Source organism: Yoonia sp. 67-2 (genome assembly GCF_035117555.1).
Lineage (GTDB): Bacteria > Pseudomonadota > Alphaproteobacteria > Rhodobacterales > Rhodobacteraceae > Yoonia.
In genome coordinates this window covers 1-57,671 of record NZ_JAYKPK010000007.1, presented here as the reverse complement: position 1 = coordinate 57,671, position 57,671 = coordinate 1, and the positions used below count along the sequence as shown (strand labels likewise).

Here is a 57,671-nt window from a genome sequence, read left to right as displayed (position 1 = left end):
TCGACGCCGTCAGGGGTTTTCTGCATGTCGATGGAGTTCAGAAAGTAACCGGACGTATAGGCGGGACTGAAGGTCTGGATGATCTGCCAAGTCTCGGTCTCGCCCCAACCATCGTCGCTTTCAATGAAGGCGGCACGGATATCGGGTGCCGTGAAATCATCGACAGCCGCGCTTGCCGCAGCCAGAAGGTTGTCGCTTGCATCGTCGAATGCAAGCGTAAGGTCATTGGTCAGATCTTGATAAAGTGCCAGATAAACCACGTTCCACGGCTGTTCTTCAGTCGGACTGTCATTGTTGCTGTCCTGCGTGACGCGGGCGAAATCGGCATAGATATCGGCAGTCTGTGGCAGAACCTGACCCACTGCGTCAGAGATGACGAAAGGGGGTTCTTCCTCGGCGGTCGCCGCTTCTGCGATCCAGTCGGGATCAGCCATCAGCGCGACCCATGTGGCGGGATCTTCCCACGCCGGGTCCAGCGCCACGAATTGTTCGGTTAATTCTTCGCCCATATCCTCTACATCGCGGCCAGATCGGCGGAATTGGGACGAAATCCCGGATGTTTCATAATTCAAACGCGACCCAAGCCGTGTGTGCCGGCGTTCTTCGACCGCGATCATCATATCCTTGGCAAAAGCGATATAGGTGGCTTCATCAGGCAGTGGGTCTGTGCTGGCGTCCCAATCGGCCAAAGCCTCGGCCGTGCGGGGGATGGTGTCACTGACGATCTGGTTTTCAACGGACCGAAATAGCATCTGCCCGATGGGAACCACAAAGGTGATCATAATGAACACAAGCAGCGGCGCGATCAGCAGCAAGGCCCGCAGTTTCTGGCGGCGCAAGGCGCGGTTCAGACTGGACTTGAGCGTGCGGCCATCGGCGGCCATCATCTGTTCTGCCATGGATCGGGACCTTTGATTGGGTGAGTGAGGCGGGGTGAACCCCGCCCTACCTGCTTTGATGGGCGGCGGCGGGGATAACCCCGCCCTACCTTGTGCGACACCGTAGGGCGGGGTTCTTCCCGCCTTACCGCCTTACCGCCTTACCGCCTTACCGCCTTACCGCCTCACCGCTGTTTACTGCGCGAGCCAGCTTTGGAACCTGGAATCCAGATCATCCCGGTAATCTGCCCACCATTCGTAGTTCTGCACGAATGAGTTGGTCGCGTTCTCCGGGTTCGTTGGCATATGCGGTGCCATCTCGATCCCCAGTTCCGCATGAGTCGATACCAGCGGTGCCGAGGACATCCGTGCCGGACCATAGGAGATGTAAGCCGCCTGATCCGCGAGACGCTGTGTATCCGTCGCGAAGAAGACGAAATCCAGCACACGGTTCAGACGCTCCTCTGGCAGGCCGGCGGGAATGATCCAGCCGTCAAGGTCATAGACCTGCGCATCCCAGAGCATTTCAATCGGCTGGTCCTGTTCGACAATGGCCGAGAAGAAACGCCCGTTATACGACGACCCCATCACAGCCTCGCCATCGGCGATGGACTGGATGCTTTCCGCCGCAGAGGTCCACCAGATCGTGTCACCCTTGATCGTGTCGAGCTTGGCAAAGGCGCGGTCCTGGCCTTCTGTAGTCTCCAGCGTGTCATAGACATCCTCAAACGCCACGCCGTCACAGATCAGCGCCCATTCGAGGTTGTTCAGCGGACGCCGTTCCAGCGTGCGGGTGCCGGGGAAGGTTTCGGTATCAAACAATGCGCAGATATCTTCTGGCACAGCGCCGTTCCATGCGGCCACATCGGTGCGGTAAGCGTTTGTGGTCGAATAGGCGATCTGCGGGATAAAGCAGTCAGAAATGATCATATCGCCGAAATCTTCTGTCGCAGATGTGCCATCAGGTGCAGCTGCGAGCAATTCATCATGGTCGATTTCCATCGCCAGACCTTCATCGCACAGGCGCATGGCGTCGGCAGCGGTCACGTCGACCAGATCCCAGGTCAGGTTGCCAGCCTCGTCCATGGCGCGCATCTTCGCCACAGCCTCGTTCGAGCTTTCGTCCCAGACCGCTGTTACACCGGGGTTTGCTGCGAGATAGGGTTGCAGATAGGCATTGTCCTGGCTGGATTGATAGGCTCCACCCCAGCTGACGATGGTCATATCATTTACCATGTCCTGAGCGAATGCGGTGGTTCCGGCCAGCGTCAAGGCTGTCGTTGCCATCATTGCTTTGGTCAGTTTCATTGTTATCTCCCGTTGTCATGCCCGGTTGATCGTCGCATCAGGAATACCCACCGGGCGGCGATGTCCCTGTTCGTGCCATCACGCATCAAGCGCGCGGCAATCCTCTGGCAACCAGCCAATCTCGATCTGGGTGCCGGGCGTGAGCCGGACCTGATCAGGGGCGTTGCGGGTTTTGATCACGAAATCTTCCATCCCTGCGACCCGCAGACGGGTGCGAAAAATATCGCCCATATAAATGAATTCCAGCACTTCGGCTTTCAGCGTCAAAGCACCGGGTTGCAGGCGGGTCTTGTCAATCTCGACCCGTTCAGGCCGGATCGAGACTTTGGTCCGGTCGCCCACGGCGTTGACGTTCACCGGCATCGCCTCGATCACATCGCCGCTGTCCAGTTTGACGGTGCAGCGATGGTCGCTGATGTCCTGCACAACGCCGGTCAATGTATTGTTTTCACCAATAAATTGCGCAACAAAACTGTTTTGTGGACGCTCATACAGATCATCGGGCGTGGCCAATTGCTGAATGCGCCCGTCCTCAAACACGGCAACGCGGTCAGACATGGTCAGCGCCTCGGTCTGGTCATGGGTGACATAGACGACCGTAATGCCAAGCTGATGCGCAAGATTGGTGATCTCGAACTGCAGCGTTTCGCGCAATTGCTTGTCCAGCGCGCCAAGCGGTTCATCCATCAGCACCAGTTCCGGCTCAAACACCAGCGCACGGGCCAGCGCCACACGTTGCTGTTGGCCACCCGACATCTGCGCCGGACGCCGCCCGCCGAAATCGCCCATCTGGACCATATCCAGCGCGCGTTTGACCTTGGCCTCACGATCAGCCTTGCCCATCTTGCGGACTTCCAAAGGGAAGGACAGGTTTTCCGCGACCGTCATATGCGGGAAAAGCGCGTAATTCTGAAATACCATCCCAATGCCGCGCTTGTGCGGTGGGATATTATTCACCGATTTGCCATCCAGACGGATATCGCCGTGGGTCGCGGTCTCGAACCCGGCCAGCATCATCAGACAGGTGGTCTTGCCCGATCCGGACGGCCCCAGCAGGGTCAGAAATTCCCCCTTGGGGATTGTCAGGTTCAGGTCTTTGACGACGAGGCTTTCCCCGTCATAGCTTTTCTGCACACGTTCGAACGCGACGAACGCGTCGTCGTTTTTGACTGATTGCAAACCAAACCTCCCAGGTTTTGGTAGTTTATATTTTTTTTAAGTAAACCGGGGTCGCCCCCAAGATGCAACGCGAAACATGGTCTTTTTGCAACAAAACCGACATCTTGCGCGTTGTACCCCTTAAAGCGCAAGGATTGTGCGACCTGCGGACTTGTCAGGCAACTTATACTTTCTAAGTGAGTACTTGCGAATGATTATCATTTATGATCTGGATTGCGAATAAGTTGCAACTGGACTCGAAGGGAAAAACCGTGGCGTTGGGCAAGATAATTCTGGGCGTGACCGCAGCCGTGATCGCGACATCTGCACAGGCGCAGGATGACAGGTTCAAGGCAGTGACCACCTTTACCGTGATCGCCGATATGGCCCGCAATGTGGCGGGCGATGCGGCTGTGGTCGAAAGTATCACGCGGCCGGGGGCAGAGATTCACGGCTATCAACCCACCCCGCGCGACATTATCGGCGCGCAGGATGCCGATCTGATATTGTGGAACGGGCTGAATCTGGAAAGCTGGTTTGCACAATTCTTTGAAAATCTCAGCGATGTGCCAAGTGCGATTGTCACCGACGGGATCACGCCGGTCAGCATCACCTCTGGTCAATATGATGGTCAGCCCAATCCCCACGCATGGATGGGGTTGGATAACGCGCTGATCTATGTCGACAATATCCGCGATGCCTTTGTCACGCATGACCCCGAAAATGCGGAAATCTACACCGCCAATGCCGAAAGCTATAAGCAAGAGATCATCGCCACAATTGCGCCTTTGCGTGATGCGGTGCAGGCCGTGCCCGAGGATGAGCGCTGGCTGGTGACCTGTGAAGGCGCCTTTACCTATCTGGCGAATGATTTCGGGATGAAGGAACTCTACCTCTGGCCGATCAATGCGGATAGCCAAGGCACCCCGCAGCAGGTGCGTCAGGTGATCGACACAGTGCGCGAAAATGACATTCCGGTCGTGTTCTGCGAAAGCACCGTCAGCCAGGCGCCTGCAGAACAGGTCGCGCGCGAAACGGGTGCTGCCTATGGCGGGATGCTTTATGTCGATAGCCTGACCGAGCCGGATGGCGAGGTCCCGACCTATCTGGATCTGCTGCGCGTGACGGCGGAAACCATCGTGCGGGGTCTGACCGAATGACCACCGGCATTACAGCGCGCGATGTCACAGTGACCTATCGCAACGGGCATACCGCCCTGCGCGATGCCAGTTTCACCATTCCCACCGGCACGATCACCGGGCTAGTGGGGGTGAACGGCGCGGGCAAATCCACCTTGTTCAAGGCGATCATGGGCTTTGCGCCCGCTTCCAAAGGGGCCATCACCGTGCTGGACATGCCGGTGAAAGAGGCCTTGCGCCAGAATATCGTGGCATACGTCCCACAATCCGAGGAGGTCGATTGGTCTTTCCCCGTGCTGGTCGAAGATGTGGTGATGATGGGCCGCTATGGCCATATGGGCTTTTTCCGCCGCGCAACCAATGCCGACAAAGCCGCAGTGACCGAAGCCTTGGTGCGTGTCGGCATGGTGGATTTCCGCAAGCGCCAGATTGGTGAGCTGTCCGGCGGCCAGCGCAAACGCGTGTTTCTGGCGCGTGCCTTGGCGCAGGATGGCAAGGTCATTCTGCTGGATGAGCCTTTCACCGGCGTCGATGTGCAGACCGAAGAGGCGATCATCACCCTGCTGCGCGGGATGCGCGATGAAGGGCGGGTGATGCTGGTCTCGACGCATAACCTCGGCTCGGTCACCGAATTCTGTGATCATACAATATTGGTGAACCAGACCGTGCTGGCTTATGGCCCGACAGGAGCGACCTTCACCCGCGCCAATCTTGAACGCGCCTTTGGCGGGGTGTTGCGGCATTTCGTGCTCGGTGGAACCGATCTGCATGATGACGACGACAGCCGCCAGATCCGGGTGATCACCGATGACGAGCGGCCTTTCGTGGTTTACGGGAATGATACACCATCATGATCGACACGTTGTTTGCGCCTTTCGCCTATGGCTACATGGTCAATGCGATGTGGGTCAGCGCTTTGGTCGGGGCGATCTGCGCCTTTCTGTCGGCCTATCTGATGCTGAAAGGCTGGTCGCTGATCGGCGATGCCCTGTCCCATTCCATCGTGCCGGGCGTGGCCGGGGCCTATATGCTGGGACTGCCTTTCGCGCTGGGGGCTTTCGTCGCAGGCGGGCTGGCCGCAGGGGCGATGCTGTTTCTCAACCAACGATCCGGCCTGAAGGAAGACACGATCATCGGCATGATCTTCACCGGTTTTTTCGGGCTGGGGCTGTTCATGGTGTCACTCTCGCCCGCCTCGGTCAGCATGCAGACGATCACCTTGGGCAATATTCTGGCGATCTCGGCTTCTGACACACTCCAACTGGCGATCATCGGCTTTGTCACGCTGGCGATCCTGCTCGCGAAATGGAAAGACCTGATGGTGACGTTTTTCGATGAAAACCATGCGCGCAGCATCGGGCTGCGGCCTGATCTGCTCAAGGCGGTGTTTTTCACCTTGCTCGCGGCCTCTTGTGTCGCGGCGATGCAGACGGTGGGCGCGTTTCTGGTGATCGCCATGGTGATCACGCCGGGCGCCACCGGCTATCTGCTGACCGACAGGTTCGAGCGGCTGCTGATCGTCAGCGTCGCCATCGGCACGGCGACCAGCTTTATCGGTGCCTACCTGAGCTTTTTCCTTGATGGCGCGACAGGCGGCATCATCGTGAGCCTGCAAACACTGGTGTTTCTAACCGCCTTTGTCTTCGCACCGAAACACGGCTGGCTGGCCGCGCGGCGTAGGGTGGCACGGGCATGATGGAAACTTTGCTCTTCCCGTTCCAATTCGCCTTCATGAACAAGGCCTTCGTGATCATGGCGCTGCTCGCCGTGCCGACGAGCCTTTTGTCCTGTTATCTGGTGCTCAAAGGCTGGTCGCTGATGGGCGATGCGATCAGCCATGCGGTGCTGCCCGGCATCGTGCTGGCCTATATCGCCGGGATCCCGCTGATCATCGGCGCTTTTCTCGCGGGGATGCTTTGTTCCGTGTCAACCGGGTTTCTGGCGGGCAACAGCCGGATCAAGCAGGATACGGCCATGGGCGTGGTCTTTTCCGGCATGTTCGGTTTTGGCATCGTGCTTTACACCAAGATCAGCACGGCGGTGCATCTGGATCATATCCTATTCGGCAATATGCTGGGGGTGTCTGCGACTGATCTTTGGACGGCAGGGTCCATCGCCGCTTTCGTTACGCTGATCCTGCTGGCCAAACAACGGGATCTGCTGCTGCATGCCTTCGATCCCATTCAGGCGCAGGCGGTCGGGCTACGTGTGGGCTGGTTGCATTATGGTCTGCTGGCGCTGATTTCCATGACGATCGTCGCGACCCTGTCGGCAGTGGGCATCATCCTCGCCATCGGCCTGCTGATCGCACCGGGCGCCATCGCTTTCCTGGTCACCAAAAGGTTCGAGGCGATGCTGATGATCGCAGTCACCGTCTCGCTGGTGTCGGGCTTCGTCGGGGTCTATGCGAGTTTCTTTCTCGACTCTGCCCCTGCGCCAACGGTGATTTTGGTGATGACGATGATCTTTATCGCGGCGTTTCTACGCAAATCCATCCGCGCGCGGGCGGTTGCGTAGAAAAACTTTTAGGCCTCCGGCGGGGATATTTGGGCTCTGACGATGAAATCACCGGGCGATGCTGCGCGCGATCTGTTCGGTCAGCGTCAGGATTGCGGCGGATTGCGCGGCGCTGATTGAGCCGAGGTTCTGATCGGCCATCGGCTGGCGGATATCGAAGGTCCGCGCGGTATTGCGGAAATCGATGCCATCACCGCCGACGAAATATTGCCCCGCGAGTTGGAACGTGCCGTCAGAACCCGCGATCATCTGCGTCACGCGGATATCAATCGCCACATCGGGCAGGCCGATAAAGGGCCAGGGTTCAGCGCCCACATCGGCACCAGTGATCTGCGCCAATGTCGTGGAAATCGCCAAGGTGATCGCGCGTTGCGGGTCATCCGCCCAAAGGATATCGCCATCGGCGGTGATCAGGCCGCCTGCCTCCTGCAGCGGTATTTCCTCGACGGCGGCATAGGTCGGCAAAGACACCGTCCGCACCATGGCAGAACTGACCAAAGGCTGCAGTTGCAGGGTAGAGGCCGCGGGTGTGAAGGCCAAACGGTCGGGTTGCGCAGAACAGCCTGCAACGCCAAGGGCGGCCACGAGTATCAGTTTCTGAAGCATCTTTACCGTCCTGTGATCAGTGAATTGGGATTGCGTTGGATCGCGCGGGCAAGCGCCGAGACTGCATTGGCCGCGGATTGAATTTCGCGCAGTGTGGTCAGCGTTTCGGCGTTGAACCGTGACCTGTCACCATAGCTGGCGATCACTGTCTCGGATTGCGTGACCAACCGTCCGGCCTGCGCGGCCAAGGCGGGCAGGGTGCCGACCGCTTCTTCCAAAGCGCGCGCGGCTTCATTTGCGGAGTTGAGCAGGTCGTTGACGTTATTGATCGCGCCACCTTCGCGGATTTCCACCATGACAGCGCGCAATTCGTCCAAGGCTCCGTTCAAGCTGCCGGGCAGGGCGCGGGTGTCTTCTGACGCAAGCAACTGCTCGACTGCGGCGAGCGTGGTGGTGGCATTGTCGACAAAGGCTTCCAACTCCAACTCATTGGCGCGGGTGGTCAGCGCTTCGATATCGGCGGTGATCTGTGGCAAGTTGCGCGTCGCCTCGTCGATATTGGCCAGTGCGGCGCTTGCCACATTCAGCACGTCATCGAGTGAGGTGACCAGATCCGCCTCATTGGCGCTGGCAATGATCGTGTCGATTCCGGCGATGACTTGCCGCAGATCGGCAGGCACGGCTTGCAGATCTTCCGATCCGACCAGACCGCGCGCCTCATCCAGCAGCGCGATGACCGATCCGGGCACGTTGCGGGTATCCTCGCTGGCAACCAATTGTTCGACAGAATCCATCAGATTGATCGCGCCATCCATCAATTCCTCTACCGGTAGCGCATTGATCCGCGCCAGCACCCCTTCGGCGGTGGCGGCCACGTCAGAGATGTTGGATGCGGTCGCCGGAATAAGCGGGAAATCACCATCGCTGCCGATGATTTCTGCTGCAGGAGCATTCTCGATTTCGACCAATTCGACCTGCAATGACCCTGACAGGATATTGCCAGTGACCATGCGCGCGCGCAGTCCCTGATCGACAAAATCAGACAGCAGCACCAGCGCATCATCGGCGCTTGCATCCGCGCCAAGCCCCAGCCGCGATGGCTGGATATCCAGCACGGCGCGCAGGCGGATCTCAGCCTCGGCACTGTCATCTATGACGATGGCGCTGATATCGCTGACTTCACCGACGCGGATGCCTTGAAACCGGACTTCTGACCCACGTGTCAGGCCGGTCACGGCTTCGTCAAACAGCACGGCGACCTGCAGCATTTCGGCGGCTGGGTCAGTAAAGAGACTGTCGCGCGCGGCCTCTTCCGAAGGAAAGATCGCGAATTCCTCACCATCGGTGATCGGGGCACCGCCAGAGACGACAGTGTCAAATTGCACCCCGCCTTCGATCAAGGACGCCAGCGAATTGACGTTCAGCGCAACACCCCCGGACCCGAGGCTGACGCTGAAACCCGAGACATCCCAGAACCTTGTGCTGCTGGTGATGCGGCGGTCATAAGGTGCTTCGATAAAGGCATTGACGGTGACCCCGGTGCCTTCGCGGTTCAGCTGCGGTTCTTCCAGATAACCGACGCTCAATCCCTTGTGCAGCACCGGCGCACCAGCGGACATAGCGCCCGCATCATCGCTTTGCAGCACGATCATCGTGCCGCGCTGGCTGGCCCGGGTCAGGACCGGCTGTTCCAGCCCGGTGAAATTGGTCTGCGCGACATCAGCCTCAGAGTTCCAGTTGCCTTCGATATAGACGCCGGACAGAACGGTATCGAGACCGCTGATCCCGCGCACCGATACATTGGGCCGCACGACCCAGAATTGCGCATCGGAATCCAGATAGGGTGCGATATCCTGATCGATGCGGGCATTGACCAGAATGGTGCCGAGCCCATCATCGAATGCCACCGATTCGACCAGCCCGACCGGAATATCGCGATAGCGGATCTCGGTCGCGCCTGCGGCGACGCCGGCGGCGTTTTCAAAGGCGATGGTGATCAACACGCCTTGACCGCGATAATTCTGCCAGGCCGCCCCGAGTGAGATGGCCAAGGCGAAGATCGGCACGATCCAGACCAGCGCAAGGCGTTGCATCACGGGGCCCTTGGCGGGGCGGATATTCATTGGCGCAGGGCCAGCGGGGGGAGGGGTCTCAGTCATGTGATGTCCTGTCAACGTCCCAGATCAGCCGCGGATCAAAGGATTGCGCCGCCAACATGGTGAAAATTACTGATAAAGCAAAGCTGACCGCCGCGATACCGGGGTTAATTGTGGCCAGCGTGTCCAGTTGCACAAGTGCCGAAAGGATGGCGACGACAAAAACGTCGATCATCGACCAGCGGCCGATGAATTCCACCATATGATAGGCTTTGTGGCGGCCATGCTGATTGGCCTGCGATGCGTTCTGCACCGAAAGTGCGAGGTAGATGATCACCAGAAACTTGCCCACCGGGATCACCACAGAGGCAAAAAACACAACAAAGGCAATCCCGTAAGCACCGTAATGCATCAGATCGACAACACCGCCGATGATCGTGCTCTCGCTGCGTTCCAGCAGGGTCGCGGTCAGCAGCATCGGATAGATATTTGCCGGAATATAGGCGATCAGCCCGGCAATCAGCCAGGCCCAGACCTTTTGCAGGCTCTGCTGATCACGGCTGATCAACGGGCCTTTGCAGCGCTTGCAGCGCTCTGTGCCTTTGTGATGCACCTGTCCGCAGGTCTGGCAAGCGACCAGACCCGCGTCACGCGCGGTCATCAGATGCGGGCTTGGTCCAGTGCTTCCCAAATCGAATACCTACAAATCAATTGATCCTTGAGGATCGTGATCACCACAACACCGGCAAAGGCCCAGAAGGCCGGCCCGATGGTGACTGTTGCCATGCCAGCCACCTTGATCAGGGCCACGGTCACCCCGACGATAAAGATTTCCGCCATGCTCCATGGCCGCAACCGTTCGGCCAGACCAAAGGCAAAGCGCGCCCCCGGATGCGGCCTGCGATCGGCCACCAGCGGCCCAAGCGCATAGATCAGCGCGGCCAGCCGCATCAACGGCAGCACAACGATGAAAAAAGCCACCGCAACTGCCAAAGGAAAGGCCAGCCCGTCCTTGAACGCCAGGACCGCATCAATCACCGATGTCGCATTCTGCGCGCCACCTGCATTGAGCGACAGAAAGGGGAACGAGATCGCTGCGATCATCAGCACAAAAGCCGTCAGCGCCAGTGCAATGATCCGGGCGACAGCCGTGCCTTGCGTCGACATCAACACCTGGCCGCAGCGCTGGCAGCAAGCACGCGACCCTTCGGGCAGGTTCTGCGCTTGATGCAGCGTGTCGCATTGTGGGCAGGCGACAAGATCATCCAGATGTGGCTGCGCGTCAGTCAAATCTCGCTCCAGTGCGGGGTGCGGCATTGCAATTGCCCCAAAACTTGCGCGATCATGGCGCGTTGATCGGAGTTAGGCCAGTGCCTGCTGAATTTCAACTCAAATATCCGAGAGCCTTGGTCCGACAATATGCAGCAACCTCACATGCCGCCAGTTGATCAAGGCCGGGACGGCTGACGGGCCGGTGTGACGTCATTTCACTTGCACGCGGATGGGGCTTGTCGCAAAGCTGCGGCAAAATCTTCAGGGAAGGCCTTGCCATGAATATGACCCGCCGTGTTCTTGCCGCCTTGATGGCGGCCATGATCGCCCCTGCCGCGAGCGGGCAGGAGGTGACGCTCCGCCTGCATCAATTCCTGCCCGCGCAGGCCAATGTTCCCGCGCATATCCTTGATGTCTGGGCGGATCAGGTCGAGGTTGACAGCAATGGCCGGATCAAGATCGACCGCTATCCGTCCATGCAACTGGGCGGCACGCCGCCGCAATTGATCGATCAGGTGATCGACGGCGTCGCCGATATCATCTGGACCCTGCCGGGGTACACGCCGGGGCGGTTCCCGCAATTGGAAGTGTTTGAACTGCCCTTCATCTCGCCCAATTCAGAAGCGACTTCGCGCGCGTTCTGGGAACTGGCGGAACAGCGGATGATGGACACAGATTTCGCCGCCTTCAAACCCCTCGGCTTGTGGGTCCACGGTCCCGGCGTGATCCATGCCAACCGGCCGGTGGTAGAAATCACCGATCTCGAAGGGCTGAAACTACGCGGCCCGACCCGGGTGATCACCAACCTTCTGACCGACCTTGGGGCCACGGCTGTCGGCATGCCGGTGCCTGCCGTGCCAGAGGCTTTGTCGCGCGGCGTGATCGACGGCGCGGTGATCCCGTGGGAAGTCGTGCCATCGCTGAAGGTGCAGGAACTGGTAAGCCATCATACTGAATTTGACGGTGCCGCACTTTATAACGCGACCTTCATATTCGCAATGAATCATAACGTTTACAACAGCTTACCAGATGATCTGCAGGCTGTGATCGACGCCAATTCCGGCCTTGAATTTTCCGCCTTCGCAGGCCGGACCCAGCAAGGATATGATGCCCCGGCGCGTGATCTGGCCTTGGCCGAAGGCAACAGCATCGTCACCCTGACCCCGGAGCAGACCGAAATCTGGCGTGCCGCGGCACAATCCACCACCGACGCCTGGATCGCGGAGGCTGATGCCGCAGGTATCGACGGCACCGGACTATTTGAAGCGGCGACAGCCTTGATTGCCAAGCACGCAGCCAGCGACTAGAGAGCGGGCAACAACAGCCCGGAGTTGCCCTTGCTGCACCTTGCAATCACCCGTCTGGCCCAAGGAACCGCGCTTTTGGGCGGTGCCGTGCTGATCGCGCTGGTCTGCATCATCTGCGCCAGCATCACCGGGCGCGAGGTCATCGGCCTCGCAGGGACTGGTGCATTGCACAGCTTTCTGCGCCAGATCGGTATCGGCCCCGTCACCGGGGACTATGAATTGGTCGAAGCGGGCATGGCCTTTGCTGTCTTTTCCTTCCTGCCGCTGACGCAGCTGACCCAGTCCCACGCCCGCGTCGATATCTTCACCAGCGGTCTGGGGCCAAGGACGAATGCCGCCTTGGGCGCGTTCTGGTCTGTGGTCATGGCCGCCGTGATCCTGCTGATCACCTGGCGGCTCTATGCCGGGATGCAGGACAAGCTGCGCTATAATGAAACCACATTCCTGATCCAGTTCCCGGTCTGGTGGGCCTATGCCGCCTGCCTTGCCGCCGCCGTGGTCGCTTGCATCACCAGCCTTTACTGCGCGGCCCTGCGCCTGACCGGCAGGCGCATCGGATGAGCGATCTTGCCCTTGGCTTTCTGTCCTTCCCTTTCCTGCTCGCGCTGATCTTTCTGCGCGCGCCCATCGGCCTTGCCATGCTGCTCTGCGGGATCGGCGGGCTGTGGCTGGCGACGGATGGGACCACCGTCTTCATGGCGCGGCTGAAATCGGAAACCTATTCAACCTTTTCCAACTATAGCCTGTCGATCGTGCCGCTGTTTTTGCTGATGGGGCAATTCGCCACCCATTCGGGTATGTCGCAATCCCTGTTCCGCGCGGCGGGGGCCTTTCTGGGCCATCGCAAAGGCGGCATGGCCATGGCCGCCGTCGGGGCCTGCGCAGGCTTCGGCGCGATCTGCGGGTCGTCACTGGCAACGGCAGCCACGATGAGCAAGGTCGCGCTGCCCGAATTGCGCCGGTCTGGCTATGCAGGCGGCTTTGCCACGGCAACGCTGGCAGCGGGGGGGACCTTGGGCATCCTGATCCCGCCATCGGTCATTCTGGTGATCTATGCGATCCTGACCGAACAGAATATCGCCAAGCTTTTCGCCGCCGCGATCATCCCCGGCATCCTCGCCGCCTTGGGTTACATGCTGACCATCGCGATCTATGTCCGGCTTTACCCCGATCAGGCCGGCACGCAGGACAGGTTGCCGATGCGCGACCGTGTCCAAGCCTTGATCCCGGTCTGGCCGGTGCTGATCGTTTTCGGCCTCGTCGTGGGCGGCATCTACAACGGCTGGTTCACCCCGACCGAAGGCGCCGCCGTCGGCGCGGCAGGCACCGGGTTGATTGCATTGCTCTCCGGCAAACTCGGCTGGGCAGCCCTGCGCGACAGCCTGACACAAACGGCGACCGGCACCGGCATGATCTTTTTCATCGTGCTGGGGGCTGCCTTCTACAACGGCTTTCTGGCGCTGACGCAAGTGCCGCAGGAGCTTTCCGCATGGGTCGCGGGGCAGGGGTTCAGCCCGATGATGATCATGGTGATGATCCTGGTCTTCTATCTGGTGCTGGGCTGCCTGATGGACAGCCTGTCGATGATCCTGCTGACGGTGCCGATCTTCTGGCCTGTCATCTCCGGCCTCGATTTCGGTATGACGCCGGAGCAGCTGGCGATCTGGTTCGGCATTCTGGTGCTGATCGTGGTCGAGGTCGGGCTGATCACGCCACCCGTGGGCATGAACCTGTTCATCATCAACAGCATGGACCGCGAAACAAAGATCACGGCCACCTATAAGGCGGTCCTGTTCTTTGTCGGGTCTGACATCCTGCGGGTGGTGATCCTGCTGATGTTCCCGGTCATCACGCTGGTGCTGATCTAGGCCCGTCCCGCAAAACCTTCCCCGCGGGGAAGGTTTTGCGCCGCCACCGGACCGGGTAAAATACACGTGAATCTTCCCCGCGGGGAAGATTCATCGTCCGAGCCCAAATATCCCCGCCGGAGGCATAAAAGTTTTTGCCCTCAGGTCGTCACATCCGGTGCATTCCGCCCGGTCCGCTGCGCGATCCCGGCGACAGCATCGACCGCAGCGGCCAGCGGGGACAGCACGTCGCCTGCATCCTGATGCAGGTCACCGGGCGCGGTGACGATCTGTTCCAGATAGACCCGCAAAGTCGCCCCGCTCGTGCCAGTGCCTGACAAACGCAGCACAGCCCGCGCCTCACCCTCAAAATACAGGCGCAGGCCCTGATGTTCGCTGCGGCTGCCATCCACCGGATCATCATAGGCGAAATCATCCGCCGCCGTGATTTTCATCCCGGCAAAGCTCTGCCCCGGCAGATCGGGCAACCTGCCGCGCAGATCATCCATCAGGGCGTTGGCGATATCGCTCTCCACCTCTTCATAATCATGGCGGGAATAGTAATTGCGCCCATAGGCCTGCCAATGCGCTGCCATCAGATCCGCGACCGACCGGCCCGAGACGGCAATGATATTCAGCCACATCAACACTGCCCACAGCCCGTCTTTTTCACGGATATGGTCCGACCCGGTGCCGGCGCTTTCTTCGCCACAGAGCGTGATCTGCCCGGTATCCAGCAGATTGCCAAAGAATTTCCACCCCGTCGGCGTCTCGAAACAGGGGATGCCTTTCGCCGCTGCGACCCGGTCGACCGCACTTGAGGTCGGCATCGACCGCGCCACCCCGGTCAGGCCGCGCGCATAGCCGCGCGCCAGATGCGCCTGATCGGCGATCAGCGCCAGAGAATCCGACGGCGTCACATATTGGCCGCGTCCGACAATCATGTTGCGGTCGCCGTCGCCATCGCTCGCCGCACCGAAATCAGGCGCATCGGGGCCGGTCATCACCGCCATCAATTCATGCGCCCAGATCGGGTTGGGGTCGGGGTGGCCACCGCCGAAATCGGGCAGGGGCGTGGCATTCATCACGCTGTCGGGGGCTGCACCGCAACGCTCTACCAGCACGGCGCGGGCATAAGGGCCGGTCACCGCATGCATCGCATCGAACCGCATCCTGAACCCGCCAGCAAACAGCCTTGCGATGGCATCAAGGTCAAACAGCTCTTCCATCAAGGCCAGATAATCCGTGACCGGATCGATCACATCGACCTGCATCGCGCCAATCCGGGCTGTGCCGCTGCTTTGCAGATCGATATCGGCGCTCTCGGCCATGCGAATGCGGGTGATCGCGGCGCTTGCCGCAAAGATCGCGGCGGTCACTGTCTCTGTCGCGGGGCCACCATTGGCCATGTTGTATTTCAACCCGAAATCCGCATCGATCCCGCCGGGATTGTGACTGGCCGACAGGATGAACCCGCTATCAGCCGCCATTTTGCGGATCAGATGCGACGCGGCGGGCGTGGATAGCAAACCACCCTGACCGACAATCACCCGCGCAGCCCCATTGCCCGCCAGAATCCGCAGGATGATCTGGATCGCCGTATCGTTGAAATAGCGCCCGTCACCGCCGACGACATAGGTCTTGCCGGTCGCGCCGCCGGTGCCATCAATGATCGCCTGCACATAATTTTCCAGAAACAGCGGTGCCATGTAATCGCGGGTGCGGCGGCGCAGACCGGATGTGCCTGCCTTCTGCCCGTCTATCGGGGCGGTGGGGATGTCGCGGATGTGCATGCGTGGTCTTTCCAATACTGATGCGGTCGTTATGCCTGCGCAGGCTGGCCATCAAAGGTAAAGGTGCAGTCCAGTGCCTTGGCGATGATCCGCTGCGCATTGGGCATATCATTGCTTTCTGCGCGCCTTGTGGCAACCGCGCGCGACAAATTCTGGCTCAGCCAGCGCTGGATCAGCCGGGCGCGCAATTCCGGGATCGGCACATCAAGCCGGATCGTCACGTCCCACAAATCGGCAAGCGCGGCCCAGGGGGCCTCGTCGAACATCAGATAATTGCCCTCGGCAATCACAAAGCGGGCATTGGACGGGACATGGACCGCGCCCGCAATCGACAGATCGCGGTGACGGTCAAAGACGGGGGCATAAACATCCTCTCCCGCTTTGATCGCCTTGATCAGCCGGATAAAGCCTTGGGCGTCAAATGTGTCCGGCGCGCCTTTGCGCGGCAACAGATTGCGCGCTTCCAGCACCGCATTGTCCAGATGGAACCCGTCCATCGGCACAACGACCGCTTTGCGCCCCCGGCTGTTCAGCCTGCGCGCCAGTTCCGCAGCAAAAATAGATTTTCCCGCACCGGGCGCCCCTGTCACCCCGATCAGGGTCTGCGGGGCTTCCAACTCGACCAGATGGTCGGTAATTTCCATGACATAACGTGTCGACTTGTTCACAATATGGCCTACCATCGCCAGTTCATTTTTTGGACTCTAGCGCGCTTGTCACACAAGCGCGAGATTTATTTATCCGGTCGCTTCAGCCACTTCGTCCGGGTCAGACGCAGTTTTCTGACTGGGGGGTGAAGCCAGATTTCGCATTGTGACCGAGGCTGCACGGCTGTCCTGACGATAAATCTTTATAAAACTAATTTTATAGTTATGATGCTGTCATGAACAACACGAATCCCCATGCCACCGCGCTGGCAGCCTTGGGCCATGACGCCCGCCTTTCGATCTTTCGCCTGCTGGTGAAAGCCGGACCAGAGGGGCTGCGCGTCGGCGAGATCGGCGAACATCTGGGGCTGCCCGCCTCGACACTGGCGCATCACCTGTCAATGCTGACGGGTGCAGGGCTGGTGGTGCAGAACAAACAGGGCCGCGAAGTGTTCAACAGCGTCGATTTCGACGCGATGAACCGGCTGGTCGGGTTCCTGACCTCGGAATGCTGTTCCGGCGTTGCGGCAAAGGACACCGAGAACGCCGCCCGGATACGTTGGCTTTAGAGGGCATAGACATTTTCTTGCTTAAAATAACTACAAACCTAGAGGTGTAGATATGACTGAAACAGCAATCCCCGGTGCCAGCCCGCGCATCATGCCAGCGCTCTGGCGCGATCAGCGGGTCTGGCTCGCCTCGGCGCTGATCCTGCTGGTGCTGGCGCTGTTTGACACGGCGCAGGCGGGGGCCTCGGCCATCTTTGCAGGCCAAGCCTTGCTGAAAACCGCGCCGTTCCTGCTGCTGTCCATCGGCATTGCCGCATGGGCCGGGGCGACGGGGGCGGATAACCTGATCGCCAAAGCCTTCACTGGCGCACCCGTGCTGATGATCGGGCTGGGCGCGCTGGCGGGGGGCCTGTCGCCGTTTTGTTCCTGCGGGGTGATCCCGCTGATCGCGGCCTTGCTGGCGATGGGCGTGCCTTTGTCTGCGGTGATGGCGTTCTGGCTGGCCTCGCCGATCATGGACCCGTCGATGTTCGTTTTGACCGCAGGCGTGCTGGGCTGGGAATTCGCCGTGGCGAAAACCTTGGCTGCCATCGGTCTGGGCATCTTTGGTGGCTTGACGGTGCATCTGTTGGCGCGCGGCGGGGCATTCACCGATCCCTTGCGCGATGGCATCGGCAATGGCGGCTGCGGCGGGGCGCGGGTGCGCGCACCCAAGCCTGTCGTCTGGCGGTTCTGGCAAGAGCCCGACCGGCGTGCCAAATTCGGCAAAACAGCGCTGACCACAACGCTGTTTCTGGCGAAATGGCTGGTGCTGGCCTTTATCCTTGAAAGCCTGATGCTGGCGTGGATACCTGCGGAAACCGTGACTGCGGCGCTGGGCGGTGAAGGTATCCTGCCGATCCTGATCGCCACTTTGGTTGGCGTCCCCGCCTATCTGAACGGTTACGCCGCGCTGCCCCTTGTCGGCGGGCTGATCGGGCAGGGCATGGCACCGGGTGCTGGTCTGGCCTTTCTGGTCGCGGGTGGTGTCACCTCGATCCCCGCCGCGATGGCCGTCTGGGCGCTGGCGAAGCCGCAGGTGTTTTTCCTTTACCTCGGCCTGTCACTGGTCGGGGCCTTTGCGGTCGGTCTGTTGTTTCAACTCTGGATGACGATATGAGAACGCTTGACGTCACGATCACGGGGCCGGTGACTGACCCGGTGATCGCCCCCACCGGCACCGCCACGCCCTATGAGACAGTGACCAATCTGACCGTCAGCGGCGGGCAGATCATCGCGGTTGCGACAGAGGCCGCGCTTGGCCTTGGTGCCGCGCTGATCCAACCCCAAGGCGGGTCGGTCACGCTGCATTACAGCATCGGCGCGCCGGGTGATTACCCTCAGGCCGCGTTCCAGCCTCGTGACAACCGCTACACCGGCGCGGCGGCAGCATTGGTCGACGCCAGCCGCGCCATTGCCCGAAACGCAGGCGGCGGGCGCGAAGGGATTGCCGCCTTGGTGGCCGAGGCAGAGGCGCGCTTCGCCTATGCCCACCCCAAGCGCAAATTCAACGAAGGGCTGGATGCCGTCCCTTACCTGTCCTGCGGCCTGACCGAAGGGTCCTGCGTCGATATCAACACCTATCTGGTCGCCAGCCTGCGGGCCGCTGGCTATGAGGCTGGCTATTTCTATGGTTATTTCTTTCCACTGGAACGCGGCGGGATGACAGATGATGGCCATTGCTGGGTGGTGACGCGCCACGAAGGTGAGGTCTTGGAATGGGACATTGCCCATCACCTCAAGGCCAATCTTGGGCCGACGCGGGCAGGGTTGAACCCAAGGCCCGGCGAACGCGTGGCCCTGACCCATTCGATGGGGCATTGCTATGATCTGCCGAATGGTCCTGTCGCGCTGAAGCTGCTGGGTGAACCGATGCTGCTGGCAGCGGGGGCCGCACCGGCCTACACCAGCCTTGTCGCGCGGCTTTCACCTGTCGCACAAACTGCCATGTAATCCCCGCGAAGGTTTCCTGATGATCGCAAGACTATCCTCTGCCCGCCGCGGCCTCACCGTCGCCGCGCTGGGCACGTCCCAGACCATCAGTTGGGCATCGAGCTATTACATCCCCGCTGTCCTTGCCGTGCCGATGGCCGAGAGTTTCGGCCTGTCGCCGGTCTGGGTCTTTGGCGCGTTTTCCATGGCGATGGTGGTTTCGGCCCTCGTCGGGCCATGGGCGGGGGCGCGGATCGACGGGTTCGGCGGGCGCGGGGTGTTGATGGCGTCGAACCTGATCTTTGCTTTTGGCCTGTGCCTGCTGGCAGCCGCCCCGGTGCCTGCGATGCTTTATCTTGGCTGGGCGGTGATCGGCTTGGGCATGGGGATCGGGCTATATGAGGCAGGCTTTGCCACGCTGGCAGGCATCTATGGCAAAGACGCGCGCGGCCCGATCACCGGGATCACCCTGATTGCAGGCTTTGCCAGCACGGTGGGCTGGCCGCTTTCCGGCATCATGCTGTCGACATGGGGCTGGCGCGAGGCTTGTCTGGGCTGGGCGCTGATCCATATCCTGATCGCCTTGCCGCTGAACGCATGGTTGCCACGGGGCAGCGAGGCCTTGCCCAAACCCGCCACGCCGGAAGCCGCAGGCAAGCCGCCATCGCGGTTTGCGCTTTACGTGCTGGCCTTCGTTTTCGCTGTGACATGGTTCAACGCCACCGCGATGGCGGCGCATCTGCCGGGGCTGTTGCAGGCCGCGGGGGCCAGCACCGCAATGGCGATTGCGGCAGGCGCGCTGATCGGCCCGGCGCAGGTTGCGGCGCGGGTGCTGGAATTCGGGCTGTTGCGGCGGTTTCATCCGCTCGCCTCGACCCGGTTGGCCGCTGCGGCGCATCCGGTGGCGGCGGTCGCGCTGATCAGCTTTGGCGGGCCTGCGGCCTATGTCTTTGCCATCCTGCATGGCGCGGGCAATGGGATCATGACGATTGCCAAGGGCACGCTGCCTTTGTCGCTGTTTGGCGCTGCGGGTTACGGGCAACGCTTGGGCTGGCTGAATGCGCCTGCGCGGATATCGCAGGCCGCCGCCCCGCTGATCTTTGGCGCGGCGCTCACCGCCTGGGGGGTGAATGCCGTCTGGCTGACGGCGGGGCTGGGGGTTCTGGCGCTGGCCGCCTTGCTGATCCTGAAACGGAACTAGCGTAAAGGTTGTGCGTGACCGCATCGTGACTTGACCTTTGCCTTTGTGAACCTGATACCAAGTCACTGTCGCAAAAGCAGGACAAAGAGGCGTTTTTGATGATCGACTACCCCAAAGGCAACGTTCCCGCACAAATCGCCCTTGCCTTGCGGGACCATGCCGACCGGATCGCGATCAAGGATGCCGATCTGACGCTGACCTATGGGCAATTGGCGGATTGCATCGCTAGGCTGGGTGAAAACCTTCCCCGCGGGGCGGTGGCGGTTTTCGGCAAACCTTCGGCGTTGTTCGGGGCTGCCGTCACGGCTTGTGTCGTTCTGGGGCGGCCTTTCGTGCATCTGGACCCGGCGATGCCGGATGAGGTGCTGCGCAATATCCTGTCTGAACTGGACATCGACGTGGTGCTGCTGTCGGAACCCGCCAAGCCCGGCCAGATCCCCGATCATTGCCGCCACGTCGATGTGGCGCAGGTCATTGCGGGCTTTGCCGATACGCCCGCCGCACCTGTCCGCGCCGCCGCTGTCGCGCCTGATGACATCATCTATCTGGTCGCCACATCCGGCACGACCGGCAAGCCCAAATGCATCCCCGTGACCCATGACGCGGCCTATCTGTCGTATCTGTGGCGCGATGCTTATACGCCCTATGCGCCGGGTGATGTGGTGGGTGTCTATATCTTTGCGATCTGGGAGATGTTCCGGCCCTTGCGCGATGGCGCGACCGTCTGTTTCCCGCGCATGGCGGAGCTGATGAACCCCGAGGCGTTGCGTGGGTTCTTGGTCCGGCATGGCGTGACCGAGATGCTGTTCACGCCGTCGGCCTTTGACAAGACGTTGCAGGGGTGGGGGGCAGGCGCGTCCGAAGGGCACACCCTACGGCGTATCATCCTGAATGGTGAGGTTGTGACCGATGATCTGGTTGCTGCGGCAGAGGATAAACTGCCCGGTGTAACTGTCTGGAACCTATATTCAATTTGCGAAACGCATGATATCTGCATGACGCAGGTATCGCATCAATCCGGGCCGCGCCAGACCGGCAGTGTTGGCAAGGCGATGCCCTTTCTGACGCCTGTCGTGCTGGATGATCATGACCAGCCTTGCCCGCCCGGCACGCCGGGTCTGTTGCATTTCGAGGGACCGAGGATGCTTGGCCCCGGTTATATCAACCGGCCCGAGGAAACGGCTTTGCGGTTCCGTGAACTGACGATCAACGGGCGTGCCGCGCGGCTCTATGACACTGGCGATCAGGGTTATGTCACTGACGATGGCACGATCTTTGTGCTCGGCCGGGTGGCGCATATGCTCAAACTGCGGGGGCATTCGATCCAGACGCGGGAATTGACGGAGTCCTTGCATGGCTTCCTGCAATTCAGCACCGCCGTACCTTGGGTGCAGGATGTGCCGGGGCAGGGCAAGGCGCTGGTGTTCTACTATTGCGCCGATGCTGCGCAGGCGGCAGAGAACCAGCAGCAATGGGGTGTTGACGTGGGTCAGACGCGCTTGCCCGCCAGCCTGTCGCAGGCGTTGCGCGCGGAACTGCCGGCCTATTGCATCCCAAGCTATCTGGTCCGGCTGGATGCGCTGCCGCTGCATCCGGTGTCGGGCAAGTGCGATTACAAAGCCTTGCCCGCGATAGAAGCTGTAGCCGACGTATCCGATGCCGAAGTGATCCCGACAATCGCGCAGGCGGCTGCGGTGATGGGCTGTTCTGCCAGCACACTCGATCCTGATCTGTCGTTTCATGACCAAGGCGGCGATTCCCTGATGGCGGTGACTTTGCTGCTGGCGCTGGAGGACATCTACGCCCGCCCCGTCGATTTTGATTTCGCGCTGAATGTACCGCTGGGCCGGTTGCATGACTTGCTGTCAGACATTGTGCCAGCGCCGCAAGCACAAGGCCAGTTCGACCGCCCCGGCATCCTGCTGACGGGGGCGACCGGGTTTCTGGGCAGCCGCGTTCTGGCCGCCGCTGCGCAGAACTTGCCAGAGGGCGAGGTGATCTATTGCCTGATCCGCCCCAAACGCCGTGATCCGTTGGAACGGCTGCACGCCATTGCGACCGAGCAGGGGGTCGATCCGGCCCGGCTGGTGCTGGTGCCTGCGTCGATTGACGATGAACATTTCGCGCTGGATGCGGCAGATTATGCCAGCCTTGCGAAAAGCACCCGCCATGTGATCCATTGCGCGGCGATGGTGAACCTTGCGGTGGACCGCGATCATATGGAAAGCTGGTCCAAGGCGGGGATCAGGAACGTTCTGCAATTCTGCGCCGATGCGGGGGCGGATCTGCGGTTTTCATCCTCGACAGCGGTGTTTGCCGATCAGGGCGGGCGCTATCCCGAAGGGCCAACGACGGCCTATCCGCAAATCTCCGGCTATGGCGCGGCCAAGGTCGCGGCGGAGGCGTTGATTGCCGCCTCTGGCGTGGATGCTGCCGTGGTGCGGCTGCCGTCGCTTTATGATCTGGGCGACCCCAATCCGAACGATATCTATGAAATCATTATGAAAGCCTGCGCGCAGATGCAGGCGGTCCCCGAAGGCCTGACCTTCCGCATGATCGCCGTGCAGGCGGCAGCGCGGTTTCTGGCCGATCTGCCAAGGGCGGATGGGGTGCGGTATTTCAACCTGACCCCTGATATCTACGCCACGCCGCCTGCGATGAAGGTGTTGCCGGTTGAAGACTGGCTGCATGACGCGCCCCTGTCCGAGGGGGAACGCGCCCTGATCGCCGCCGATCTGTCGGTCTTGCGCGCGACAGCCACGCTGACCCATGACGCGGCGAGTGCGACATGGCAGCAAATCACAGGTGAAGAGTTTACGGCGGTTTCCGACCCCGCCACCCTGATCAAAGCCCGGCTTGGGAGCGTTTCACATCACCATAATGATCCGGCATTGACCTGAATATCTTCCATGGTGATCGCGCGGCCTGCGTCGCTGACCAGAAAGGCGGCGAGTTCGGCGATTTCCTCGGGCTGGACCAGCGCGCCTTGCGGGTTCGAGGCCTCGTATTTCGCACGAACCTCGGCACGTGGCGCGCCGGTCTCGGCGATTTCCTGATCGATGAATTGCTTGAGCATTTCGGTCTCCACCCATGTCGGGCTGATGCTGACGCAGGTGACGCCATGCGCCGCCCCTTCAAGGCTGACACAGCGGCCCAGCCCCAACAGCCCCGCCTTTGACGCGCAATAGGCGGCGTTGTTCGGCATCCCCTGATGCGCCGCGACCGAGGCGAGGTTGACGATCCGTCCCCAGCCGCGCGCTTTCATGCCGGGGAACACGGCGCGGATCATCTTGAACGTGCCGGTCAGATTGGTGTCGATGGTGGCATCCCACAGATCGTCGGAATGATCACTGACAGCGGATTCCTCGTAAACACCGGCGGTGTTGATCAGGATATCGACCTGCCCATGCGCCGCGACAACCTGCGCGACAAAGCTGTTCACGCTGTCACTGCTGCGCACGTCCAGTGCGGCGACCATGACCTTTGCGCCGATAGCCTCATGCAGCGCTGCGACTGCCGCCTGATCCCCGCCGCGCCGCGCGCCGATGCAGATCGTAACGCCGTCACTGTGCAATTTGCGCGCTATCGCAAGGCCCATGCCCGATAATCCGCCGGTGATGATGGCTGTTCTGATCATGATATCCTGCCTGTGCTGCTTTGCTCTTGCCCCCTTATGTCCTGATCAGGCCAAAGATTTCAACCAAAGCGGGCTTTATTCGGCGCGCCGCGCCATGATCTGCGCCAGATTGCCCTCGATACAGGCGGCCAGCGCATGGACTTTCTCCGCAACCTCAACCCCCAGGGGCGTCAGATCATATTCCACATGCGGCGGCACGACGGGCAGGGCGGTACGGCGGACAAAGCCGTCTTCCTCCAACAGCCGCAGGGATTGCGTCAGCATCCGTTCCGACACACCGCCGATGCGGCGGCGCAAGGCGCTGAACCGCAAGGTGCCGTCCTGCAGGGCGATCAGCACCAGCACGCCCCAGCGGCTGGTGACGTGGTTCAAGACCACCCGCGACGGGCAGCGGTCGTTCAACACATCTGGGGTCAGGTCTTTGGCCATTTTCATACTTACAAATATGTGGGTACTTCCTTTTCGTGCGTATGCATTTATCTGTGTGGCGTCAATCAATGAACGGAGCTTTCCATGAGTATCGCCATCACAGGTGCCACCGGCCAATTGGGCCGTCTGGCCATCACGCATCTCAAAACCCTGACCGATCCTGCGCACATCATCGCCCTTGCGCGTGATCCGGGCAAAGCGGCTGATCTGGGTATCGCTGCCCGCGCCTTTGACTATTACGCGCCTGATAAAATGGCAGAGGCGCTGCAAGGCGTCACTGTGCTGGCGCTGATCTCGTCCAATGATTTCAATGACCGTGTGGGCCAGCACCGCAATGTGATCGACGCGGCCAAGGCGGCTGGGGTCGGGCGGATCGTCTATACGTCGATCCAGCAGGCCGATGCCTCGCCCATGCTGATCGCTGCCGATCACAAGGCGACGGAAGAGGCGATCAATGAGGCAGGGCTGAAAGCCACGATCCTGCGCAATGGCTGGTACAGCGAAAACTGGACCGGCAATCTGGCCGGGGCAATCTCTGCCGGGGCCTTGATCGGTGCCGCAGGGGATGCACCCTTCACCCCCGCAACCCGTGCAGATTATGCGCAGGCTTTGGCTGTCGTAGCAGCAGGTGACGGCCATGCCGGGCAGGTTTATGAATTGGGCGGGGACGAGGTGATCACCTTGGCCGATATCGCCGCTGAAGTGTCGCGCCAGACCGGCAAGGAGATCCCCTATAACAACCTGCCGGGCGATGTGTATCAGGGCATTCTGGAAAGCTTCGGCCTGCCTGAAGGTTTCGCCGCGACGCTGGTCGATGTGGATCTGAAGGCGCATGAGGGCTGGCTGGCGGATAAGTCCGGCACGCTCAGCAAGCTTCTGGGCCGCCCGACAACGCCATTGTCAGAGGCTGTGCGCGCCGCTTTGGCTTAAGCGCGGGTAAACACCGCCATCTGACTGGCCCCGCCCAGCACAGGATGCGCGCCTGCGATATCATGAAAGGCGGCGGTATAGCCCGCCGCCTTGGCCGCGCGCCCGCACCATTGGCGGAACCGCGCGCGGTCCCATTCAAAACGGTGATCGGGGTGGCGCATCCGGTGGCCGGGGACACCCAGCAAAGGGTTGAATTCCGCATTGGGCGTGGTGATGATGATGGTCTGCGCGCGCAATATCGTAAACAGCGCCCGTTCCAGCCGCGACAGATCGCCGGGATCGATATGTTCGATGGTTTCCAGCAACACCGCGCAATCATAGCCGGCCAGATCGCGCGCGGGGTCTGTCATCGAGGCATGGCGCACATCGATCTTGCCGGCCTGCACATCCAGCCGCAGCAGCTTTGCCCGCAGCCGGTCAAGCGAGGCGGTGCAGATATCCAGCCCCACCAGTTCCGTCAGCTCCGGCATTACCGCCAGACGCACGAACAGATCGCCATCGCCACAGCCCAGATCCAACACCCGCGCCGCTCCGCTGGCGCGGATCGCGGCGAGCACGGCTTGCAGACGGTCTTCATGCAGATAGCTGGTCATTCTGCCCCCTATCGCGGCGCTTTGCGTAAAATGCAATCGTTCTGCCACCCGGAGGGAACGATACTGGCGAAGCGAGGTTGTAAACGACACGCAATGCTGTTGCATTTTGCAAATACGAGACAAAGCCTATATAACTTACGTTATTAACAAGAAACCCGGACAGGGACGGACATTATTTTATGACAACAGGCATGCTTCGGGCATGGACCGATTTGGTCCGCCCCTTATTTATCCGACCCCGCAGGCTTCAGGTTGCTGCGCTGTGCTACCGCGTCAAAGATGGCGGTAAACAGGTGCTGCTGATCACATCGCGCGGCACAGGCCGCTGGATCATCCCAAAAGGCTGGCCCATCGATGGCAAGGATGCACCCGGTGCAGCACTTCAGGAAGCCTGGGAAGAAGCAGGCGTGCGCGCAGGCAATATCACGGGTGAGGCTGTCGGTATTTTCTGTTACGAAAAAGAGCTGTCCAGCGGCCTGCCGGTGCAGGTGGAAACATTGGTCTTTGCCGTGGAAGTCAGCAAACTCTCGGCCAAATATCCCGAAGTCGATGAACGTGACCGCAGATGGGTCAGCCCGGCGGTCGCGGCGAATATGGTGCAAGAGCCGGAATTGCAGCAGATCCTGCGGGATATGTAACAATATTGTATCAGTTTTGTGACGTAATTGGTTGCCCCTCCGGTCAGCCTTCCCTATGCCGCGACCTGTTGAACCAACGGGGCCGAAAGCTGTGAGCGAACCGCAAAACAAAGCAAGCCATCTGGAAACCCTTGACCGGGATTTGCAGCGATTTTCGCATCTGGAAACCGCCACGCAATATGTCGCCCGGCCGATGGTCGCCCCGGGGATCGCGCTTGCCTTCCTGGTGGTCACCGGGTTTGCCGCTGCGGTTTTCTTTGGCTCCTCCCCGATGAGCTTTGTCGTGATCGCGGCGGCGGTCTTTGGCGGCTATATGGCGCTGAACATCGGTGCCAATGACGTGGCCAATAATATGGGGCCTGCGGTCGGGGCCAATGCGCTGACCCTGGGCGGTGCGATTGCGATTGCGGCGATCTTTGAAACGCTTGGCGCGTTGCTCGCGGGCGGCGATGTCGTGTCGACCATTTCCAGCGGGATCATCGACCCTGCGACGGTAGCTGATGCGCAGGTCTTTATCTGGGCGATGATGGCGGCGCTGATATCGGCGGCCCTGTGGATCAATCTTGCCACATGGATCGGGGCACCTGTGTCGACCACCCATTCGGTCGTCGGCGGGGTGATGGGGGCTGGCATTGCGGCGGCTGGTTTTGCCGCCGTCAACTGGACGACGATGAGCGCGATCGCGGCGTCATGGGTCATTTCGCCGGTGATGGGTGGTCTGATCGCGGCGCTGTTCCTTGCCCTGATCAAATCGCGGATCATCTATCAGGATGACAAGATTCAGGCCGCCCGGCGCTGGGTGCCGATCCTTGTGGGGATCATGGTCGGGGCCTTCGCGACCTATCTGGCGATGAAAGGGTTGAGCCGGGTTGTCACCATCGGTCTGCAATCCGCTGCGACAGTCGGAATGCTGCTGGGGGTGATCGCGTGGATCGTGACGATCCCACTGATCAAGCGCCAGTCTGAAGGTCTGGAAAACCGCAACAAATCGCTCAAGGTGCTGTTCAGCGTGCCGCTGGTGATCTCTGCCGCTTTGCTGAGTTTCGCGCATGGGGCCAATGATGTCGCCAATGCGGTCGGCCCGCTGGCGGCCATCGTGCATGCGGCGCAGTCTGGCACGGTTACGCCGCAGGTCGCGATCCCGCTTTGGGTGATGATCGTCGGGGCCTTCGGCATTTCCTTTGGCCTGTTTCTGTTCGGCCCGAAACTGATCCGGATGGTCGGGTCGCAGATCACCAAACTCAACCCGATGCGCGCCTATTGCGTGGCATTGTCGGCGGCGATCACGGTGATCATCGCCAGCTGGCTGGGCCTGCCGGTATCATCGACGCATATCGCTGTCGGTGCTGTTTTCGGTGTCGGGTTCTTTCGTGAATGGGACGCCGAACGCCGCCTGCGCAACAGCAAGACCGCCCGCGCACCCGCAATCCGCATCGCGCCCGAGGAACGGCGGCGGCGCAAGCTGGTGCGCCGGTCGCATTTCATGACGATCATCGCAGCCTGGGTAGTGACAGTGCCCGCTACCGCGCTGATCTCGGCGCTGGTCTTTGTGGTGCTGAACGGCCTGACAGTGTAGATTCTATCGCGTGATAGTCGCGCCGCGCAGCAGCGGAAAACGGCGAAATTGCCAATTGGCAACTTCGCGATATTTCATGTGTAATCAATATATTACGCCAAATTCAGATATTCTGGAACGGGGCAGGGTCAATCGGCTTTAGCGGCCTTTCCAGACCGGATCACGTTTCTCGGCAAAGGCGCGCGCGCCTTCCAGTTGATCATCGCTGGCATAAAGCACATCGACACTGGCAAACTGCCGTTTCGTGATCCGGTTGAGCGCATCCTGAAACCGCATATCCTCGGCCTCGCGGACGATTTCCTTGATGGCGGCATAGACCAGCGGGGGGCCGCTTTCCAGCAATCGCGCCAGGTTCCATGCCTTGGGCAGCAGATCAGCGGGCGTCGTGATCTCGCGCAAAAGACCCCAGCGCAGCGCCTCTTCCGCGTCGAACCAGCGCCCGGTCAGCAGCAGGTCCATCGCGACGTGATAGGGGATGCGTTTGGGCAATTTGATCGATGCGGCGTCGGCCACTGTGCCGGACCGGATTTCGGGCAGCGCAAAGCTGGCGTTGTCAGAGGCGAGGATCAGATCACAGCTAAGCGCCAGTTCCAGCCCGCCGCCACAGCAGATGCCGTTCACAGCCGCGATCACCGGCTTGTTCATCTGTGGCAATTCCTGCAAGCCGCCAAAGCCGCCGACACCGTAATCGGCATCAACGGCATCGCCACCTGCTGCGGCTTTCAGATCCCAGCCGGGGCAAAAGAACTTGTCACCTTCCGCGCGCAGGATCGCGACCCGCAGGCTGTCATCATCGCGGAAATCGCGGAACACCGCGCCCATGATCCGGCTGGTGGCCAGATCAATCGCATTGGCCTTGGGCCGGTCCAGCGTGACCTCCAGCACGGCACCATCGCGCCGCGTGCGGATCGGGCCTTCACTCAGCATCTGCATCGTCGTTCTCCTTCCAGATCACGGCATCGACCGCGATGGCCCCTTTTGCGCGGACCATCAGCGGGTTGATTTCTATTTCGTGCAACAGCCTGTCATCACGCAGCATATTCTGCAACGCCAGTGCCGTGGCGATGACAGCATCCACATCGGCCAGCGGCCTGCCGCGATAGCCATCCAGCAGCGGCCATAGTCTTAGGCACCGCAATCCGTCGCGGATATCATCGGCCGTCACCGGCAGGACCAATGTCACCGTATCGGCCAGCAATTCCGCGGTGACCCCGCCAAAGCCAAGTGTCAGCGTCGCCCCGTAAACCGGATCGCGGCGCGCGCCGATCAACATTTCGGCCAGCGCATCGGTGATCATTTCTTCAGCCAGATAGCCCGTCGCACCGGGGATATCTGCCTGCCCGTCAAGTGACGGCAGGTGCAGCCGGACGGCACCTGCCTCGGTCTTATGGGCAAAACCAAGCCCTTTGAGCACCAAGGGCGGGGTCAGATTGCTGGCATGTTGTGCCAGATGCACGAGCGTCACGGCGCTGATGCCGCGCGGCGTGGCGATGCCTGCCGTGTTCAGCAATGCCTTGGCATCGCTTTCAGGCAGCAATGTCAGCGGGCGCTGGCGCGGGACCACGGGCCATGGCCGCCAATCCGCGCGCCCCGGCGTCACCTGCGCCGCGCGGATCGCGGCCAGCGCGGTGTCCAGCCCCATCAGAGGCGCGATCCCCTGATCGATCAAGGCAATCGCGCGATCCTCGTCAAAGTTTTCGGGCAGGGAGGCGACGGGAAAGGCGGGCTTGCCGGTGGCTTTGCCTGCCGCGACGATGGCGTCCAGTGCGGGCGCAAAGCTGGCCGGATCGCAGCGGTCCGGGCGCGGCGGGTCAATCACAAAGATCCCCGCGTCATAGCCAGCCAGCATGGTGGTAAAGACAGCCGTGGTGCGCGGCCCGTCGCCCCAGATGAATGTGTGATAATCCAATGGATTGGCAATCGTGACAATCGGGCCAAGGATATCGGACAGGCGGGCGCGCTGTTCTGTGCTGGGGGTCGGAAAATCGAGGCCAAAAGGTGCGGCCAGATCGGCGACCAGCCCGGCCTCGCCACCCGAACAGGACAGCGAACACAGCCGCCGCCCCAGACCGGGGCCATGGACATGAAGGATTTTCAGCGTTTCGATCAGTTCGGCGGGTGTGTTCACCTCGGCCACACCGATCTGGCGCAGATAGGCCGATGATGCCGCACCGCCGCCTGCAAGTGTGGCGGTATGCGATGCTGCGGCATCGCGCGCGGCGGCGGTCTTGCCCGATTTGATCGCCACGATACCCTTGCCCGCCTGCTGCGCCGCATCTGCGATGGCGGCGAAAGCAGGGGCATCACCCAGACCTTCGATATAGAGCCCCAATGCTGTGACGCGGTCATCAGCCAGGATCGCCTGCGCCAGCTGCCCAAGGCTGACCTGGGCGGCATTGCCCAGACAGGCGACATAGGCAACCGGCAGGCCACGCGTCTGCATCGTCATATTGATCACGATATTGGAGGATTGGCTAAGCAGCGCCACCCCGCGATCCACCCGCCGCCCGCCGTGCTGGTCGGGCCAAAGCAGCGCGCCATCGAGGTAATTGATCACACCATAGCAATTCGGCCCCAGGATCGGCATCTGTCCGGCATTTGCGACCAACTGGTCCTGCAGAAAGGTTTGGCCTGATTCCGACCAGCCCGATGCAAAGCAGATCGCCCCGCCTGCGCCCATCGTGGCCAGATCGGAGACCACATCCAGCGTGGCATGACGGTTGACGCCGATGAAGGTCGCGTCGGGGGCGGTCGGCAGATCGGCCAAAGTCGGATAGCAGGTGACACCTGCAATCTGATCGCGCGTCGGATGCACCGGCCAGACCGGACCGTCAAAGCCCATCCGCTGGCATTGCGTGATGACATTGCTGGCCCAGCCAGAGCCCAGCACGGCAATACTATGCGGTCGCAAAAGGCGCGACAGGTCGGTCATGGCCGCATCTGCCTGCGGCGCAAGCAGCCGGGGGCTTGGCCCCCGGACCCCCAGGATATTTTTGAACAGATGAAAAGGGCGCGTCGCCCTGTCCCGCGTAAGCGAGACAGGGAAACTTCACCTGTTGCGGTCATCGGGGTCCCCCCCTGTACCGCTTGATCTTTATCACAGCGATTGATTAACATTTCGTTTCATCTGTTCCCAAATATCCTCGGGGGTGAGGCGCGCCAGCGCCGAGGGGGCAGACAGCCCCCTTCTTTCTGTCTAGCCACCATGCGGACGCAGCAGTGCGCGGCTGATGATATGGCGCTGGATTTCGCTGGTGCCTTCCCAGATCCGTTCGACCCGCGCATCGCGCCAGATCCGTTCCAGCGGCAGGTCATCCATCAGCCCCATACCGCCATGGATCTGGATCGCCTCATCGGCAACCATGGCGAGCACTTCGCTGGCTTTGAGTTTTGCCATGGCCATGTCGGCATCGGTCACATTGCCCTGATCGAGCTTCCAGCCAGCTTCCCATGTCAGCAATTCTGCGGCTTTCAGTTCCATCGCCATATCGGCGAGTTTGAAACTGACACCCTGAAACTTGCCGATCTGCTGGCCGAACTGGCGGCGTTCGGCGGCGTAGCTGATCGCATGTTGCAAGGCGCGGTCGGCGCGGCCAAGGCAGGTGGCCGCGACTTGCAGGCGGGTGGCACCGAGCCAGTCATTGGCGACCTCGAAGCCTTTATGGACCTCGCCGAGGATATTTTCGGTGGGCACCCGGCAATCATCGAATTCCAGCACCGCATTGGAATATCCCCGGTGGCTGACATTGCGATAGCCATCGCGGATTGTGAACCCCGGCGTGCCTTTGTCGACGAAGAAGGCGGTGATCTTTTTCTTCTTGCCGCGCGGCGTGTCCTCTTCCCCGGTCGCCATGAACGCGATGGTGAAACCCGCGATATTGGCATGGCTGATGAAATGTTTGGTGCCGTTCAGCACCCAGTCGTCGCCATCCTGTCGTGCGTTGGCCTGCATGCCGCGCAGGTCAGACCCGGCACCGGGTTCGGTCATCGCCAGACAATCCCAGGTTTCGCCACGCAGGCAGGGATAGAGATATTTTTGCCGCTGTGCTTCGGTGCCCGCCAGCAAGATGTTGGAGGGTCGCGCCACGCAGGTCCAGTGCAGCGCGTAATTGGCGCGCCCCAGTTCGCGTTCATAGAGCAGCCAAGAGAGCGTATCGAGGCCGGCGCCGCCGACCTCTTCGGGCATGTTGGCGGCATAGAGTCCTGCGGCTATCGCCTTGGCCTGAATCTCGCGGATCAGGTCCATCGGCAGATGGCCGGTGCGTTCGACCAAGGACTCATGCGGGTAAAGCTCGGCCTCTACAAAGGCGCGGGTCGTGTCCACGATCATCCGCTGTTCGTCACTCATCGCGAAATGCATCAGGTTTTCCTTTGTCCGACATGGCGGCCTGCGCTGGCGGGGCGCGGCAGGCTCGCATGGGCATCGCGGATCGGCAGCAGCCGGGCGAGGATATCGGGGGCGGCGGGGCAGGTCTTGCCTGCCGCCATATCGACATGCAGCAGCATCTGTTCCAGTGTCGCCACTGGCGTGCCATCTTTCGCGATGGTGATGAAGACATGCAGCCGCTTTTCATCGGCTTCCAGAACCTGCACTGATCCGGTCAGGTGGTCGCCCAGTTTTGCCTCGCCCAGATGCAGGATATGGGTTTCGGCGGTGTAATAGCTGTGCCCGCCTGCGACATAATCCATATCCGCGCCGATCAGCCGCAACAGTGCATCTGAGGTTTCTGAGCCTGCAAACAGATAGCGGCTTTCGGTCATATGGCCGTTGTAATCGATCCAGCTGGGCAGGACCTGCAGGTTTACCAGCGGGCCATCGGCATCCGGTGCTGTCACAGTGTCGCGCCGCAAGGCGTCATGCGCGTTCAGCACCTGACCGGCCCCCCAGTCGCGGTCTTTCAGCACCCGCAGAAAGCCGACAAGATTGTCGTCGCGGATGCGTTCCAGATCGCGGATCGAATGATGGCCGGATTGCGCATCCGATTGCCCGGCGATCAGATCGACCAGGTCTTCGTTGAATTCCGGCACATCCGTCAATCTGGTCCAGGGCCAGGTCAGGCAGGGGCCGAATTGTTCCAGGAAATGTTTCATGCCAGCCTCGCCCCCGGCGATCCGGTAGGTTTCGAACAGGCCCATCTGGCCCCAGCGCAGGCCGAACCCCATGCGGATTGCCTCGTCGATTTCCTCGGTGGTGGCGATGCCGTCTTTGACCAGCCACAGCGCCTCGCGCCAGACCGCCTCCAGGAACCGGTCGGCGATATGGGCGTCGATTTCCTTGCGCACATGCAGCGGGAACATGCCTAGGCTGCGCAGGGTTTCCTTGACGGTTTCGATCAGGGTCATGTCGCTGGCGGGGCTGGGCACCACCTCGACCAGCGGCAGCAGGTAGACCGGGTTGAACGGATGCGCGACGAAGATCGCAGCGGGGTTGATCGCGCCTTTCTGCAATTGGGACGGTTTGTAACCGGATGTGGAGGAGCCCAACGGTGTATCCGGTGCCGCGCGCTGGATATCCGCATAGACGCGATGTTTCAGGTCGAGCCGTTCGGAGACGGATTCCTGAATGTAATCCGCCCCTGTCACGGCCTCTGTCAGGGTCGTGGCATAGCTAAGCTTGCCCATCGCGGGCAGCGGCACATCGGACAGCGCGGGCAGCGATAATCTGGCATTGTCCAGCACTGCGTTGATTTTGCGTGGTGCGTCGGGGTCTGGATCGAAGACAACGACATCCCAGCCGTTCAGCAAGAACCGCGCCGCCCAGCCGCCGCCGATCACGCCACCACCGATGATCGCGGCCTTCATAATGGTGCCCTCTTGGTCAGGTGCAAGCGTTCGCGCACAGCATCCGGCCCGATCACCTTTGCGCCCATGTTGTCTACGATAGTGACTGCCTTTTCGACCAGCTGCGCATTACTGGCCAGCATGCCTTTGGACAGATAGAGGTTGTCTTCCAGCCCGACCCGCACATTGCCGCCCGCCAGCACAGAGGCCGCGACATAGGGCATTTCATTGCGCCCGAGTGCGAAGGCGGACCAGTGCCAGTCGTCCGGCACGTTATTGACCATCGCCATGAAGGTGTTGAGGTCATCCGGCGCGCCCCAAGGCACACCCATGCAAAGCTGGACCAGCACCGGAGCGGGGATGATGCCGTCTTTCACCAATTGTTTGGCGAACCACAGATGGCCGGTGTCGAAGGCTTCAATTTCGATCCGCACGCCGGTGGCTGCCATGCGCGCGGCCATATCGCGCAACATGCCGGGCGTGTTGACCATGACATAATCGGCCTCGGCGAAATTCATCGTGCCGCAATCAAGCGTGCAGATTTCAGGGCGGCAATCGACGATATGCTGCACCCGTTCGGCGGCACCTGCCATGTCGGATGTCTGCGACATGCGGTTCATCGTTTCCGTCCCGTCGAACATCAGGTCGCCGCCCATGCCAGCGGTCAGGTTCAGGATCACATCGACCTCTGCGTCGCGGATACGGTCGGTGACTTCGCGGTACAGTGCGGGGTCGCGTGAGGGCACGCCAGTTTCAGGGTCGCGCACGTGGCAATGGACAATGGCGGCCCCGGCCTTGGCCGCGTCAATCGCGGCGCTGGCGATCTGTGCGGGGGAACGTGGCACATGCGGCGACATATCCTGCGTGCTGCCCGATCCGGTGACGGCACAGGTGATGAAAACCTCGCGGTTCATGGTGAGTGGCATTGGCTGTCTCCTTTCCCGGCAGGCTAACAGGGTTGCGCGCGCAGGCTTGGCGATTTACGAAACAGATATGGCATTTTCTGCAACCATTTTTGCGCCTTCGGACCGCCCGCTGGACATTGCGGTGCTGGTGCTACCGCGGGCGTCGATATTGGAGGTCGCGTCGGTGCTGGACCCGTTGCGCAATGCCAACCGGCATCTGGGGCAGGAGGGGTTTCGCTGGCGCGTCGTCTCGCCCTCGGGCGAGGATGTGGCGCTAACCTGCGGGATCGCCTTGCCTGCCATCGGGGCGTTGAATGCTGCCGTGGGCGCTGATGCGCTGATCGTGGTCGCGGGCTATAACCAGTCGGAGGTTGCGACCCGTCCTTTGATCGCAGACTTGCGCCGGATTGCCGGGCAATTCCACGCTGTAGGGGCGGTCGATGCGGGACCTTGGGTTCTGGCGCGGGCCGGTCTGTTGGACGGGCACCGTGCCACCGTTCATTGGGAAGATCTGGAGGATTTCGCCAGCGCCCATCCCGCCGTTGATGTCGTGCCAGACCGTTTTGTCATTTCGCGCAACCGCTTTACGGCGGGCGGTGCGGCGCCTGCTGCTGACCTGATGCTGCATCTGATCGGGGCGCGGTGTGGCGCGGCGCTGGCGGGGCAGGTGGCGGCGTCGTTTCAATATGAACCGCAGGTCGATGGAAGCCGCCCGCAACGCCCCGGTCTGGTGCCGGTGGCGGGCGATGCACGGCTGGCGGGCGCGCTGGCGATGATGAATGCGCATCTGGAAGAGCCGCTGCCGCTTGCCACCATTGCCCGCGCGCAGGGGCTGGGCCCGCGCCGGATGGAACAAGTGTTTCGTGATGCTTTGGGCCAGGGGCCGGGCGCGGCCTATCTGGACCTGCGGTTACAGATGGCGCGGCGGATGGTGACGGACACCGACCATGCGCTGCGCGATATCGCGCTGCGCTGTGGCTTTGTTGATCCGACCAGCTTTTCCCGGGCGTTCCGGCGGCGGTTCGGGGTGCCGCCCAGCCGGATCAGGAGGCAGTGACCGGGGGCAATGTCACCTCGATCATCCGGGGGCCGGGGGCTGTTGCGTCCAGATTTGCGGGCGTCGTGCAGGTATAGGGCAGGCCGCAAGCCCGCGCGAAATCGGCAAAGCCGGGCGGGCGCGGGGTGCAGCCCAGCACCTCTGCCCCTGCGGCTTTCATGGCATTGGCAATCTCGCCAAAGCCCGCGTTGTTGAAAACGATGAAGGTGATGTTCAGGTTTTCCTCGACCGCTGTCATCAGCTCGCCGGGGGCGAACATCAGACCGCCATCGCCGATCAGGCACAGGATGCGCGCATCGGGGGCAGCGAGCGCTGCGCCGACTGCCGCACCCGTCGCATAGCCCAAAGCGCCATAGCCGGTGGCGGCGTTGAACCAGCCACGCGGGCGGTCGTGGTCGTAATACATATTGCCTGCATAGATCACTTGTGTGGAATCGCCGACCATGATGGCACCCGGACAGGTGTCGCGCAGAGCGTCGAGCACGGCGATTTCTGCGGCATAACCTGCGGGGAGGGCGGCATGCGCTGCTTTGCATGTGGCAGCCGCGCGGGCAGGGCCATTTTGTGCGGGGGTGGCGCGTGTCAGATGCGGCAGGATTGTTCCGACATCGCCTTGCAGTGGCAGGGCGGCCGGATGGCGGGCGAGTTGGTCTGCGTCGATATCGACGCGGATCATCTGTGCCACATCCGGGAAACCACCATCATCATACATATCGTAATCCGTCGGCCCCATTTCAGAGCCGAGCACCAGTACCTGATCTGCAGCGCCGATCAGGTCGCGCACCGGCGCAAGGCTGGGTGTGGCAGGCACGACCAGCGGATGCCCATGCATCAGCCCGCGCGCATTGGTGGTCAGGATCACCGGCGCACCCAGCCGTTCGGCCAGCGCCTGCAATTCCGCGCCCGCATGGCGACAGCCGCCACCGGCAAGGATCACCGCGGATTCTGCGCGGTCAAGCAGGACATTTGCACGGGTCACATCTGGCGTCGTGGCGGGATCAGCCGCAACATTTTCTGGCGCGTCTGGTGCCTCTGCCGCCATCAAATCGAGCGGGATTTGCAGATGCACAGGACCGCCGCGACCATTGGTCAAGGCAGTGGCGATCTGGGTCAGGATGCCGGGCAATTCGTCAGGCTGGTTCAGATGAAAGGCCGGACCCAATGTCTTGGTCAGCGCCAGTTGGTCGGGCAGTTCATGCAGATGGCCCAGCCCTTTGCCCAAGCTGTCACGCCGGTTTACCCCCGAAATCACCAGCATCGGCACCGAATCCGCGCGCGCCTGCGCCATCGGCGTCAGGATATTGGTCAGCCCCGGCCCGGTGATCACCAAGGCCACGCCGAACCGGCCTGTCACACGGGCATAGCCATCGGCCATGAAACCCGCGCCAGCCTCGTGCCTTGGCGTGACATGGCGGATACCGGCATCCGGCAAGGCACGGTAAAGCTCGATCGTATGAACGCCGGGGATGCCGAAGATTACCTCGGTTCCCATGGATCTGAGCCAGCCGACAAGGGTTTCGGCCACGGATGTCATGGCTGATATCCTTGCGCGAAATCAGCGATCCGGGCGCAGGCGGCGCGCGTGTCATCATCGCTGGCGTTTAGGGCAAGGCGCAGCCAACCCTCAAACGCCGCGCCGAAGGAGGCACCTGGCATGACGGCGACTTTTGTCGCATCGAGCAAGGCAAAGGCGAAAGCCTGTGAATCCTGACTAAGGGCGCGGATGTCGAGCAAGGCGAACATTCCCGCCTCGGGCAGATGCACGTGCAGGCCTGCCACCCCGTCCAAGGCGTCATGAATGATCCGGGCGCGATTTGCCATCCGTCCGGCCATGGCGCGGGCGAGGGTGGGGGGGCTGGTCACCGCTTCTGCCGTCATATCGGCGATGAAGGGTTGCGAGCCGAACAGCATGGTTTCCGACAAGGGCAAAGCCCGCGCGCAGAAATCGGCCGAGGCACAGACCCAGCCCGACCGGAACCCCGGCGCGGCATGGGATTTGGAGATCGAGGCGGTGACGATCACGCGGTCCTGATATGTCGGATTGGCCAAGGCCGAGGTAAAGACCGCGTTATTATGCGTCAGATTGCCGTAAACCTCGTCCGAGATGACCCAGAGGTCATGTGCTTCCGCCACCGCACAGATCGCGTCCAGATCATCGGGGCCCAAAATTGCGCCGGTCGGGTTATGCGGTGTGTTCACCATGATCGCGCGTGTGGCGGCGGTGACCTTTTCCGCGATATCGCTGGCTTGCAGCCGGAAGCCATGCGCCGGGTCCAGCGTGACATGCACCGGGACCGCACCGGCGGCGCGGATCAGCCCTTCATATGTCGCATACATCGGATCACCGAGGATCACTTCGGACCCCGGATCGCAGATTGCCATCAGCACCAGAAACAAGGATGTCTGCGTGCCGGGAAGGCACAGGAAACGGTCAGTTCCAATCGTGCGCCCGGTTAACGCGCTATAACGGCCCGACAGGGCGCGCAGCAGGGCCGGTTCCCCCCGCCCGTTGGAATAGCCGGTGCGCCCGGCCTGCATCGCGCTTGTGGCGCTTTGGATCAAGGTATCGGGTGTCGGGACATCGGGTTCGCCGATGGTCAGGTTGACCACCTTTTCACCCGCGCGAATCCGCGCATTGGCAGCGGCGCTGAGCGCCCATTTATCAGACCCCATCCCGGCAAGACGGGTGGTCACAGCAGCATAATGCATCACTTACTCCGGTAGGTTGAGGTCGAGAAGGCGGCCAAAGGCGCGGATCGCAAGGCTGCGCATCTCGCCGGTCGCAAATTGGTCGGGCAGGACGGAGGCTTCGATCCAAAGCCCGTCCAGCAGCGCATTGCCCGCGATGGCGAGGCTGCGGGTAGTCGCCTTACCGCAGGGTTTGCCGGTCTCGCGCAGCGCATCGGTGATCATCGCCTCCAGCCGGTTGCGGAAGGCCAGATAGGTGCGTTCATGCACCGCGCGCATCGCAGCGTCACGCGGGACCAGTTGCATCGATGCCGCCCAAAGCGCCATGGCGCGCGGATCGACGACAGGGGGGGTCACGGCATTGGCAATGAACCCTGCCAACCGCGCCAAAGGATCAGCCGGCAGATCGTCAAGCGAGGCGGCACTCGCCTCGGTCAGGCGCGTCATCAGGGTTTCGTGGGCGGCGGCAACGAGGTCTTCTTTGCTGTCGAAATAATGTTTGATCAGTCCCGGCGTCACGCCTGCCTTGACGGCGATGGCGCGCACTGTCGCGGCCTGCGGCCCACCTGCGGCGATGCAGTCCAGCGTGGCGTCGATCAGCGCTGCGCGCCGCGCCTCTTCGCCTTCGCGTTTGAAGGTGCGGCGGGTTGTCATCCGCGCAGTACCGGGCGGGTCAGGCAGGTTGGCCCGCCTTCGCAGGCGATGCACAGCGCGTCACCGGCAAAGACCTGCACATTGCATCCTGCGTCTTCCATCAGGGCGCGGGTCTTGGGGAAACCATCGACCATCACCACATCGCGCGGGCGCAGGGTCAGGACGTTCAGGTTCAACCCGCCTGAGGCGATGAATTCATCTTCCGGCGCATGGATCAGGGTCCAGCCCCGCGCCTCCATGTCCGTCCAAAGCGCATAGGGCAGCAGTGGCGCATGGATCAGCGCGATATCGGGGCCGAGGGGGGAGACAAGCGACATCAGATGCAGGCAGGCAGCGGGGCCGGTCCAATAGGGCAGGTCATAGGCCTGCACCGTGATGTCGTAAGGGCGCAAGATATCGGCCAGCGCCGCGATCCCTGCCTGATTAGTCCGCACGCCGCGCCCCACGGCGAGGGTCTGTGGGTCAAGCCAGAAGCAATCACCCGATTCCACGGTCGCATCGCCTGTCAGGCGACCGATGACTGGGACACCAATGGACGTGTAAAAGGCTTCATGCATGTCAGGTTCAGCCCGACGCAAAGCTTTGCCCATGTTCAGGATCACGGCACCGTGGCGGGTGACAAAGGACGGGTCCTGCACGAAAACAGCATCGGACAGACCGTCATCATCCGATGGCATCCAGTGAATCTCTGCCCCGTTGGCGGTGACAATCCGGGCCAGTTCGGCATGCTGGATTTCCGCGCGCGCAGGGTCAAACCCCGGCCCGTAATGCCAGTCTTTTGGGTCGGCCTTGGCCATGGCGGCACCGGGCGCGCGCATGATCACGGCGGACAGGGGTTTTGATCGGTCTTCGGCACCATAGCGCATAGCGGATTCACTTCTGCTGAAATTATACACTTGAATAATTGCGCGGATTTTGACCAGATACAATCACATTTCGATTGCGATGCCATTTCGGGCGGCGCAGCCTTCGCAAATGCAGCGCAAAACCGGCGCTGCGCGACCATCAAGAGGTGCAGTCAGCACCCGCATGTTCAACAACAAGGAGAGAAAACAATGAAAAAACTGACCCTTATGGCAACGACTGCCTTCATCGCTGTCGCCGGTATGGCGCAGGCGCAGGACGTCCGCATCGGGATCGCCGCTGAACCTTATCCGCCTTTCGCCTCGCCCGATGCCGCAGGCAATTGGGTCGGATGGGAGATTGAAGTGATAGACGCCATCTGCACCGCGGCAGAGCTGGACTGCGTGCTGACCCCCACTGCCTGGGATGGGATCATTCCGGCGCTGCTGTCCAACCGGATCGATGCGATTATGGCGTCGATGTCGATCACGGCAGACCGATTGGAGACAATCGATTTCTCGGACCCTTATTACAACACCCCCACCGTGATCGTCGGCCAGCGTGATATCGACATGGACGCCAGCCCTGAATCGCTGGCCGGAAAAGTGCTGGGTGTGCAGGTTTCGACCATCCACCAAACTTATGCCCAGACCTATTTCGAGGCAGAGACCGAATTGCGCCCCTATCAGACGCAGGATGAGGCCAATCAGGATCTTGCCGCAGGCCGGATCGACGCGACACAGGCCGACAGTCTGGCGATGGATGATTTCCTTGCCAGTGATGCCGGTGCCTGCTGCGAGGTGAAAGGTGCCGTTGCCGCTGACGAGGATATCCTTGGGGCCGGTGTCGGTGCCGGTCTGCGCCAAGGCGATGATGAGCTTCGCGAGGCGATCAACGCAGGGATCGCCACGATCCTTGAGGACGGCACCTATGACGAGATCACGGCGCGTTATTTCGCCACCTCGATCTATGGCAATTAAGCCCGGCTGACGGGCGTGTTGGACTGGCTCTATGCATTGTGGCCGGGGCTTGAGGCCTCGGTCAGCCTGCTAGCCCTTGAGCCGCCGGGCTGGGGGGGTAATCTGTTGCGCGGCGCTTGGGCCAGTTTACAGATCGCGCTGGGGGCCTTTGCGCTGGGGCTGGTGATCGGCACGTTCGGCGCGCTGGGCAAGCTGCATGGCGGGCCGGTGACCCGCGATCTGCTGTCGGTCTACACGGTCGTCGTGCGGGCGGTGCCGGAACTGATCCTGATCCTGATACTGTATTATGCGGGGACAGATATCCTGAACCAAGCCTTGCAGGCGATGGGCCAGCGGCCTGTCGAAATCTCTGGCGTGGTGGCGGGCATTGCGGTGCTGGGCATCGTGCAGGGCGCCTATGCGACGGAAGTGTTACGCGGTGCCATCCAATCCGTGCCACGCGGCCAGCATGAGGCGGCACGCGCCTATGGCATGGGGTCTGTGCAGACGCTCCGGCGCGTGACATTCCCGGCGATGCTGCCCTTGGCCTTGCCGGGCCTGTCCAACCTCTGGCTGATCGCGACGAAGGATACGGCTTTGCTGGCTATTGTTGGCTTTGCCGAACTGACGCTGGAGACAAGGCAGGCTGCGGGGTCTACCCGCGCCTATTTCACATTTTTCCTTGCAGCGGGAGCGCTTTATCTGATGATGACGCTGCTGTCGGGTCGTATCTTTGGCTGGATCGAAGCACGCTATCGCCGGGGGCAGGTGCGGCAATGACACGGGCAAGGCTTGCGCAGGAAATCTTGGTCCCGCACCGGCTGGTGATGATCGCGGTTGCCATCGGTCTGGTGGTCTGGGCCGCGATGGCGATGCGCTGGGACTGGATACCACGCTATTACGATCTGGCGTTGCAGGGATTGTGGCGCACGATCTGGCTGCTGGCGCTGAGCTGTCTGTTTGGCTTTATGCTGGCTGTGCCTTTGGGGCTGGCGCAGGCCGCAGGGCCGCGCATCCTTGCCGCACCGGCGCGCGCCTTCTGCACGGTGATCCGGGGCACACCGATCCTGCTGCAACTTTGGCTGATCTATTACGGCGTGGGCAGCCTGTTCCCGCAATTTCCCTGGGTCAGGGAAAGCGAGCTTTGGCCCTATCTGCGGCAAGCATGGCCCTATGCATTGTTAGCCTTATCGCTGAGCTTTGCGGGCTATGAGGGTGAGGTGATGCGCGGTGCCTTCAAATCCGTCCCCGGCGGCCAGCTGGAGGCGGCGCGATCCATGGGGATGGGCCGTTTCGCGATTTTCCGCCGGATCTGGTTCCCACAGGCGTTGCAACGGGCGCTGCCGACCTTGGGCGGTGAAACGGTGCTGCAACTCAAGGCCACGCCATTGGTCGCGACGATCACGGTGGTCGACATTTACGCCGTCGCAAGCCGGGTCCGGCAGGATACGTTCATCATCTATGAACCGCTGCTCTTGCTTGCCGTGATCTATATGATGATCGCGGGGCTATTGGCGCTGATGTTCAAGCTGCTGGAACACCGTTTCAATCGGGGCATGGTAGGCTAGCGCCTGCCGCATCCAATGAAACACGAATTGCTGTAGTGCATTGATTTAAATGGCTTTATAGCCAAGTTGCCAATTGGCAATCGGGACCGCGCCAGAGAGCTGTGGCGATGATCAGGCCGCTTTACCCCCCACCTAGACGCGCCCGTTGGCAATGTTGCGCAGATATGTGCCATAATCGTTCTTGGCGAATTTATCTGCCAGCGCGGTCAGTTCCGCATGGTTGATCCAGCCCTGTGCAAAAGCGATTTCTTCGGGGCAGCCGACCTGCATGCCCTGGCGTTTTTCCAGGGTCCGCACGAAATTACCCGCATCCAGCAAACTGCCATGGGTGCCGGTATCAAGCCAGGCATAGCCGCGCCCCATCTGTTTGACCGACAGCGATCCTTCGGCAAGGTAGAGTTCGAGCAGCGTCGTGATTTCCAGCTCGCCCCGCGCGGACGGCTGTACGCTGCGCGCCTTTTCGGGGGCGGTCCCATCAAGGAAATAAAGCCCTGTCACTGCGAAATTCGACGCAGGCTTGGCCGGTTTTTCGATGATCGACACGACTTTGCCGCCATCATCGAAACTGACGACACCATAGCGTTCGGGATCACTGACCTGATAGCCAAAGACCGTGCCGCCATCGGGCTTTTCAGCGGCTTCCAGCATCAGGTCGACAAGGCCGTGACCGAAAAAGATGTTATCGCCCAGCACCATGGCCGATGGCGCACCGGCCAGAAAATCCTCGGCCAGAATATAGGCTTGTGCCAGACCTTCGGGGCGCGGTTGCGCGATATAGGTAAAGGCGGCACCCCAATGACTGCCATCGCCCAGCAGGCGCTTGAACTGGTCCTGATCTTCGGGGGTGGTGATGATCGCAATCTCGCGGATGCCTGCCAGCATCAGCACGCTGAGCGGGTAATAGATCATCGGCTTGTCATAAACTGGCAAAAGCTGTTTCGACAGGCCCATGGTGATCGGGTAAAGCCGTGTGCCTGATCCACCGGCCAGAATGATCCCTTTGCGATTGGTCACGTCACGTCTCCTTCAAATCTTGCAGAACAGACCCGAGGCTTTTGCGCCAATCGGGTCGGTCGATGCCATAGTCACGCAGCAAAGCCGTGCAATCCATCCGCGAATTGGCAGGCCGCGCTGCGGGGGTGGGATAGGCGCTGGTGGGGATATCCGTGACCTTGCAGGCAAGGCCGCTTTGCGCAAAAATCTCGCGCGCGAAATCGGCCCAGCTGACATCGGGCGCGCCGCTGAAATGATAGGTGCCGGTCTGGCCTTTGCCTGCATGATGCGCCCGTGTGATCACCAGCAAGGCGGCGGCAATGTCGGCAGCGGCGGTTGGCCCGCCGATCTGATCGGCCACAACAGTCAGGCTGTCGCGTGTGGCACCCAGACGCAGCATGGTCTTCACGAAATTGCTGCCATGCGATGAAAACACCCAGGATGTGCGCAGGATGACATGCGCGCCCCCGGCGGCACGCACCGCCTGTTCGCCCGCCAGTTTGGTACGCCCATAAGCGCCAAGCGGACCGGTCGCATCATCCGGCTGCCAAGGCCGCGTGCCGCTGCCGTCAAAGACATAATCGGTCGAGACATGCAGGAATGGCAGGCCACGTGCGGCACAGGCCGTAGCCATAGCGCCGGGTGCCGCGCCATTGATCACTGCGGCAAGATCGGGTTCAGTCTCGGCCCGGTCAACCGCCGTGAAGGCGGCTGCATTGATCACGACATCCGCATCCGTTGCCGCAATCTGCGCGGCACAGGCGTCAGGATCGGTCAGATCGGCCTGTTCGCGATCAAGACAGGTGAGTGTGATATCATCCCCTGCCTGACGTGCAAGTTCCGTCGCGACCTGCCCGGTCTGGCCAAAGACAAGAACCCGGATCATGCTTTGGTCCCCAGACGCTGGCCGACACCGGCACGGGCTTGCAAGGGTTGCCACCAATCCGCATTGTCGAGATACCATTGCACGGTGCGGCGCAGACCTTCTTCGACGGTGACGGATGGCCGCCAGCCCAGCTCGTCGCGGATGCGGGTCGGGTCGATCGCATAGCGCGCGTCATGGCCAGGACGGTCGGCGACAAAGGTGATCTGATCAGCATAAGATCCGGCAGCTTTCGGGCGCAGATCGTCCAGAATGGCGCAAAGCGTGTGGACCAGTTCCAGATTGCTGCGCTCATTCTCGCCGCCGATATTGTAGCTGCGGCCCAAAGTCCCTTTGTCCAGCACCAGAAGCAAGGCATCGGCATGGTCTTCGACATAAAGCCAGTCGCGGATATTGCCGCCATCGCCATAGATCGGCAGTGGCTTGCCTGCGATCGCATTGAGAATGATCACCGGCACCAGCTTTTCTGGGAAATGATAGGGGCCGTAATTGTTGGAACAATTGGTCAGAACGACCGGCAGCCCATAGGTTTCATGCCAGGCGCGGACCAGATGGTCGCTTGCCGCTTTGGACGCCGAATAGGGCGAGCGGGGATCATAGGGGGTGGTTTCCGTGAATTTGATCGCAGGGTCAGCGGGCAGCGACCCGAATACCTCATCGGTGGAAATATGGTGAAAGCGGAACTGCCCGGGTTTGCCCTGTCTTGTCCAGTAAAGCCGTGCGGCCTCCAGCATGTTATAGGTGCCGGTCATATTGGTCGCGATGAAATCACCCGGCGCATCAATGGACCGGTCCACATGGCTTTCCGCAGCCAGATGCATGACGGCATCAGGCTGATGGCTGGCAAAGATACGGTCCAAGGCCGGACGGTCCCGGATATCGGCCTGCTCGAAGGCATAATCGGGACTGTCAGCCACGCTTGCCACGTTGTCCAGACAGGCGGCATAGGTCAGCGCATCGACATTCACAACGCTATGGCCGCGCGCCATGGCAAGGCGCACTACCGCTGATCCGATAAAACCCGCGCCGCCCGTCACCAAAAGTTTCATAGTTTATTCCGTATAAGTGAAAGGTGTATCAAAGTCGCGCAGCAAAGGGGCCTGCGCATCCTTGTCTGACAACAGCGGCGCAACGCCGTCCGGCAGCCCCCAGTCGATACCGATGTCAGGGTCATCGAACCGGATCGCCCCGTCACAGGCGGGGGCGTAATAGTCAGTGCATTTATAAATGATCTCGGTATCGGGCTCGCGGGTGATGAAACCATGCAGGAACCCGGCGGGGATCAGCAATTGGCGGCCATTCTCGAAGGACAATTCCTCACCGATCCATTGCCCATAGGTCGGTGACCCGCGCCGGATATCGACGGCGACATCGAAAAGCCGCCCCTTGCCGCAGCGCACCAGCTTGGCCTGCGCATGAGGCGGTGACTGGAAATGCAGCCCGCGTACCGTGCCGACGCGGGCTGAAAGCGAATGATTATCCTGCACAAAATCAAGCGTGACGCCGGCATCGGCCAGTGTTTTGCGGTTCCAGCTTTCCGAAAAGAACCCGCGTGTATCGCCAAAGCGCGCGGGTGTCAGAATCAGAACATCGCGCAATTTTGTCGTTTCGACTTGCAAGCTGTCATCCTTCGTCGCTCAGAGCGGCACCATCCGCGCCCGTTTTCCCGCCAGTAACCCGTTTTCAGTGCTTTGCAAACCACCCAAGGAGGACGGATGCTGCATTTAATTGCGTTCAGATTGCACCCTAGGTAGGACAGCCCCACGACGCAAGCAGCAGTAAAAGAGGCCAAAGTGATACCTATCTGGAAGCTCAAGCGCGAGCTGAAGCGCCTGACGGATCAACTCATCGGTCTGCCTCGTACGATTGCAACGCTGCCACGGCGGTTCCGTGAACCGCAATTGCGCCGCGCCCATGATGCGGCTTTTCCGGGAAATCTGCGGATCACCGCGGGGGATGTGGCCGCAGGCGGCCGGCTTGCCGTTGTCGTGGTGTTTCAACCAAAGGGCCTTGCGGCCTCGACCTTTGAAACCTGCGAAAACCTGCGGCACGGCGGCTATAGCCCGCTGGTCATGTCGAATGCGCCGTTAAGTGACAGTGACACCGCCCGTCTGGCAAAATCATGCTGGCGCGTGGTCAGCAGGCCCAATTTTGGCTATGATTTTGGTGCTTATCGCGATGGCATGCGGTTGATCAGACAGGCCGGGATCAGCCCTGACCAGGTGATCTTGATGAATGACAGTTTCTGGTCCGACCTGACCCCGGCACTTTTGAATCGGGTGAAGGCGCAGCAAGCTGACCTGTTCGGGTTGCTGCAGGATGAAAAGGTCAAACACGACACCAGAGGCGGCACACAGACCAGCAGGATGCATATCGAAAGCTACTTTCTGGTTGTGTCCGGCCAGCTTTGGCGTTCTGCGGTATTTGAACAATTCTGGCACAATTATCCGATGACGGATATCAAACCGAAAACCATCAGACATGGTGAGATCGGTTTTTCGCGGGCCATGGCGGATGCGGGCTATCATCTGGCGGCGCTGACCAGCCGCGACGCTTTTCTGACGCAACTGGCGAGGTTCGACGCGACAGAGTTGCAGCAGGTTCTGGCGTACGCTTCCTATGATGACGCGACATTCGAGGCAGAGGCTGGCGATCTTCTGGCTCGCGCCCCCGACCAGCCGGAATGGCGCGCAGCGGTGCTTGACCATATCCGCCGCTGGGTCAATCGTCGCCGGTTCAATGCGGCCTATCCGTTGGCGAGTGCCAAGATTTTCGGGACGTCATTCGTCAAGAAAAGCAATGAGCCGATCTTTCGGGCTGCCCGCAGGTCATATTTGAACGCTGTCAACGCGGGCCTGATCGCACCACCTTCGGCTGTGATTCTGTCGGAGATTGAGCGGGCGAAAAACTGACTTTTTGAAGTGTGTAGGATGGAACACCGCGTTTCATGGCGTCGAGAGAAGCATGTCGCGGGCGCTAGGTGGTCTTTGTGCTCGCTTGTAAAGTGAGCTTCAACATTGGCGCAATCGTCCGCCTAGTGTTAATGAAATAAGGGCGATTTTAGCGCATGAGTATTAAATTTCTGGTTGCGTCAGCCAGAAAGAACAGGCAGTTCAAATTTATGTTTGTGGCAGACCATCGACGTCAAACTCACCATCCGAAGTAGTCCAGATAAAGATTTGCCGATGAATAAAATTGCACAACGAATCGGTTTTCACAAAAGTGGGCGCCCGCGCCGCTGGTTGATCGCATTGTTGGTGGACAGGGCGGGGAGAGTCCGCCCCGCTTTTCGCAGGGTTGTATTTAAAAAGAACGGTTTGCCAAGACCGCGATACGCGGTCCTGCTGAACAAGGGCAATTCACTTGCGGGCACGACGCGCCAGGTTGCGGTCGACATGCATGTGCAGGACTGGCTTGATGAACGCTTCTCGGCCTTGCGGCCATTGACGGTTTTCAAAGATACCGCTGCAACAAACCGGATAAACCTTGTTACGGACAGTATTGGCGCATCAAGCCTGTTTGGTGGTGTTGGAACCGCAATAATTCTTGCTGCGCTATGGGCAAAGCGGACAGACGCAGAGCTGCGCATCATCACCCGGGGCGAACCTCCATCTACAAAAGCAGTGTCGACGGTGTTGTCGGCAAATGGGCTGCACTTTGACGGTCCGGTCGCATTTGTCCACGCGCCACATTTCAACAGTGACGAGATTGCTGTCTCTTCAAACGACATGTTCCTTGCGACATCATGGTGGACAGCGCGCAGCCTGCTGAACACAGTACCTTCTGATCGTATTGTATATCTTCTTCAGGAAGATGAACGCATGTTCTATCCATATGGCGATGACCATCTGAATTGCAGCAATGCCTTAGCCGAACCATTTGCAAAGGTGATCGTCAATACGGGATTGCTGCATCGTCATATGACCGAGGGGCATGATGCTGTCCCCGGCCTGGCGTCACGCAGTGTCAGCTTTGAACCAGCCTTTGTCTATCCACTAAAAAAGTCCAGCGCAGTTCATACGGGAAAGCGCAAGATGTTCGTCTATGCTCGCCCGCACAACGACCGAAATCTATATGCGACCTGTTTGCAACTGATCAATCAGGCCATCATTGAAGGAGTGCTTAATCCCAAAGACTGGGAATTGCATCTTGTCGGTCGGGGACTTGAAAAGCGCGTATTTGATGGCGGCCTTGTCGTCCGTTTCCACGATCCGATGGCATGGAACGATTATATTACGTTCTTACAGACCATGGATGCGGGATTAAGTTTTATGTATACGCCACATCCCTCGTATCCACCGCTTGACCTTGCGGCGATTGGAGTACCGGTCTTGACGAATCGTTTTGGCGTAAAGTCGGACCTGTCCAGCTATTCCAAAAACATCCTGTGCACGGATCTAACTATGCCTGCAATGCTTGACGGATTGCGGCAGCTTTTGGCGCTTGCGACTGATCCGCAGACCTGTGCCGTGAATATGGCTGGCGACCATATCAACCGCGACTGGGAAGCGGCGCTCGAAGACGTCATTGTGCAGCTTGCGGACCTGACGGACGGACGGCACTTACATGTTTCATGATCTTCTTGCCGAACCGGTTTTATTTGAGACTCCATGGGAAAACGAAACCTTGCCACAGCGGCTTTGCGAGTTGCTTGCAGGGGAAGGTGAAAAGGTTGCCTATATTTACGAATGGCCGGACAGCAGTACTTTTCGCTATCGGGTCTATAACATCATGGAGGCCCTTCGCGCTGCCGGTGATGACAGAGTCAGCGCAAGCTGGTTTTCGGCGCGCGAAATCGATAGCTTGCGTGCCTGCCTGCATCGCATAACGACTTTGGTTCTGGCCCGGGTCAGAATTACGCGTGCCGTTTCCGATCTTATTGCAGCGGCACAGCTTAACGGCGTCCGGGTGTTGCTTGATTGTGATGATCTGGTGTTTGATCCGCGCTATGCGCAGACTGTGTCTGTCAATAATGATCAGAACTTTGAACTTGAACCACATCTTGACGGGTGGTTTGCCTATGTCGGACGCCTGAACGCGACGGCGCTGCAATGCGACGGCGGCATCACAACAAATGCGTTCTTGGCCGAAAAACTAGCGAATGTGTGTCGAGGTCCGGTTTCGGTCATCCCCAATTTCCTGAACCGCCGTCAACAAAATATTTCGCAACACCTGCTGGAGGCGAAAGCGGCCAGAGGGTTTCGTGGTGACGGTCGCGTCACCATCGGGTATTTCAGCGGGTCGCCTACACATAACAAAGACTTCCGCATTGCTCTTGACTCATTGATCCACCTGATGGACGAGGATGACTCTATCGGCGTCCGTATCGCGGGCTATATGGAAAGCCATGTCGCTCTGGCGCGTTTCGGAAACCGTGTTGATGTAATCCCGTTTCACGATTGGGTGAACCTACAGGCAAGAATTGCCGAGGTTGACATCAACATTGCCCCGCTGCAGCTTAACGATTTCACGCATTGTAAAAGCGAACTGAAGTTTTTTGAGGCGGCTGTCGTCGGTACCTATAGCGTTGTATCGAAAAGCTATACCTTTGAACGCGCGGTTGATCATCCTGACGACGGCATGGTCGTTAACAATGGTCAATGGTATGATGGCTTGAAGCATGCCGTTGCCTTGGTGCGTGATTCAGATGCATACGGGCAAAGAGCGCTAAAAACAGCAGAACGTGTTGTCGCCAGATATGGTTGGAACCGGAATGACGATGCGATTTACAATGCCTTGCTCCGCGTCTCTGCATCATAGGCACTCATGACATGATCCGGTCTTGATCATGGAAATACACCCGTCAGGTGACGGACGCGTCACACCTGTGACACCTCTAACACAGTAAGCGTCAAAGCCCGCCCTACTATACTCAAACGCTATCGCCACTATCGACGGTCCGGGCAGCGACATCGCGTGCGACCCTATCTGGCGCGGCTGATCAGGCAAAACCATTAGAGGTAAGCTACCGCTCGGCGATGATCATGCTGATAAAGCATTCCCTAATGGGGTAACTAACATCAATTTTCTGGCTAATGTCTGTAATGGTGCCCAGGGGCGGAATCGAACCACCGACACGAGGATTTTCAATCCACTACGCAACGAACCTTCGCGATTTGCGTCAGCTTCGCAAGTTGCTGAAAAACAAGATTTATACATTTAAAACAATAGTTTAAGCGTGATTTATGACTGTCGGCTGTCATGTGTCTTGACCTATCATCGGAGGCGGAATCGACCCGAAAACCAGTTCAAAAACACAGAATATGCACAAAATCACAGCCCCCTTGCTTCTACCTGTTGCCGTGATCGCAGTGCTTCCATTGCTTGAATTGCAGCTGAAATAGGGGATGAATGCCCCCACTGCTTCATGCATCCTGATGTTGGAACGGAAGAACTGGCAGCCGACCCGAAGGTCAAGCTGCCCACCGCTCCAGCACAGCGATAGCGTTCTTCGGGTCTGCCTTGATCCGAAGAACGGTTTGACGCGACAAGTGGGTGGCGGCAGCGATGGCTGAAATGTTCTGCGAGGTGCTCAGCATGTCCTGCACCATTGCCACCTGCTCGCGGGTGTAGCTAGGCTTCCGGCCACGATACTTCTGCCCAGTTGCTTTAGCGTGTTCGATTCCGGCCCGCTGGGCTTCACGTGTGGCTTCAGCCTGAGCCTGTGCAGATGCCGCCATGAACCCGATCAAAGCATCCCGCACTGCCATCTGCATGGGATCGTTGGTGGCCCCATCAAATGTCATGTTGTTGATCACCGTACGAATGATTACCCCACGTTTCATGAAGTCGCGGATGGTTTCGGTCACATCGGCGTAGTTGCGGCCAAGCCTATCCACCCAACGAACTACCAGCACGTCGCCAGCCCGCAGCTTATCGTAGAGCCGCTTGCCTTCAGAACGATCCTTCAGCCGGGTGCTAATGCCTGACACGCCGTGATCGGCAATTACTTCATCGATCTTGAAACCCGCTTGCTCTGCTTGGGTCCGCTGATGATCCAGCGTTTGGCAGGCGGTCGATACCCTCGCGTAAAGAAACGTGTGTGCCATGCGGTCTCCTGTGTCCGTTAAGGTGGAGTCCACAAATAAGTTGTCCGTAGAAACAAAACAAGTCTAACGGACAACAAAGCCATAAGGTTTTTGCCAGGAATTCAATAACTTGTTGAGGTATACCCTTACGGTCGCCGCAATGCAGAAATCACTGTTTGCAATCATCATGCCAGTCGCGGGTTTCAAGCTTCCAACACTGGCCCGCAGCTTCCTTGGCTCGCCAGATCGGGGTTAGCGGATCATCTTCGAACGTTTCCCGGCACGATAGGCGAGCGACAATGCGGTCATCGCGTTCCACCAAGATCGTGACTTCATAGGGGCGTTCACCATCTTCGTGCCTGTCATAGACGCTGGTGATCACATAGTTGTAGGAATGGTTGCGAAAAACGACTTGATTTGTCGGATATCGCCCAAACCCACTCCAAGCCACATAGTCCACTTCACTGATCGGGCGGGCTAGGACCAACTCAGGTGATCCAGCTTGTAGAAAGGTGTATGTGGCCGTTCCCTCACCAAGGCACAGCGACAGAGTTTTGCCCCCGGTCGTGCAAGTCAGAAAGGGGTCATCAGTGCAGGAAGCGGCTGCTACATTGGCAAGCCCAGCGGCGACGATGAACACACCTGCACGGACCAGCATCATCGGCAGGGCTTCCACAGATCGACCGATGCATCACGGATCACAAACACCCCACCATGGGCTTGTTCCATCAGCATGATGCGTTCCACATATTCCTCGCCTTCGGCTGCACATTGACCATCATACAGAATTGCGTGCAAACCGCGAACATCGGTTGGGTTGTTCAGTTCACAGGCGTTTTCGATATCGATCAGCCAGTTACCTTCAATGGCGACTGCACCACCTTCAAACCCGATGTTCTGACAGTCCCATGTGGCAGGGTCAGCCTTCAGGGGCAGATAAACCCCTTCGAAAGGCGTGTCTGCAAGTGCAACAGAATAGATCATGATAGCCGCAGCAGTGGCAAGTGTGCGTCGGATCATTTTCGTCCCCTTCGTGATTAAACGGAAAGGACCACGCCGACATGCGGCGTGGCCTAGTTGGCGTGCGAGGCAGGTTTCAATACAGGCATGTATTGTGTTGCACATTATGGACTCTACAAAATATTGATCACGATGCTACATGATCTTAAGGGCAGCATTATCTGCAAAGGCCGATCTTGCAGACTTTAGATATCCAGCTTCGATAGCCCTTTCGCGATTTTCACCGTCTCCAAGTTGGCCATGAAACTAGCACATCAAGAAGGAGTGCTGATCGTTTACGGTTTCAGATTGATTGGACGATCAATTAACCCCTGCTGACCCAACGATACCTTGTATAACAGTATCGACGCCATTTGTAATCGTGCCAGTGTTAACGGCACCGAGTGCTGTTGTAGTGACATCGCCAACCGAGCCATTAACGGCGATAAGTGTGTTGTTCACGTTACCTTGGATCGAAGAAGTATTGCGAGCGACGTTCAGCATCAATGTGCCCGTATCTGCCGAACCACCAACCACGGTCAGGCTTGCACTTATGGCACGATTAGCTGAGCTTGAAGCTTCGTTAACTGCCGTGTTTACCCCAACCGTTATGTCACCGGTGTTTACCGCACCAAGAGCAGTGGTAGCGATATCACCGATATTGATGGTAGGTATCGAATACTCAGTTGCTGTGGCTGCACCTGCAATCGCTTCTTTCGTCGATTCAGTCACGCCTTCGATGATGTTCGTCACGGAGCCGTCGATGGTTGTGAATATAAACTCCTGTGAAACAGATGTTTCAAAAGTCTGACTAAAACCAGCCGCTTCATAGTTTGCAGCAGCTGCTGCGGCTACGGTAGTTATGCGTCTAGCAGTTCCATCATCAAAAATTCGATACTCAGAAAAATCGATAGTTGCCGAATTGCCATCCTGTATCGCGAAAAGAAGTTGTGATCCACTTGGATCAAAAAAGCTCCATACGTCAGTGGGATCGCCATCAGTATCGACTGTCGAGACACTACCATCAGCATTAAGTGTGATTGCACTATAGGGTACAATTAAAGTCGTTCCGATATCTGCTGCCGTCACAGTTCGTGTTGGCCCATAATTGTTACGGATAAAAAATAATATATCTGATGGCTCTGCATCAGCAATTACAAGAGGAGTAGTGTTTTCTACAGGATTAGTCAGAAGCACGCTTTCGGCAATATTGGCGTAAACACCATTAACTTGGGCGAGGTTCGTAGACCCGTCGATCTGGCTGAGCACACGCTCCAGAACAGACTGTGCGTAAGCTCCACTTGGAAGTACCAATGCCCACACAGTCAACTGACATGTAATTTTGGGCAAGCACAGGATTTTCACTTTAAGTTTTCCTGCGTTGTAATAGTCGACACGCCGTTTCTGCGTTTGATTCAACGGCAATGCAGGAACGCAAGGTGATACCTTAGAGCGATAAAGTACCACGACTGTTCGCACATTCTATAGTTATCTTTTGGATACATTTGGTGGCATAAGTCAGCGTCAGCCAGTCGCACTAGATCAGTAACTTCGGCAGTCCTTTCACGATTTTCACCGTTTCCAAGCTCACAGTGATCACCCGGCACAGCAGATCGAACGGATAGCGTGGGTCGCCCATGGTTTCCACGGCGTAGCGGTTGGCATCGTTGATGATGCCGCTGGTGGGGTCTTGTTTTTCCGCCTGCCGCTCCATCACCCATTCAATCGCGGGCTTGCCGTTCACCACGTAGTCGTAGGCTTCTTCGGGGATGTCGGTGATCGTGATGTTGCTGTTGTAGATGATCGTGCTGCGGTCCTTGGCTTTGCCCTTGCCGCCGAACCGCATCTTGGTCACGCGGAAGAAGGCTTCTGGATCGGGGATGCTGGCCAATCGCAGGTCACCTTGGGCAACCACCACAGGATAGGGTTCAACGGCTTCATAGCCCACGTGCAGATCGCCCAGCTTTCGCCCAGCGGCGGTGAAGGCCCAGAAAGCGGCAGCGGTTTTCACCGTGGGGATGCGGGGCAGTTCCTTGGACAGGTTATCGGCAAAGGTGCTGCGGTAGTCTTCGGAATGCAGCAGGCCATAGACGTAGTAGAACAGGTCTTCCTTGGTGATCGTTTCGCCGGGATAAGCGGCTTTGAAATGTTCCAGCCCAGCATCGGTGATGCCATCCCGCACGGTGTAGCCGGTGGCTGTGTCATGGCCCGAAAACAGATCGCCTTCATCGGCTGGGGCAGCCTGTTCGTAGAGTTTCAGGGGGAAGCATTGCGTGCCCCCGTCAGTTTGCAGTTCTATGATGTGGTCCGCCATCAAGGCGAACTGTGTTTCGCCTGTAACCCGCTGCTTCACCACGATAACCCTGTTCTCAACCCCTGCTTCTGGGAAGATGCGGGGGATTTGGTAGCGACGTTCGTTCAATCGCTTGCTGTAGAAAAGCCACTGTTTGAAGTAGGGCCGATACAGGGCCGGAACGTAGGTGCCTTCTTCAGTAGAAAGTTCACGTTCCTTTTCGAAATCCCCTTTCAGTGCGGAAGTCCACGAAATCTCCAGCGGTGCGTCCTTGGTAAAAGCATCTGGTTCCATGGAAGGGTTCGCGGCCCGTGCAGCTCGGAAGGCATCCAGTTGCCGGTTGTAGTGTGCCACTGTGCGGTCGATGCTGGTTTCCAGCACGTTGCGGGATGAGTTGAAGCACCACGCGTCACGCTGGGTCTTCAGGCCAGCCGAGTAGTTTTCAAACAACACCACGCCGGTATCAGACTTCTTGTCCCCGATGGAGATGTGATCGGCAAAGTTGCTGTCCCGCTGCTTCAGCCAATCGCCATGCTCATCGGGTTCTATCACTTGCCAGCTATCGCGTGCGGTGATGCCCCTGATGCTGCTGAAGTTGCGGATGATATTCAGCTTGTCCTGTTGCGACAGGTAATCCCCGATATCGTGGAAGAAGATTTGCCCCTGCTGTTCGGCCTTGGGGTTCTTGATGAACAGTGTGATCACAATGGGGGCACGACTGCCACCGCCGAAAATCTTGCCACCTTCACGGCGTGAGGTTTCGCCGCTGGTTCGCTGATTGCCCCGGAGGTGGAACACATAAATGCTGGTGAATTCATCGGCCAAGGACTTACGCATCCCATTCGCCGTGTTGGCATCCACCCAGCCGCCATTGGTCACATAGGCCAGAACCCCGCTATCGCCCAACCGATCACTGCCCCAGCGGATGGCACGGATATAGCTGTCATAGAGGGCGTTCTTGTTGGTGGCCGATCCACGGGCGGCATAAGTTTCGCCGATCCGGCCATCCAGTTCCGGGTAGCTGATGTGCTGCGATACGGCATAGGGCGGGTTGCCAATGATGACCTGAATATCCAGTTCCCGCTGCCGTTTCCGGCGTTCGCTGTTATCCGGCATGATCTGAGCCACAAGATCGCCCTTTTCATACATCTGGAAGGTATCGGTCAAACAGATACCCCCGAAGGGCACATAGTCACCGCCGTGCAGCCCATGGAACACGGCTTCAATGTTGATGGCGGCGATGTAGTAGGCCAGCAATACGATTTCATTGGCGTGGATTTCGTGGCGGAACTTGTGTTCCAGCTCTTCGGGTTTGATCAGGCCGGATTGCAGCAGTCGGGTGATGAAGGTGCCGGTGCCCGTGAAGGGGTCAATGATGTGCACGCCCTTGGAACCGATGGTCTGGCCGAACTCATCTTCCAGCACGTCGTTCACCGAATGCAGGATGAAGTCCACGATTTCCACAGGGGTGTAGACGATGCCCAGTTTGGCCTGCACCCGCTTGAAGGCTACAGCAAAGAAGCGGTCATAGAGCTGGCGGATCAGTTCCTGCTTGGCCTTGGGATCGCTGATGCCCATGGCACGTGCCTTCACGCTTGCGTAGAAGCGTTCCAGATCGGTGTTTTCCTTGTCCAGGTTGTGGGCATCCAGAACACCCAACACGCCCTGTATGGCCCTAGAAACGGGGTTTTCCTGCGTGAACTGATGGCCTTCAAACAGCACCTCGAACACCGGTCGCGTGATGATGTGCTGTGCCAGCATTTCCACGGCATCTTCAGGGGTGATGCTGGTGTTCAGATCATCGCGAAGCTCCTCAAGAAAAGCATCAAAGGCCGCACGGGCGGGGGTGTTGGGGGCCTCTACAATGGCGGTGATGCGGGTGATGTGGGCTTGGGCGATGTCCGCAATATTGCTGGCCCAGTCCTCCCAATAATCGCGGGTGCCGCATTTCTTGACGATCTTGGCTTTGATGGCACGGGCAAATTCATCCACCACGAAGCCGGGGAGTTCTGGATGGCTGATCGGCCCTTCCAGCACAATATCATCATCAGCCGCAGCACCCGACCCGTAGTTAACCGCACGTTTTGCAGCGGTTTTGTTGGGCAGGTTTTCTACAGTGGCGGTTACGGCTTTTAATTCGGGACTGTCTTCGGGTTTGCCCGAAACGCCTATGATTTGGATGCGGTCAGATACATCTTGCCCCAGATCAATCTGGTTGATGGTGGCATCAAAGCGTTCATCGTGAGCACGAAGGGCGTTCAGGATTTGCCAGACCACGCGATACTTTTCGTTGTCGGCAAGGGCTTGTTCAGGGGGCACACCCGCAGGAACCCCAACCGGCAGGATCACATAGCCCATCCGCTTGCCCGGTGCCCGACGCATAACCCGCCCGACCGATTGAACCACATCGATCTGCGATTTGCGGGGATGCAAGAACATGATGGCATCAAGGGCAGGCACGTCCACGCCTTCGCTCAGGCAGCGGGCATTGGTCAGGATACGGCAGGTGTTGGCATCGGGTTCAGCCTTCAACCAATCCAGCAGTTCCCCACGGGTCTTGGCGTTGAAAGTGCCGTCCACGTGCTCAATCTGGCAACGCAGGTGATCGGCTTCTACTTCATCGGCATCATCCAACAGTGGGTCGTTACACAAGAATTCATCCACCACAGCGGCGAATTCATCCTGAACCAGCTTGGATGATGCGATATCACGGCAGAAGGCCAGTGCCCTTTTCATCGGCTGTGTGTCGGCCCCGACATCGGTGGCTAGATCGGCCTTGGTTAGGGCTTTGTAGCAGCCCACAATCTTGGTCACATCATCCAGCTGAAGGGTGTTATCGCTGTCCGCCATCCGCTTCTGCACGGATCGGGCCACCAAGCCTTCATCCATGGCCAACACGATCACTTTGTAATCGCTCAACAAGTCATTCTGAACAGCCCAACCAAAGCCACGGTAATCTCCCCTTTTTTAACGGGGTGCATCCGTAGAATTCATGCAGCCATATTCAATTTCATGACGGGTGTGATGC

General features: G+C 59.6%; 52 protein-coding genes and 1 tRNA gene (1 of these 53 running past the window's edge). 22 read left to right on the top strand and 31 right to left on the bottom strand.

All coding sequences use genetic code 11. From position 1 onward, the window contains the following. The 3 genes from VOY09_RS12360 to VOY09_RS12350 form a co-directional block, all read right to left on the bottom strand. Positions 1–899 carry the 5' portion of an ABC transporter permease gene (locus tag VOY09_RS12360; protein WP_322894294.1) on the bottom strand. The gene continues 706 nt to the left of window position 1, outside the view, so only the first 899 of its 1,605 coding nucleotides appear in the window; its start codon is at positions 897–899; its stop codon lies beyond the left edge, outside the window. A gap of 174 nt (positions 900–1,073) precedes the next feature. Next, entirely contained in the window at positions 1,074–2,186 is a 1,113-nt protein-coding gene (locus VOY09_RS12355) for an extracellular solute-binding protein (RefSeq protein ID WP_322894295.1), read from the bottom strand. A gap of 78 nt (positions 2,187–2,264) precedes the next feature. Continuing rightward, a complete protein-coding gene (locus VOY09_RS12350; RefSeq protein ID WP_322894296.1) occupies positions 2,265–3,365 on the bottom strand; it encodes an ABC transporter ATP-binding protein in 1,101 nt (366 codons plus the stop codon). 251 nt (positions 3,366–3,616) lie between these two features. Here VOY09_RS12350 and VOY09_RS12345 point away from each other — a divergent pair, with 251 nt between their 5' ends. Genes VOY09_RS12345 through VOY09_RS12330 form a run of 4 tightly spaced genes read left to right on the top strand, consistent with a single transcriptional unit; the run spans position 3,617 to position 7,000 of the window. Next, positions 3,617–4,504 carry a metal ABC transporter substrate-binding protein gene (locus VOY09_RS12345; RefSeq protein WP_323811281.1) on the top strand — a complete coding sequence of 296 codons (888 nt, stop codon included), beginning with the start codon at positions 3,617–3,619 and terminating at the stop codon, positions 4,502–4,504. Beyond that, positions 4,501–5,337, top strand: coding sequence for a manganese/iron ABC transporter ATP-binding protein (locus VOY09_RS12340; protein WP_322894298.1), 837 nt, complete (start codon positions 4,501–4,503; stop codon positions 5,335–5,337). Before VOY09_RS12345 ends, VOY09_RS12340 begins: the two co-directional genes overlap by 4 nt. Continuing rightward, the gene (locus VOY09_RS12335) at positions 5,334–6,179 is read left to right on the top strand and encodes a metal ABC transporter permease (RefSeq protein WP_322894299.1); all 846 of its coding nucleotides are present in this window, start codon (positions 5,334–5,336) and stop codon (positions 6,177–6,179) included. The genes VOY09_RS12340 and VOY09_RS12335 overlap by 4 nt, the downstream gene beginning before the upstream one ends. After that, positions 6,179–7,000, top strand: a complete 822-nt coding sequence (locus tag VOY09_RS12330; protein WP_322894352.1) for a metal ABC transporter permease — start codon at positions 6,179–6,181, stop codon at positions 6,998–7,000. The genes VOY09_RS12335 and VOY09_RS12330 overlap by 1 nt, the downstream gene beginning before the upstream one ends. A gap of 48 nt (positions 7,001–7,048) precedes the next feature. Here VOY09_RS12330 and VOY09_RS12325 read toward each other — a convergent pair whose 3' ends face one another. The 4 genes from VOY09_RS12325 to VOY09_RS12310 are packed head-to-tail and all read right to left on the bottom strand — an operon-like array spanning position 7,049 to position 10,932. Then, positions 7,049–7,606 carry a PqiC family protein gene (locus tag VOY09_RS12325; protein WP_322894300.1) on the bottom strand — a complete coding sequence of 186 codons (558 nt, stop codon included), beginning with the start codon at positions 7,604–7,606 and terminating at the stop codon, positions 7,049–7,051. 2 nt (positions 7,607–7,608) lie between these two features. After that, complete coding sequence (locus VOY09_RS12320; protein ID WP_322894301.1) at positions 7,609–9,705, bottom strand: MlaD family protein; 2,097 nt, start codon at positions 9,703–9,705, stop codon at positions 7,609–7,611. Beyond that, positions 9,698–10,303 carry a paraquat-inducible protein A gene (locus VOY09_RS12315; protein WP_322894302.1) on the bottom strand — a complete coding sequence of 202 codons (606 nt, stop codon included), beginning with the start codon at positions 10,301–10,303 and terminating at the stop codon, positions 9,698–9,700. The genes VOY09_RS12320 and VOY09_RS12315 overlap by 8 nt, the downstream gene beginning before the upstream one ends. Beyond that, positions 10,303–10,932 carry a paraquat-inducible protein A gene (locus VOY09_RS12310; RefSeq protein ID WP_322894303.1) on the bottom strand — a complete coding sequence of 210 codons (630 nt, stop codon included), beginning with the start codon at positions 10,930–10,932 and terminating at the stop codon, positions 10,303–10,305. The genes VOY09_RS12315 and VOY09_RS12310 overlap by 1 nt, the downstream gene beginning before the upstream one ends. A gap of 260 nt (positions 10,933–11,192) precedes the next feature. Here VOY09_RS12310 and VOY09_RS12305 point away from each other — a divergent pair, with 260 nt between their 5' ends. Genes VOY09_RS12305 through VOY09_RS12295 form a run of 3 tightly spaced genes read left to right on the top strand, consistent with a single transcriptional unit; the run spans position 11,193 to position 14,089 of the window. Then, positions 11,193–12,221, top strand: a complete 1,029-nt coding sequence (locus tag VOY09_RS12305; protein WP_322894304.1) for a TRAP transporter substrate-binding protein — start codon at positions 11,193–11,195, stop codon at positions 12,219–12,221. Between the two features lie 30 nt (positions 12,222–12,251). After that, positions 12,252–12,782 (top strand): TRAP transporter small permease, encoded by a 531-nt coding sequence (locus tag VOY09_RS12300; protein ID WP_322894305.1) that lies wholly within the window; start codon positions 12,252–12,254, stop codon positions 12,780–12,782. Next, positions 12,779–14,089 carry a TRAP transporter large permease gene (locus VOY09_RS12295; protein ID WP_322894306.1) on the top strand — a complete coding sequence of 437 codons (1,311 nt, stop codon included), beginning with the start codon at positions 12,779–12,781 and terminating at the stop codon, positions 14,087–14,089. The genes VOY09_RS12300 and VOY09_RS12295 overlap by 4 nt, the downstream gene beginning before the upstream one ends. A 140-nt stretch (positions 14,090–14,229) precedes the next feature. On the opposite strand, the gene VOY09_RS12290 is transcribed toward VOY09_RS12295, so the two are convergent. Together VOY09_RS12290 and VOY09_RS12285 are read right to left on the bottom strand one after the other, a co-directional pair. Then, entirely contained in the window at positions 14,230–15,861 is a 1,632-nt protein-coding gene (locus VOY09_RS12290; protein WP_322894307.1) for an alpha-D-glucose phosphate-specific phosphoglucomutase, read from the bottom strand. Positions 15,862–15,890: 29 nt separating this feature from the next. Next, positions 15,891–16,544: a sugar transporter gene (locus VOY09_RS12285; protein WP_322894308.1), complete on the bottom strand. Its 654-nt coding sequence runs from the start codon at positions 16,542–16,544 to the stop codon at positions 15,891–15,893. 200 nt (positions 16,545–16,744) lie between these two features. Here VOY09_RS12285 and VOY09_RS12280 point away from each other — a divergent pair, with 200 nt between their 5' ends. The 5 genes from VOY09_RS12280 (at position 16,745) to VOY09_RS12260 (ending at position 23,089) form a co-directional block, all read left to right on the top strand. Then, positions 16,745–17,077: a metalloregulator ArsR/SmtB family transcription factor gene (locus tag VOY09_RS12280; protein ID WP_322894309.1), complete on the top strand. Its 333-nt coding sequence runs from the start codon at positions 16,745–16,747 to the stop codon at positions 17,075–17,077. Between the two features lie 52 nt (positions 17,078–17,129). Beyond that, on the top strand, positions 17,130–18,176 hold the full coding sequence (locus tag VOY09_RS12275) for a permease (protein ID WP_322894310.1): 1,047 nt from the start codon (positions 17,130–17,132) through the stop codon (positions 18,174–18,176). Further along, the gene (locus tag VOY09_RS12270; protein ID WP_322894311.1) at positions 18,173–19,009 is read left to right on the top strand and encodes a transglutaminase-like domain-containing protein; all 837 of its coding nucleotides are present in this window, start codon (positions 18,173–18,175) and stop codon (positions 19,007–19,009) included. Before VOY09_RS12275 ends, VOY09_RS12270 begins: the two co-directional genes overlap by 4 nt. Positions 19,010–19,028: 19 nt before the next feature. Next, positions 19,029–20,189, top strand: coding sequence for an MFS transporter (locus VOY09_RS12265; protein WP_322894312.1), 1,161 nt, complete (start codon positions 19,029–19,031; stop codon positions 20,187–20,189). 98 nt (positions 20,190–20,287) lie between these two features. Then, complete coding sequence (locus VOY09_RS12260) at positions 20,288–23,089, top strand: AMP-binding protein (protein WP_322894313.1); 2,802 nt, start codon at positions 20,288–20,290, stop codon at positions 23,087–23,089. On the opposite strand, the gene VOY09_RS12255 is transcribed toward VOY09_RS12260, so the two are convergent. Together VOY09_RS12255 and VOY09_RS12250 are read right to left on the bottom strand one after the other, a co-directional pair. Continuing rightward, complete coding sequence (locus VOY09_RS12255) at positions 23,062–23,826, bottom strand: SDR family oxidoreductase (RefSeq protein ID WP_322894314.1); 765 nt, start codon at positions 23,824–23,826, stop codon at positions 23,062–23,064. The two genes, VOY09_RS12260 and VOY09_RS12255, sit on opposite strands and share 28 nt — an antisense overlap. A 75-nt stretch (positions 23,827–23,901) precedes the next feature. Further along, positions 23,902–24,255, bottom strand: coding sequence for a helix-turn-helix domain-containing protein (locus VOY09_RS12250; RefSeq protein WP_322894315.1), 354 nt, complete (start codon positions 24,253–24,255; stop codon positions 23,902–23,904). Between the two features lie 84 nt (positions 24,256–24,339). Between VOY09_RS12250 and VOY09_RS12245 the strand changes: the two genes are divergently transcribed. Next, complete coding sequence (locus tag VOY09_RS12245) at positions 24,340–25,185, top strand: SDR family oxidoreductase (RefSeq protein ID WP_322894316.1); 846 nt, start codon at positions 24,340–24,342, stop codon at positions 25,183–25,185. On the opposite strand, the gene VOY09_RS12240 is transcribed toward VOY09_RS12245, so the two are convergent. Next, on the bottom strand, positions 25,182–25,778 hold the full coding sequence (locus tag VOY09_RS12240) for a methyltransferase domain-containing protein (protein ID WP_322894317.1): 597 nt from the start codon (positions 25,776–25,778) through the stop codon (positions 25,182–25,184). The two genes, VOY09_RS12245 and VOY09_RS12240, sit on opposite strands and share 4 nt — an antisense overlap. Positions 25,779–25,957: 179 nt before the next feature. On the opposite strand from VOY09_RS12240, the gene VOY09_RS12235 reads away from it, so the two are divergent. Continuing rightward, complete coding sequence (locus VOY09_RS12235) at positions 25,958–26,416, top strand: NUDIX hydrolase (protein ID WP_322894318.1); 459 nt, start codon at positions 25,958–25,960, stop codon at positions 26,414–26,416. 55 nt (positions 26,417–26,471) lie between these two features. Then, positions 26,472–27,992 carry an inorganic phosphate transporter gene (locus VOY09_RS12230; RefSeq protein WP_416236746.1) on the top strand — a complete coding sequence of 507 codons (1,521 nt, stop codon included), beginning with the start codon at positions 26,472–26,474 and terminating at the stop codon, positions 27,990–27,992. A gap of 138 nt (positions 27,993–28,130) precedes the next feature. Here VOY09_RS12230 and VOY09_RS12225 read toward each other — a convergent pair whose 3' ends face one another. From VOY09_RS12225 to VOY09_RS12205, 5 genes are all read right to left on the bottom strand, one after another. After that, positions 28,131–28,925, bottom strand: a complete 795-nt coding sequence (locus VOY09_RS12225; protein WP_416236747.1) for a carnitinyl-CoA dehydratase — start codon at positions 28,923–28,925, stop codon at positions 28,131–28,133. Beyond that, positions 28,909–30,924 carry an acetate--CoA ligase family protein gene (locus VOY09_RS12220; protein ID WP_322894320.1) on the bottom strand — a complete coding sequence of 672 codons (2,016 nt, stop codon included), beginning with the start codon at positions 30,922–30,924 and terminating at the stop codon, positions 28,909–28,911. Before VOY09_RS12220 ends, VOY09_RS12225 begins: the two co-directional genes overlap by 17 nt. Positions 30,925–31,188: 264 nt before the next feature. Further along, the gene (locus VOY09_RS12215) at positions 31,189–32,352 is read right to left on the bottom strand and encodes an acyl-CoA dehydrogenase family protein (RefSeq protein WP_322894321.1); all 1,164 of its coding nucleotides are present in this window, start codon (positions 32,350–32,352) and stop codon (positions 31,189–31,191) included. Beyond that, entirely contained in the window at positions 32,352–33,794 is a 1,443-nt protein-coding gene (locus VOY09_RS12210) for a carnitine 3-dehydrogenase (protein ID WP_322894322.1), read from the bottom strand. The genes VOY09_RS12215 and VOY09_RS12210 overlap by 1 nt, the downstream gene beginning before the upstream one ends. Then, positions 33,791–34,699 (bottom strand): 3-keto-5-aminohexanoate cleavage protein, encoded by a 909-nt coding sequence (locus VOY09_RS12205; protein ID WP_322894323.1) that lies wholly within the window; start codon positions 34,697–34,699, stop codon positions 33,791–33,793. Before VOY09_RS12205 ends, VOY09_RS12210 begins: the two co-directional genes overlap by 4 nt. 67 nt (positions 34,700–34,766) lie before the next feature. On the opposite strand from VOY09_RS12205, the gene VOY09_RS12200 reads away from it, so the two are divergent. Beyond that, the gene (locus VOY09_RS12200; RefSeq protein ID WP_322894324.1) at positions 34,767–35,735 is read left to right on the top strand and encodes a GlxA family transcriptional regulator; all 969 of its coding nucleotides are present in this window, start codon (positions 34,767–34,769) and stop codon (positions 35,733–35,735) included. Here VOY09_RS12200 and VOY09_RS12195 read toward each other — a convergent pair. The 4 genes from VOY09_RS12195 to VOY09_RS12180 are packed head-to-tail and all read right to left on the bottom strand — an operon-like array spanning position 35,722 to position 39,943. Then, positions 35,722–37,269 (bottom strand): 5-guanidino-2-oxopentanoate decarboxylase, encoded by a 1,548-nt coding sequence (locus VOY09_RS12195; RefSeq protein WP_322894325.1) that lies wholly within the window; start codon positions 37,267–37,269, stop codon positions 35,722–35,724. The two genes, VOY09_RS12200 and VOY09_RS12195, sit on opposite strands and share 14 nt — an antisense overlap. After that, positions 37,266–38,444, bottom strand: coding sequence for a pyridoxal phosphate-dependent aminotransferase (locus tag VOY09_RS12190; RefSeq protein ID WP_322894326.1), 1,179 nt, complete (start codon positions 38,442–38,444; stop codon positions 37,266–37,268). Before VOY09_RS12190 ends, VOY09_RS12195 begins: the two co-directional genes overlap by 4 nt. Before the next feature lie 3 nt (positions 38,445–38,447). After that, on the bottom strand, positions 38,448–39,077 hold the full coding sequence (locus VOY09_RS12185) for a TetR/AcrR family transcriptional regulator (RefSeq protein WP_322894327.1): 630 nt from the start codon (positions 39,075–39,077) through the stop codon (positions 38,448–38,450). Then, positions 39,074–39,943: a dimethylarginine dimethylaminohydrolase family protein gene (locus VOY09_RS12180; protein ID WP_322894328.1), complete on the bottom strand. Its 870-nt coding sequence runs from the start codon at positions 39,941–39,943 to the stop codon at positions 39,074–39,076. The genes VOY09_RS12185 and VOY09_RS12180 overlap by 4 nt, the downstream gene beginning before the upstream one ends. Before the next feature lie 189 nt (positions 39,944–40,132). Between VOY09_RS12180 and VOY09_RS12175 the strand changes: the two genes are divergently transcribed. Genes VOY09_RS12175 through VOY09_RS12165 form a run of 3 tightly spaced genes read left to right on the top strand, consistent with a single transcriptional unit; the run spans position 40,133 to position 42,447 of the window. Beyond that, on the top strand, positions 40,133–40,900 hold the full coding sequence (locus VOY09_RS12175; protein WP_322894329.1) for a transporter substrate-binding domain-containing protein: 768 nt from the start codon (positions 40,133–40,135) through the stop codon (positions 40,898–40,900). Between the two features lie 6 nt (positions 40,901–40,906). After that, a complete protein-coding gene (locus VOY09_RS12170; protein ID WP_416236748.1) occupies positions 40,907–41,659 on the top strand; it encodes an ABC transporter permease in 753 nt (250 codons plus the stop codon). After that, complete coding sequence (locus VOY09_RS12165; protein ID WP_322894331.1) at positions 41,656–42,447, top strand: ABC transporter permease; 792 nt, start codon at positions 41,656–41,658, stop codon at positions 42,445–42,447. Before VOY09_RS12170 ends, VOY09_RS12165 begins: the two co-directional genes overlap by 4 nt. 132 nt (positions 42,448–42,579) lie before the next feature. Here the strand turns inward: VOY09_RS12165 and rfbA are convergent, their stop codons facing one another. From rfbA to rfbC, 4 genes are read right to left on the bottom strand one after another with little or no spacing between them, the layout of a single operon-like run. After that, positions 42,580–43,461 (bottom strand): glucose-1-phosphate thymidylyltransferase RfbA, encoded by an 882-nt coding sequence (gene rfbA / locus VOY09_RS12160; RefSeq protein ID WP_322894332.1) that lies wholly within the window; start codon positions 43,459–43,461, stop codon positions 42,580–42,582. 1 nt (position 43,462) lies between these two features. Next, complete coding sequence (gene rfbD / locus VOY09_RS12155; protein WP_322894333.1) at positions 43,463–44,326, bottom strand: dTDP-4-dehydrorhamnose reductase; 864 nt, start codon at positions 44,324–44,326, stop codon at positions 43,463–43,465. After that, positions 44,323–45,372 (bottom strand): dTDP-glucose 4,6-dehydratase, encoded by a 1,050-nt coding sequence (rfbB, locus tag VOY09_RS12150; protein ID WP_322894334.1) that lies wholly within the window; start codon positions 45,370–45,372, stop codon positions 44,323–44,325. Before rfbB ends, rfbD begins: the two co-directional genes overlap by 4 nt. Before the next feature lie 3 nt (positions 45,373–45,375). Beyond that, positions 45,376–45,942, bottom strand: coding sequence for a dTDP-4-dehydrorhamnose 3,5-epimerase (gene rfbC / locus VOY09_RS12145; protein WP_322894335.1), 567 nt, complete (start codon positions 45,940–45,942; stop codon positions 45,376–45,378). Positions 45,943–46,116: 174 nt separating this feature from the next. Here rfbC and VOY09_RS12140 point away from each other — a divergent pair, with 174 nt between their 5' ends. From VOY09_RS12140 to VOY09_RS12130, 3 genes are all read left to right on the top strand, one after another. Beyond that, positions 46,117–47,235 (top strand): rhamnan synthesis F family protein, encoded by a 1,119-nt coding sequence (locus VOY09_RS12140; RefSeq protein ID WP_322894336.1) that lies wholly within the window; start codon positions 46,117–46,119, stop codon positions 47,233–47,235. Between the two features lie 273 nt (positions 47,236–47,508). Then, a complete protein-coding gene (locus tag VOY09_RS12135) occupies positions 47,509–48,900 on the top strand; it encodes a hypothetical protein (protein WP_322894337.1) in 1,392 nt (463 codons plus the stop codon). After that, entirely contained in the window at positions 48,890–50,083 is a 1,194-nt protein-coding gene (locus VOY09_RS12130; RefSeq protein ID WP_322894338.1) for a glycosyltransferase, read from the top strand. The genes VOY09_RS12135 and VOY09_RS12130 overlap by 11 nt, the downstream gene beginning before the upstream one ends. A 285-nt stretch (positions 50,084–50,368) precedes the next feature. Here VOY09_RS12130 and VOY09_RS12125 read toward each other — a convergent pair. From VOY09_RS12125 to VOY09_RS12100, 6 genes are all read right to left on the bottom strand, one after another. Continuing rightward, positions 50,369–50,446: transfer RNA gene (locus tag VOY09_RS12125), tRNA-Phe, on the bottom strand. A gap of 290 nt (positions 50,447–50,736) precedes the next feature. Continuing rightward, positions 50,737–51,372 (bottom strand): recombinase family protein, encoded by a 636-nt coding sequence (locus VOY09_RS12120; protein WP_322894339.1) that lies wholly within the window; start codon positions 51,370–51,372, stop codon positions 50,737–50,739. A gap of 148 nt (positions 51,373–51,520) precedes the next feature. Continuing rightward, a complete protein-coding gene (locus VOY09_RS12115) occupies positions 51,521–52,012 on the bottom strand; it encodes a hypothetical protein (protein WP_322894340.1) in 492 nt (163 codons plus the stop codon). Continuing rightward, positions 52,009–52,371, bottom strand: a complete 363-nt coding sequence (locus tag VOY09_RS12110) for a hypothetical protein (protein ID WP_322894341.1) — start codon at positions 52,369–52,371, stop codon at positions 52,009–52,011. Before VOY09_RS12110 ends, VOY09_RS12115 begins: the two co-directional genes overlap by 4 nt. 300 nt (positions 52,372–52,671) lie before the next feature. Beyond that, the gene (locus VOY09_RS12105) at positions 52,672–53,817 is read right to left on the bottom strand and encodes a hypothetical protein (RefSeq protein WP_322894342.1); all 1,146 of its coding nucleotides are present in this window, start codon (positions 53,815–53,817) and stop codon (positions 52,672–52,674) included. A 70-nt stretch (positions 53,818–53,887) separates the two neighbouring features. Continuing rightward, positions 53,888–57,562 (bottom strand): type ISP restriction/modification enzyme, encoded by a 3,675-nt coding sequence (locus VOY09_RS12100; protein ID WP_322894343.1) that lies wholly within the window; start codon positions 57,560–57,562, stop codon positions 53,888–53,890. Positions 57,563–57,671: the final 109 nt, after the last annotated feature.

Coding starts and splice junctions, on each gene's coding strand:
- VOY09_RS12330 (WP_322894352.1), top strand. CDS start 6,179: ATGGAAACTTTGCTCTTCCCGTTCCAATTCGCCTTCATGAACAAGGCC.
- rfbD (WP_322894333.1), bottom strand. CDS start 44,326: ATGATCCGGGTTCTTGTCTTTGGCCAGACCGGGCAGGTCGCGACGGAA.
- VOY09_RS12285 (WP_322894308.1), bottom strand. CDS start 16,544: ATGGTAGGCCATATTGTGAACAAGTCGACACGTTATGTCATGGAAATT.
- VOY09_RS12220 (WP_322894320.1), bottom strand. CDS start 30,924: ATGACCGACCTGTCGCGCCTTTTGCGACCGCATAGTATTGCCGTGCTG.
- VOY09_RS12225 (WP_416236747.1), bottom strand. CDS start 28,925: ATGCAGATGCTGAGTGAAGGCCCGATCCGCACGCGGCGCGATGGTGCC.
- VOY09_RS12260 (WP_322894313.1), top strand. CDS start 20,288: ATGATCGACTACCCCAAAGGCAACGTTCCCGCACAAATCGCCCTTGCC.
- VOY09_RS12270 (WP_322894311.1), top strand. CDS start 18,173: ATGAGAACGCTTGACGTCACGATCACGGGGCCGGTGACTGACCCGGTG.
- VOY09_RS12250 (WP_322894315.1), bottom strand. CDS start 24,255: ATGGCCAAAGACCTGACCCCAGATGTGTTGAACGACCGCTGCCCGTCG.
- VOY09_RS12265 (WP_322894312.1), top strand. CDS start 19,029: ATGATCGCAAGACTATCCTCTGCCCGCCGCGGCCTCACCGTCGCCGCG.
- VOY09_RS12255 (WP_322894314.1), bottom strand. CDS start 23,826: ATGATCAGAACAGCCATCATCACCGGCGGATTATCGGGCATGGGCCTT.
- VOY09_RS12290 (WP_322894307.1), bottom strand. CDS start 15,861: ATGCACATCCGCGACATCCCCACCGCCCCGATAGACGGGCAGAAGGCA.
- VOY09_RS12115 (WP_322894340.1), bottom strand. CDS start 52,012: ATGATGCTGGTCCGTGCAGGTGTGTTCATCGTCGCCGCTGGGCTTGCC.
- VOY09_RS12190 (WP_322894326.1), bottom strand. CDS start 38,444: ATGCATTATGCTGCTGTGACCACCCGTCTTGCCGGGATGGGGTCTGAT.
- VOY09_RS12200 (WP_322894324.1), top strand. CDS start 34,767: ATGGCATTTTCTGCAACCATTTTTGCGCCTTCGGACCGCCCGCTGGAC.
- VOY09_RS12135 (WP_322894337.1), top strand. CDS start 47,509: ATGAATAAAATTGCACAACGAATCGGTTTTCACAAAAGTGGGCGCCCG.
- VOY09_RS12235 (WP_322894318.1), top strand. CDS start 25,958: ATGACAACAGGCATGCTTCGGGCATGGACCGATTTGGTCCGCCCCTTA.
- VOY09_RS12165 (WP_322894331.1), top strand. CDS start 41,656: ATGACACGGGCAAGGCTTGCGCAGGAAATCTTGGTCCCGCACCGGCTG.
- VOY09_RS12130 (WP_322894338.1), top strand. CDS start 48,890: ATGTTTCATGATCTTCTTGCCGAACCGGTTTTATTTGAGACTCCATGG.
- VOY09_RS12120 (WP_322894339.1), bottom strand. CDS start 51,372: ATGGCACACACGTTTCTTTACGCGAGGGTATCGACCGCCTGCCAAACG.
- VOY09_RS12340 (WP_322894298.1), top strand. CDS start 4,501: ATGACCACCGGCATTACAGCGCGCGATGTCACAGTGACCTATCGCAAC.
- VOY09_RS12185 (WP_322894327.1), bottom strand. CDS start 39,077: ATGACAACCCGCCGCACCTTCAAACGCGAAGGCGAAGAGGCGCGGCGC.
- VOY09_RS12275 (WP_322894310.1), top strand. CDS start 17,130: ATGACTGAAACAGCAATCCCCGGTGCCAGCCCGCGCATCATGCCAGCG.
- VOY09_RS12245 (WP_322894316.1), top strand. CDS start 24,340: ATGAGTATCGCCATCACAGGTGCCACCGGCCAATTGGGCCGTCTGGCC.
- VOY09_RS12210 (WP_322894322.1), bottom strand. CDS start 33,794: ATGAAGGCCGCGATCATCGGTGGTGGCGTGATCGGCGGCGGCTGGGCG.
- VOY09_RS12175 (WP_322894329.1), top strand. CDS start 40,133: ATGAAAAAACTGACCCTTATGGCAACGACTGCCTTCATCGCTGTCGCC.
- VOY09_RS12110 (WP_322894341.1), bottom strand. CDS start 52,371: ATGATCCGACGCACACTTGCCACTGCTGCGGCTATCATGATCTATTCT.
- VOY09_RS12180 (WP_322894328.1), bottom strand. CDS start 39,943: ATGCGCTATGGTGCCGAAGACCGATCAAAACCCCTGTCCGCCGTGATC.
- VOY09_RS12295 (WP_322894306.1), top strand. CDS start 12,779: ATGAGCGATCTTGCCCTTGGCTTTCTGTCCTTCCCTTTCCTGCTCGCG.
- VOY09_RS12305 (WP_322894304.1), top strand. CDS start 11,193: ATGAATATGACCCGCCGTGTTCTTGCCGCCTTGATGGCGGCCATGATC.
- VOY09_RS12230 (WP_416236746.1), top strand. CDS start 26,472: ATGCCGCGACCTGTTGAACCAACGGGGCCGAAAGCTGTGAGCGAACCG.
- VOY09_RS12335 (WP_322894299.1), top strand. CDS start 5,334: ATGATCGACACGTTGTTTGCGCCTTTCGCCTATGGCTACATGGTCAAT.
- rfbB (WP_322894334.1), bottom strand. CDS start 45,372: ATGAAACTTTTGGTGACGGGCGGCGCGGGTTTTATCGGATCAGCGGTA.
- VOY09_RS12215 (WP_322894321.1), bottom strand. CDS start 32,352: ATGCATTTCGCGATGAGTGACGAACAGCGGATGATCGTGGACACGACC.
- VOY09_RS12205 (WP_322894323.1), bottom strand. CDS start 34,699: ATGCCACTCACCATGAACCGCGAGGTTTTCATCACCTGTGCCGTCACC.
- VOY09_RS12315 (WP_322894302.1), bottom strand. CDS start 10,303: ATGACCGCGCGTGACGCGGGTCTGGTCGCTTGCCAGACCTGCGGACAG.
- VOY09_RS12325 (WP_322894300.1), bottom strand. CDS start 7,606: ATGCTTCAGAAACTGATACTCGTGGCCGCCCTTGGCGTTGCAGGCTGT.
- VOY09_RS12195 (WP_322894325.1), bottom strand. CDS start 37,269: ATGACATCCGTGGCCGAAACCCTTGTCGGCTGGCTCAGATCCATGGGA.
- VOY09_RS12320 (WP_322894301.1), bottom strand. CDS start 9,705: ATGACTGAGACCCCTCCCCCCGCTGGCCCTGCGCCAATGAATATCCGC.
- VOY09_RS12355 (WP_322894295.1), bottom strand. CDS start 2,186: ATGAAACTGACCAAAGCAATGATGGCAACGACAGCCTTGACGCTGGCC.
- VOY09_RS12240 (WP_322894317.1), bottom strand. CDS start 25,778: ATGACCAGCTATCTGCATGAAGACCGTCTGCAAGCCGTGCTCGCCGCG.
- VOY09_RS12280 (WP_322894309.1), top strand. CDS start 16,745: ATGAACAACACGAATCCCCATGCCACCGCGCTGGCAGCCTTGGGCCAT.